We start from the raw sequence: 55020 nt of genomic DNA on the forward strand, positions 1-55020 counted from the left end.
AGCAAAGTCAGCAGCAAAGTCCAGTCGATGGAACCGAGCCACCAATGCCCTGCTGCGGCGATGGCAGTCAGCGGCACGGCGTAGGCGATGTCGGTGCCGGCCACTTCGGCCGGGGTGAGGCGGGGGTACATCAGTACCAGCAGGGTGGCGCCAACGGCACCTGCGCCGATGGAGGAAATCGTGACCAGGGTGCCCAGCACGGCGCCTGCAATGATAGTGGCGCTGCTCAGCGCCCTGCCCTGCAACTGTCGATCCGGGTGGGCCAGCATCCATGCCAGCATTTTCCCGCGGAACAGGATCGCCAGCACGGTCAGCATGACGGAACCGGCGATGCACAAACGGATCAAATGGCCGATTTGCTTGTCGAGCGCGCCGAAATGCTTGAGGCCATAGGTGGCCACCAGGGCGGCTGGCAGGGCGCCATAGCATAGCAGGCGCACGATATCCCAGCGCACGGTGCCGCGCAGGCGATGGGTGGCCGTTCCCGCAGTCTTGGTAATGGAGGCAAAGGCCAGGTCAGTGCCAACCGCCACCGAGGGCGAAACCCCGAACATCAAGGTCAGGATCGGCGTCATGAGCGAACCGCCGCCAACGCCGGTCAATCCGACGAGCAGGCCTACGACAAAACCAGAAACGATGAACGACAGATCCATGCGAAATCCTTCCAAGATCCGCTAGGGTATGCGCAATCGCATGATATCTCAACAACGAAGTCCTTATTTGCTTATGACAAAAAAGGTAAAAGTCTGACTACCATACTTTAACGATTGGCGGATTGCCAGACCTGACCCCGACTTTCAAAAAAAAGCGCCCCGGGGGGCGCTTGCAACGGGAAGTACCAACTTGCTTAGAAAGCGGTATCGAACTTCAGGTACATCGACCGGCCATTCACGCCGAATGGGCAGGTTTCCCAGCAGTACTTGAAGCCCAGTTTCGGGAAGTCGCCGCCATTGGTCCATTCGGATGGGTAAGTGTCGAACAGGTTGTTGACGCCGAAGGCCAGGGTGGTCTTCTTGCTAAAGCTGTAACGAATGCTCGAGTCGACGATCCATTTCGCGTCCCAGGTTTGCAGCGGGCTGAAACCTTCGCCCTGCACTTCGCCGTAGTAGTTGGCGCGGGCATTCACATTCCATTGGCCGATGGTGTAGTCGGCTGCAACAACGTGGTGCTTGCGGGGCTGGCCACGTTCGATCAAAGTCACCTGCGCCTGGTTGAACAACTGATCGCCGGTCAGCAAGCTGGATGGCGAGTGGCGTTTGGTCACTTCGGTCTTGTTGAAGCCTAACTGGCCGGACAGCACGAGCGTCGACGAGGTGAACTTGGTGGTGTGGTCGGCAACAATGTCCAGGCCGCGAGTCTTGGTGTCGACTGCGTTGGTAAAGAACTGCGCCTGGCCGACGCCCAGCGGGTTCAGCACGTTGGCGATCGGGCCGCCGCCGGCTTCTGGCGAGATCTCGCTGGAAAACACGATGCGATCCTTGATCTTGATCTGGTACAGGTCAGCGGTCAGCGACATGTTCGACGCTGGACGCAGCACCATGCCCACCGAGGCGTTGCGCGAGGTTTCTTCCTTCAGCGGCTTGATGCCCAGTGCTGTCGTCACAGCGCTGCCCTCGCGCGCGGTCAGGGTTTCGGTCAGTTGGCCAGCCTGGTTCAGGTTGGTCGATACCGAGCTGTAGAACTTCTGCTGCACGCCTGGCGCGCGGAAGCCGGACGATACGCTGCCGCGCAGGCCGAATTGCTTGGTCGGGTCCCAGCGCGCGCTGAACTTGCCGGTGACGGTGTTGCCGAAGTCGGAGTACTTCTCGTAGCGCACGGCGGCGCCCAGCAGCAGGTCCTTGACCGGATGGTATTCGGTGTCAAGGAACAGGGCGATGTTGTGGCGGCCCTCGTCCACTGCGGTGGCCGGGGTATAGCCAGGGAAGCCCTGGGTGCCGGAAGCCGCTACGCCGCCATTCTGGTTCAGGATGGTGATTGCAGGGTTGTTGGTGCGGCCGTATTGGTAGGACACCGGATCGCCTGCGACAATCTCGTAGTTGTCACGGCGGTATTCGAAGCCGGTCGCCACGAACACTTCTTCGCTGCCGAATTTGACCGGCCCCTTCACGTCGGCGTTGAAGGTGGTCTGGTTGAATTTCAGCTTGCCGGTGTCGGCTTCGAACGGGGACTCGGCGTAGATGCCGCCGCCCGGTTTCGGCTCGTACCAGTAGGAGACGTTGATGGTCTGCTTCTCGTGGAAATCGAGCTCGCTCATGCCGTGGTTGATGCTGATGTCGGCCTTCCAGTCGTTCGGCAGGTCGCGGCGATAGCCGAAGGCGAACGATGCATCCTTCACGGTGGTGCGAATGTTCGGCAGGAAGCCTTCCGGATAAACAGCAGGCACGTTGCGGCCATCGCCTTTGGAGCGGAAGAAGCCGGACGAATCGCCCTTGCGCTTGGACACGCCGCCGAAGCTGTAAAACTCACTGGCCTTGTCGACCGGCAGCGCCGCGTTCCACCACAGGTAGGCATCCCTGGCGTCGCTGTCGCCGATGCGTTGGGTCACGCGCGGTGGATCGACGCGCAGCGAGTCTGGGCCGGCGCGGTTGGTTTCGTCGCGCTTGCGGCCTTCCAGGGACAGGTTGATGTAGCCGCCGTCTTCGCCCAGCGCCCAGCCGCGGTTCACGCTGCCGGAGACCATGTCGCCGTCGCCTTCCTTGGTGGTGCCGACCTGGCCGCTGAGGGCGGTCTCGTTCACGTTCGACTTCAGCACGATGTTGATCACGCCGGCGATCGCGTCCGAGCCGTATTGGGCGGCCGCGCCATCGCGCAGCACTTCGATGTGATGGATGGCCGACAGCGGAATCGCATTGATGTCGGTACCGGCCGAACCGCGGCCGATGGTTTGCTGCACGTTCACCAGCGCCTGCTGGTGGCGGCGCTTGCCGTTCACCAGCACCAGCAATTGGTCAGGGCCGAGCGAGCGCAGGGTCGCAGGGCGAATGATGTCGGTACCGTCGCTGATGAAGGTGGTGGAGAAGTTGAACGACGGGTCCAGGGTCTGCAGCAGCTTGCCCAGTTCCAGCGGGCCGGCAGTCTGCAAATCCTTGGCGTTGATCAGGCCAACCGGCGCGGCGGTATCCAGCGCGGTCTTGGCGGTTGCGCGCGAGCCCAGCACGACCACGGTCTGCTGTTCTTCGGCGGCTGGTTGAGCGGCGGTTTGTGCGTAAGCTTGCGATGTTGCCAGTAAAACAGCACTGGCGATGAGGGTGCGTTTCATAGGAATTCCGATCTCTCTAACGATTTTTATTTGGTGCCGCGAAAAAATACTAACCTCGCACAATTGAACTCACAAAGAAATAATTCATTTATGACAAGTGAATCAGCTGCCAACGTTGCATGAATGGAACAGCTGCAAGGCTATTGGCTTGTATTCAACCAAGTGCTACATTGTTCCCAAGCGATCCAAGGGAGGAAGTGTGATGACTGATGCTCTGTTGCTGACCGACCGTTTGTGCGACCTGACCGAAATGGCCTTGCAGGCCTATACCAAGTTCGAAAAGGCCACTGTCTACTGCACCGCCAAGCACCTGATGGCCGACTTCGAAGATGCGGGCCTACCGCTGGCAGCCTTCGACAAACTGTCCGCCATCCAGGCCAGCATCCTGGCGGCTGTCGAATTCGCCCCGCCAGGCGGCAAGAACAACCCGCAATGCATCGTCAGCGCGCGCAATGAAATCGCGGCGCTGCGCGAAATGCTGAAGGAAAAAAAGCGCCCCGAAGGGCGCCTTCCAGAGCATTTGCACTAGTCTTTCGCGAACTTACTTGTTCGGTTGCGGCGTAATGCGCAAGTAAGGACGCGGGGCCTTGTAGCCCGCCGGGTACTTCTGCTTGATCACTTCCGGATCCTGCACGGTGAGCGGGATGATCACGTCGTCGCCATCTTTCCAGTTGCCCGGGGTGGCGACGGTGTACCCGTCCGTCAGTTGCAGGGCATCGATCACGCGCAGCACTTCATCGAAGTTGCGGCCAGTGCTGAGCGGATAGGTGATCTGCAGCCGTACCTTTTTGGCCGGGTCGATCACGAACAGCGAGCGCACGGTGGCGGTGGCCGACTGGTTGGGGTGGATCATGTCGTACAACTCGGCCACCTTGCGGTCGGCGTCGGCGATGATCGGGAAACCGACAACGGTTTGCTGCGTCTCCTCGATATCCTTGATCCATTCCTTGTGCTTGTCGGCCGGGTCGACCGACAGTGCGACGGCCTTGACGTTGCGCTTGTCGAATTCCGGCTTCAGCCTGGCGGTCAGGCCCAGTTCAGTGGTGCAGACCGGCGTGAAGTCGGCCGGATGCGAGAACAGGACGACCCAGGAATCGCCTGCCCATTCATGAAACCTGATGCTGCCAATGCTGGAATCCTGTTCGAAGTCCGGTGCGGTATCGCCAAGGCGTAAACTCATTCTTCTTCTCCGTTGTTAAATTCGATGCGCGCTGCGCCAGGACTTGCAGCAGGCGCTGGCCAAACCGCCAGTCGCCCAAGCCCGATTCAGCGTTGATATGCCCCAGCGCTCCGGCGTTGACGAAGTCGCTGCCCCAGCGCTCCGCCCAGGTCTCGGCTTTCTCCACCGTCATCCACGGGTCGTTGGTGCTGGCCACCATGATCGATGGGCAAGGCAGTTCGCCGTGCGGCAGCAAGGAGCTGACCTGGAACTTGTCGGGATCGGCAGGCCCCACCAGCAAGACGCCCGCCACGTGGGGGGAGGTTGAACGCGACAGGCTCAATGCGGTGGTAAGGCAGCCGAAACTGTGTGCAACGATCAGGGTCGGGCGGCGGTCCTCGTCCAGTACTTCATCCAGGCGGTCGGCCCAGCGCAGCAGGACCGGATCGCTCCAGCGCTTCTGCTCTACCCGCTGGAAGCGCGGGTACAGGCGCTGCCAGCGGGATTGCCAGTGATCGGGCCCGCTGTTATGCAGGCCTGGCGCGACCAGGACGCGGAATTGGTTCAGTTGTTGGATCGCCATGCGGCCCTCCGTTGCGTGTTATTGGCCGGCGACCTTGGCGCCTGGCTGGTAGATCTGGTCGAACACGCCGCCGTCGGCAAAGTGCGTTTTCTGCGCGGTGGTCCAGTCGCCGGCGACGTCGGTGATCTTGAACAGCTTCACGTTCGGAAATTGGGCGGCGTACTTCTTCGCCTCTTTCTCGATGCCCGGGCGGTAGTAGTTCTTGGCGATGATGGCCTGGGCCTGGTCGGTGTACAGGAAGTTCAGGTAGGCCTCGGCCACTTTGCGCGTGCCGCGCTTGTCGACCACTTTATCGACCACAGCGACCGGCGGTTCGGCCAGGATCGACACCGAAGGCGCCACGATTTCCACCTTGTCCGGACCAAGTTCCTTGATCGCCAGCAGGGCTTCGTTTTCCCAGGCGATCAGCACGTCGCCGATGCCGCGCTCCACAAAGGTGGTGGTGGCGCCACGCGCGCCGGAATCGAGCACGGGTACGTTCTTGTACAGTTTTTTCAGGAATTCGCGGGCCGTGGCATCGCTGCCGCCAGGCTGGCGCAAGGCGTAGCCGTAAGCGGCCAGGTGGTTCCAGCGGGCGCCGCCGGAAGTCTTGGGATTCGGGGTGATCACTGCCACGCCAGGCTTGACCAGGTCGTTCCAGTCCTTGATGCCTTTGGGGTTGCCCTTGCGGACCAGGAAAACGATGGTGGAGCTGTAGGGGGTGGCGTTATGGGCCAGGCGCTTCTGCCAGTCCTTGTTCACCAGGCCCCTTTCGGCGATCGCGTCGATGTCGTAGGCCAGGCCAAGGGTGACCACATCGGCTTCCAGGCCGTCGATCACGGCGCGTGCCTGCTTGCCCGAGCCGCCGTGCGACTGCTTGATCTTCACGTTGTCGCCGGTCTTGGCTTTCCATTCCTTCGCGAAGGCGGTGTTGACGTCCTGGTACAGTTCGCGGGTTGGGTCGTAGGAGACGTTGAGCAAGCTCACGTCGGCTGCCTGCGCCACTGCGGCAGTGGCGAACAAGGCGGCGGCAATCAGTTTCCTGGACAGCATCTGGTTTCCCCTTTTGTGTTTGGAGATGCCAGATTAACTGCCCCTTATATAAATGCGAACGAATGTTTTCTTCGTTCGTTATACCGGAAAGTAATTAATAGAAGCGATTGACCAGCACCACCAGCCAGGTTGCGCCCGACAGCAGGCAAGCCAGCAGCACGGCGGCGCTGCCAAAGTCCTTGGCATTCTTGGACAAGGGGTGGCGTTCCAGCGAAACGCGGTCCACCACGGCTTCAATCGCAGAATTGATGAGCTCGACGATCAGCACGATGACCATGCTGCCAATCAACACCAGTTTTTGGAAGGCAGAAACAGGCAACAACAGGGCAGCAATGGTGCCGACCACGAAAACGAAGAGTTCCTGGCGGAAGGCGTGTTCAGAGCGGATGGCGGTCTGCAGGCCTTCGAGGGAGTAAAAAAAGGCCGAAAAAATGCGTTTCAGGCCGCTCTTGCTTTTAAATTCACTAGTAGGTTCCATGGACACGGATTATAGCGACAGAATTCCCATTTTTTTCACATCATGGTATAAATAAGTCTGCTTATACCGCACTGCACCAACCACATCATGAAAAGCGAAACCCTGCCCCCGCAGGAGCCGAAAACGACCATCCAGGTGATCGACCGCATGACGGCCCTGCTTGACGCCCTGGCGAAATACCCCGATCCGGTCAGCCTGAAGGAGCTTTCCAAGGTCTCCGGCCTGCACCCTTCCACCGCCCACCGTATCCTGAACGACCTGGTGGTGACCCGCTTTGTCGACCGTGTCGAGCCCGGCACCTACCGCCTCGGCATGCGCCTGCTGGAACTCGGAAATGTGGTGAAGAGCCGCCTGTCGGTGCGCGAAGCTGCGCTCGATTCGATGCGTGCCCTGCACAAGAAAACACAGCAGACCATCAACCTGTCTGTACGCCAGGGTGACGAGATCGTCTACATCGACCGTGCCTACTCCGAACGCTCGGGCATGCAGGTGGTACGCGCCATCGGCGCTCGCGGCCCGCTGCACCTGACGTCGACCGGCAAGCTGTTCCTGTCGGTGGACGAGCCAAAGGCGATCCGTGCCTATGCCACCCGCACCGGGCTGGCCGGCCACAACAAGAATTCGATTACCGACCTGGCCCGCCTCGAGCGCGAACTGAGCCTGGTGCGTGCACGCGGCTATGCACGTGACAATGAGGAACTGGAACTGGGCGTGCGCTGCATGGCGGCCGGCATCCGCGACGATTCCGGCAAACTGGTAGCAGGCTTGTCGATTTCTGCGCCGGCGGACCGGCTGCAGGATGATTGGCTGGAAGACCTGGTCAATACCGCCAACCAGATCTCCGCAACCCTGGGTTACATACCCGAGTAAGACTGGGCGCTGGTGCTGGCGCCGCTGACGTTTTCACCGAAGGTTGGCTTGAGCGCGGCCAACCACTTCTTCATGCGGGTGGCGTCGGCCACACGTGCTGCGGTGCCCTTGGCATCCAGCAGCACCATGATGACGGCGCGGCCTTCAATCATGGCCTGCATGATCATGCAACGGCCGGCTTCGTTGATGAAGCCGGTTTTCTGCAAGCCGATTTCCCAGCCCGAGTTCGGCGCTACCAAGCGGTTGGTGGTGCCAAAGGTTACCGGACGGCCGCTGTTTTCCACCACGGCTTTCGGGTCGGTCGAGAATTCGCGCAGGATCGGGTGTTCGTATGCAGCCTGCACCAGCTTGGCCAGGTCGCGTGCGCTGGCCACATTCATCTTGGACAGGCCGCTGGAATCGACATAATGGGTGTCGTTCATGCCCAGCGACTGCGCCTTTTCATTCATCGCCTGCACGAAAGCAGGCAAGCCGCCCGGATAGTTGCGCCCCAGGGCGGAGGCAGCGCGGTTTTCCGAACTCATCAGCGCGATGTGCAGCATATTGCGGCGGGTCAGGCGGTCGCCCACTTTCAGGCGGGACGAGCTGAATTTCTCGCGGTCGACGTCTTCGTCGGTCACGGTCAGCTCTTCATCCAGGTCCTGGTTGGCTTCCACCACCACCAGGCCGGTCATCATCTTGGTGATCGAGGCGATCGGCAAAGCCACGCCGGCGTTCTTTTCAAACAGGACTTCAGAGTTGGCCTGGTCCAGGACCAGGGCCACGTTCGATTTCAGGTCCAGCGGATCACGCGTCAGGTTCAGGCCCGCCAGGTCGCCCATGGTCGGACGGCTGACGTCGGGCACTTTGGTCACGCGCTGGTAAACGATCTTGTTACGGCCACGCACAATGACGCTGCGCTTGACCATTTGGGATTTCGTCGCCGGGGCAGCGTAACGGGTACCAGCTTTCTTGACGGCCGCTTGTGCAGATCCCATTGAAGCCGATGCGCAAAGCAAGGACACAAGCACGCTGATAGCAAGTTTGTTCATTCGTCATTCCCCGGTGTGAAACAGCAGAATCGCTAGTTGCAGTGTAGCAAAATCAGTTTACTGCGCAAGCAAAATCGGACTTTTCTTCACCAATGTTTTCAGCCCCACAATACACATTTCCCATAGTGATGCGGGGCTACAACGAAAGCTTGTTCACTCCATAAATTTAACAAATTTGGCAATCGGCTCGCGCTCGGTAACCAACGTGTTTTCAATTTTGCCACTATCTGCAAAACCAAGCGACATCCCGCATACAACAGTTTCGCTGGCCGGCAGGCCCAGCACCTCGCTGATGATGCGGTGGTACTGGGTGAAAGCCGCTTGCGGGCAGGTATCGAGTCCGCGGCCGCGCGCGGCCACCATGATATTTTGCAAAAACATTCCATAATCGAGCCAGGACCCTTGTTCCATGATGCGGTCGATGGTAAAGATCATGCCAACCGGCGCATCGAAGAACTCGAAATTGCGGCCATGCTGGGCGGCCATGCCGGTCTTGTTCTCCCGCGTCAGGCCAAGCAGCGCGTAAAGGTCCCAGCCTACCTTGCGGCGGCGGTCGATGTAGGGCGAGACCCATTCGCGCGGGTAGTACGCATATTCCTCGCTGTGCAGCTTGTTCTGCTCGGGGTCGGCATAGGCGGCCAGGATCTTGGCGGACAGGGCTTCCTTCATGGCGCCAGTCAACACATAGACTTGCCAGGGCTGGGTATTGGTGCCGGACGGTGCGCGTGCAGCCACTTCCAGGATGGCTTCGATATCTTCGCGCGGCACCGGGGTTGGCAGGAATGCGCGGATCGAACGGCGCGAGGTGATGGCCGCGTCGACGGCCTGCTGTGCTGGGGAGCTGATCATGATTGTCGCCTATCTGGGTTGCTTAACCACAAATATTACTCCAATCACTGCGAGCGCCATACCGGCAACGCCCATCCAGTTCAGGACTTCGCCGAACATGGCCCAGGCCATGATGGCCGTGGTGGGCGGTGTCAAATAGAGCAGGCTTGTGACCTGGGTCGCGTCGCTGCGGCGGATCAGCGCAAACAGGAGGAAGATCGCACCGATGGACAGGGCGAGCACGGACCAGGCCCAGGCGCCAAGGAATTGCGGCGTCCACCGAATCGAATCCATGTCTTCCAGCAGCCAGGCAAAAGGCAGGACCGCGGCAAACGAAGTGGCGAACTGGATCACGGTGCCAGTGCGCAGGTCGAACTTGGGACAAAAGTGCTTTTGATAGAGCGTACCGGCCGTAATCGACAACAAGGCGAAGACAGCCAATGCAATCGCCTGCCAACTGAGTCCAACCAGCGTGATCTTCGCGTAAACGACCAGGGCCACCCCGCCCAGTCCGAATGCCAGTCCAAGCCATTGGCGCGGACGCACCCGCTCACCAATCAACGGTGCAGCAAAAGCCGTCAGGATAGGTTGCATGCCCACGATGAGGGCTGACAGCCCGGCCGGCATGCCGAGTTTGATGGCGCACCAGACTCCACTCAGGTAGCCGGCCTGCAGCAACAGGCCGGCGGCCGCCACATGGCCAACCTTCCCTTTCGGCCACGGCGCGCGCAGCACCAACACGGCCGGCGCCAGGATCGCCAACACACCCAGGAAGCGCAGCAGCAGGAAGGTCAGAGGAGGCGCATAAGGCAGGCCATAGCGGGCCACAATAAACCCGGTACTCCAGAGGAAAACGAAGAATAAGGGGATAGGAGAAAAGAGGGAGCGCATCCGGCGATTCTAGCACCGAGGCCAAATGCCCTGCTGGGCAGCAATAATTATGACTTTTCTGGCCAGAAACCCTTTACCAACAGGAAGTTGGTTACTTTGTGCAATGCACAAAAACTGCTTGACTTTGATTCCCGAACCCGGATAATCGCCTTTGTTGCGTTGCACAATGCGTTGTTTTCCGTTGCAGAAACATCAAGTTCCAACGACTAATTCACTTATTTGGAGAGTCAAATGTTTGCGATTCCTGAGCAGTTTTCTAATGCCACCAAGGCAAACTTCGAAAGCCAATTCGCACTCTTTTCTTCGCTGACCAACAAAGCCTTCGAAGGCGTTGAGAAGTTCGTCGATCTGAACATCACCGCTGCCAAGGCATCGCTGGAAGAATCGTCGGTCGCTACCAAGCAGCTGCTGGCTGCCAAGGACCCGCAAGAGTTCTTCACGCTGACCGCTGCCCAGGCCCAGCCAGTTGCAGAGAAAGCCATCGCTTACGGCCGTCACCTGGCATCGATCGCAACCGGCACCGGCGCTGAATTCAGCAAGGCCGCCGAAAGCCAGATCGCCGAGACCAACCGCAAGGTGATCTCCCTGGTTGACGAAGTGAGCAAGAACGCCCCAGCCGGCAGCGAAAGCGCCGTGGCCCTGTTCAAGTCCGCCCTGAACAACGCCAACGCCGGCTACGAGCAGTTCACCAAGAGCGCCAAGGCTGCTGCTGAAACCTTCGAAGCCAACGTGAACGCTGCCGTGAACCAGTTCACCGCTGCTGCGGCCAACGGCGCCAAGAAGCAGTAATTGATCTACCCGCCGGCCCCAGCGGCCGGCGGCATCGCTGTACGCAGGTCTCCTCGGCATCCGTGGTTTCCTCTCAGCGGGTGTCCTTCCCGAGCCCCGGCAAAGTCCGGGGCTTTTTTTTGTTTACGCCGCTGGATCAGTTGCCCAACCAAGCGCGGCCTCGTTTACATTTAATCTAAAACGAGATAATCTGTCTTAATGACAAAACGCACTCCCGAACAGCAGCATCTGCTGGACCAGATCAAGCATGTGGCCGATGGACTTGGCCGGACGCTGGCGCCATTCACTGAAGTGGTGCTGCACGACTTGCTCGATCCGGGTCATGCCGTGCTGGCCATCCATAACAACCTGTCCGGCCGCACGGTTGGCGAATCGGCGACGGAGCTGGGCCTGGCGCGGATTGCCGATCCGGCGTTCCCGCAAGTGCTGGCCAACTACCCCAACACCTTCCCCGACGGCCGCCCCGCAAAGAGCACTTCCGTCGGCATCAAGGACAGCGATGGCCAGTACATTGCAGCGCTTTGCATGAACGTGGACCTGAACCTGTTCCGCAGCCTGCAGGCGATGCTGGGCCAGTTCAGTAACGTCGACCCGGCCGCAGCAGTGATCGAGTCGCTCGCCCCGGCGGCGGGTGCAGATGCGATCCGCGCGCATATCGAACAATTCGCCGCACGCCTTTCCACCACGCCGCGCGCACTGAAGGCCGACGACCGCCGCGCCCTGCTGCGTGAACTGGGCGACGCAGGCCTATTGGAAATGCGGCGCTCGATGGAAACCATCGCAGCCCACTTGGGCGTCTCCCGCGCCACGGTCTACAACTATGCGAAATAACGATGCCCGCCTGTTGATACTGGACCGCGACGTCGTCGCCGCGCTGCTGCAACCGGACGACGTGTACGCTGCCGTGCGCGAAGCCTTTGCCTTGCACGCAGCGCGTGCCGCGCGCGTCTTCCCATTGGTGCGTGAAGAGCTGCCAGGGAGCGCGGTGTTCGGCATCAAGTCTGGCGATGCGCCATCGCAAGAGCTGCTGGGATTTAAAGCCGCTGGTTTCTGGCCTGCCAATCGCGAGGCTGGCGGCGACGCGCACCAGGCGACCATCATGCTGATCGACCCGCGCACCGGCCGCCCGCTATGCATCGCCGACGGTAACGCTGTGACGACCGCACGCACCGCTGCTGCAGGCGCGCTTGGGCTTCAGCTGTTGGCGCGAGCCGATAGCGAACAGTTGTGCGTGTTCGGCACTGGTGTGCAAGCGCGTGGACATGTGGAGTATGCGCTGCACGCCCTGCCCTCCCTCAAGCGCGTGCGATATGTGAGTTCCGATGGCCGGCAAGCCCCTGCATTCGAAGCGCTGTTCGCCGGGCGCTGCGAGGTCGCATTGGCTGGCGGCGCTCGCACTGCGGCTGCAGATGCAGCAGTTGCGGCATCGGACGTAATCATCACGACAACACCTGGCCACGGCATGCTGTTCAGTGCAGATGCAGTGCGCGCGGGAACACACATCAACGCTGTCGGCGCCGACACGCAGGGCAAGCGCGAGCTGCCCGCGGGGCTGCTGGAGCGCTCCCGCGTATGGGCCGACGACCTGCCGCAGGCGCGGCACATCGGCGAGCTGCAATGGGCCAGCGAGCTGCCGGCAGCGGAACTTGGCGAACTGATCGCGGCACGTGCGGGCGCAGCGCCACGCGCGCCGGGCGACATCACGATTTTTGACATGACGGGCATCGCCCTGCAGGACCTCACCACGGTGCGCATGCTATATGAGCGCGCCCTCGCCAACAACATGGGCCAGAACATCCCCTGGCCCTGGTAAGGAAGGAGAACCATGAGCATCACATACGAAGACGTCGTCGCGGCAGCCGGCCGCATTGAAGGCCACGCTCACCGCACGCCAGTGCTGACCTCCCGCACCGCCAACGAAGAATTGGGCGCGGAGATTTTCTTCAAGGCCGAGAACATGCAGCGCATGGGCGCCTTCAAGTTCCGCGGCGGCTTCAACGCCCTCTCGCGCTTCAACGAGGCGCAGCGCAAGGCTGGCGTGGTAGCCTTCTCGTCCGGCAACCACGCGCAGGCGATTGCGTTGTCGGCGAAGCTGCTGGGCATTCCGGCCACGATCATCATGCCCGAAGACGCCCCGGCATCGAAGATCGCCGCCACGCGCGGCTACGGCGGCAACGTGGTGACGTATGACCGCTACAAGGAAGACCGCGAAGCCATCGGCCGCAAGCTGGCTGAAGAAAAGGGCATGACGCTGATTCCGCCTTACGACCATGCCGACGTGATTGCCGGCCAGGGCACTGCGGCCAAGGAACTGTTCGAGGAAGTGGGCGAGCTTGATTACTTCTTCGTCTGCCTGGGCGGCGGCGGCCTGCTCTCGGGTTCCGCGCTGGCGACGCGCGCACTGTCGCCGAAGTGCAAGCTGTACGGCGTGGAGCCGGAAGCCGGCAACGACGGGCAGCAATCGTTCCGCAGCGGCTCGATCGTGCATATCGATACGCCGAAGACGATCGCCGATGGCGCGCAAACGCAGCACCTCGGCTCGCTGACCTTCCCCATCATCCAGCGCGACGTGGACGACATCCTGACCGTCAGCGATGCGGAACTGGTGGACGCGATGCGCTTCTTCGCCTCGCGCATGAAGATCGTCGTCGAGCCGACCGGCTGCCTGGGCTTCGCGGCAGCACGAAAGATGAGGGAAGAACTGCGCGGCAAGCGCGTGGGTGTGCTGATCAGCGGCGGCAACGTCGACATCGAACGCTTCGCCGCCCTGCTCTTCAGTATTATTCGCCGAGGTAGGCGGCCTTGACGCGCGGGTCGTGCAGCATGTCTTCCGCGTTGCCGGTCATGGTGACCGAGCCGGATTCCATGACATAGCCGCGGTTGGCCGCTTGCAGCGCCAGCTTGGCGTTCTGTTCCACCAGCAGGATGGTGATGCCCTGCTTGTGCACGTCGCGGATCACTTCGAAGATCTTCTCGACCATGATCGGCGACAGGCCCATGGAAGGCTCGTCCAGCAGCAGCAGGTGCGGATGGCACATCAGCGCGCGCGCCATGGCCAGCATCTGCTGCTCGCCGCCGGACAGGGTGCCGGCCAGCTGCGAAGCACGTTCTTTCAGGCGCGGGAACACGCCGAACCATTTCTCGATATCAGCTGCAATCGCGGCCTTGTCGTTCATGGTGTAGGCGCCCATCATCAGGTTTTCGGTGATGGTCATGCGGGTGAACACGCCACGGCCTTCCGGCACCATCGCCAGCTTTTTCTCCACCAGGTGGAAGGACTGCGAGCCTTTCAGCGACTGGCCCATATAGGCCACGGTGCCCTCCACTTTGCACGGCGGCAGGGTGCCTGTGATCGCCTTCAGCGTGGTGGTCTTGCCGGCGCCATTGGCGCCGATCAGGGTGACCAGTTCGCCTTCGTTGACTTCCAGGTCGATTCCCTTGACTGCCTTGATGCCGCCGTAGGCGACCTTCAGGCCCGAAACTTTCAGTACATTGGCGCCCATCAGTGCGCTCCTCCCAGATAGGCTTCAATCACTGCTTTATTGCTCTGGATTTCGGCGGGCAAGCCTTCGGCAATCAGCTTGCCGTATTCCAGCACGCTGATGCGGTCGCACAGGCCCATCATCAGCTTCACGTCGTGCTCAATCAGGAGCACGGTCTTGCCTTCGTTCTTGATCTTGACCAGCAGTTCGCGCAGCGCCAGTTTCTCGGTCGCGTTCATGCCGGCCGCCGGTTCGTCCAGCGCCAGCAACTGCGGATCGGTCGCCAGTGCACGGGCGATCTCCAGGCGGCGCTGGTCGCCGTATGACAGGTACTTCGAGGTACGGCTGGCAAACTGGCCGATGCCGACGAAGTCCAGCAGCTCCTGGGCGCGTTTGCGGATTGCCGCCTCTTCTTCACGCGCAGCCTTGTGGCGGAAGATGGCGCCGAACACGCCCTGGTGCGAGCGCACGTGGCGCCCCACCATCACGTTTTCCAGCGCGGTCATTTCACCGAACAGGCGGATGTTCTGGAAGGTGCGGGCAATGCCTGCCTTGGCTACCGCATGCGGAGCGGATGGCGAGTATGGCTTGCCGGCCAGCTCGAAGGTGCCGGTGTCCGGCTGGTACAGGCCGGTGATCACGTTGAAGAACGTGGTCTTGCCGGCGCCGTTGGGACCGATCAGGCCGTAGATCTGGCCCTTGTTGATCTTGATGCGCACGTCGGTCAGCGCCTGCAGGCCGCCGAAGCGCTTGTTGACGCCTTCGATATTCAGGATTACTTGTTCGTTCATCTCTACTAACCTCATGCTGCCATGACGCCGGTCGACTGGCCTTTGGAGTCCGAGTCCGCATCCGGACGCTCTTCATGCTTGGGCGAAGGCCACAGGCCCGCAGGACGGGTCAGCATGATCACCACCATGGCCAGGCCGTACAGCAACTGGCGCAGCACTTCGGATTCGATCAGCACTTTGCCGAACAGTTTCATTTGCAGCGGTTCCACCACATGGCGCAGGATTTCCGGCAGCGCCGCCAGCAGCGCACCGCCCAGCACCACGCCCGGAATATGTCCGATGCCGCCCAGCACCACCATCGCCAGCACCGCGATCGACTCGGTCAGCGAGAACGATTCCGGCGAAACGAAGCCCTGGAAGGAAGCGAACATGGCTCCAGCCACGCCGCCGAAGGTTGCGCCCATCGAAAACGCCAGCAGCTTCACGTTACGCGTATTGATGCCCATTGCCTTTGCCGCGATTTCGTCTTCGCGGATCGCCACCCAGGCACGGCCCAGGCGTGAGTGCTGCAGACGCGAAGTGACAAACACAGTCGCGATAGTCAGCACCAGGAACAGGAAGTAGTAGGCGTTCACCGAAGGCATCGAGAAGCTGCCGATGAACACCGTGGCGCGCGAGCCCTGCTCGCCGGCCAGGTTCACGCCGAACACGCGGATCGGGTCGATCAGGTTGATGCCCTGCGGGCCGTTGGTGATATTGACCGGATCATTCAGGTTGTTCATGAAGATGCGGATGATTTCACCGAAGCCCAGCGTCACGATGGCCAGGTAGTCGCCGCGCAGCTTCAGGGTCGGCGCGCCGAGCAGCGCACCGAACAGGCCCGCCAGGGCAGCAGCCATCGGCACGATCACCCATACCGACAGGTGAATGCCGTTGGTGCGGATGTCTTCACCCAACACTGCCGCCAGCGCCTCGCCAACGGCGGGATTCATGTTGATCAACGATTCCAGCACGGTCGCGAACTGCGGCGATGCCAGGAGGCCGGTCATGTAAGCGCCCACCGCGTAGAACGCGATGTAGCCCAGGTCCAGCAGGCCGGCAAAGCCCACCACGATATTCAGGCCCACGGCCAGCATGATGTACAGCAGCGCCAGGTCGGCAATACGCACCCACGAATTACCGAAAGGGGCGGCCGCGAACGGGAAGATGATCAACGCGGCCAACAGCAGCGCCAAACTGATGTAGGCCTGCTTTGGATTTTTTTGAATGTTAAAGTTCAGCATAGTCACGTCCCCATCAGGCGCGGTCGGCCACGCGTTCGCCCATGATGCCGGACGGACGCACCGTCAACACCAGGATCAGTACGATGAAGGCGAAGATATCCTGGTAGTGCGAACCCAGGAACCCGCCGGTGAGTTCACCGATATAGCCGGCGCCGAGAGCCTCGATAATGCCCAGCACGATGCCGCCGATCATGGCGCCGTAGATATTGCCGATACCGCCCAGCACCGCAGCGCAGAAAGCCTTCAGTCCAGGCATGAAGCCCATCGCAAACTGGATGGAGGCATAGTTGGCGCCCCACATCACGCCTGCCACGGCAGCCAGTGCCGCGCCGATCGCGAAGGTTGCGACGATGATCTTGTTCGAGTCCACGCCCATCAGGCCGGCCACGCGCGGATTCTCGGCTACGGCGCGCATTGCACGCCCCATCCGGGTGCGCTCCACCAGCATCACCAGGCCGAACATCGAAATGGCAGCCAGCACCAGCAGCAGCACCTGGGTCACCGTGATCACGGCGCCGCCCACCATGATTGGTTCGGTCGGCAGCAGTTGCGGGAATGGCAGCGGGTTGCGGCCCCAGATCATCATGGCGAAGGTCTGCAGCAGGTAGGACACGCCAATGGCGGTGATCAGCGGAGCGAGGCGCGGCGCGTTGCGCAAGCGGCGGTAGGCGATGCGCTCGATCAGGATATTCACGAGCATACATGCCGGAATCGCGCCGATAATGGCGATGCCCAGTTGGACATAGCCCGGCAGGCCAGGCGCATACACGCCCAACAAATTCAGGATGGAGAGGCCGATCATCGCGCCGATCATCAGCACGTCGCCGTGGGCGAAGTTAATCAGGTTCAGCACGCCGTACACCATCGTATAACCGAGGGCGACCAGCGCATACATACTGCCCAGCACCAGGCCGTTAAGAATTTGTTGGATAAAGGTATCCATCGAGTATGCCCTTTAGAACTATAAAAAACGGCACCCAAGGTTTCCCTCGTGGTGCCGCCGTTTGGAAGCGTTCGCCATGATAGCGAGGTTTCCGAAAAACTAATCGTGGAAAATCCGCAATATTCTAAATTAAATTTTATGCGCTGCGTCCTTCAAGCCCTTTTGGTAGCGGGAAAGTCACAGCTTCCTCGACGCCCTCCAGGGTACGCACGCTTTTCGCGCCCAGTTCCTTCAGGCGGTTGATGACCGCATCAACCAGCACTTCCGGCGCCGAAGCACCTGCGGTAACGCCGACGCGCAGCTTGCCTTCCAGCCAGGCCGGATCGATCTGGGCCGCGTTGTCCACCATATAGGCCGGGGTGCCCTTCTTCTCCGCTACTTCGCGCAGGCGGTTCGAATTGGAGCTGTTTGGCGAGCCCACGACAATCACCACTTCCACCTGCGGCGCCATGAATTTCACGGCTTCCTGGCGGTTGGTGGTGGCGTAGCAGATGTCGCCTTTTTTCGGCTCAATAATATTCGGGTATTTTGCCTTGAGGGCTTCGATGATTTGTGCCGTATCATCCACGGAAAGTGTCGTTTGCGACACATAGGCCACCTGGTCCGGATTCTTGACCTGCAGGCCGGCCACATCTTCCACGGTTTCGACCAGGTACATGCCCTCGTCGGTCTGGCCCATGGTGCCTTCGACTTCAGGATGGCCGTCGTGGCCGATCATGATGATCTCGCAGCCCTGCTTGCGCATCTTGGCCACTTCCACGTGCACCTTGGTCACCAGCGGACAGGTGGCATCGAAGATCGACAGGCCGCGCGATTCCGCTTCGGCACGCACGGCTTTCGACACGCCGTGCGCCGAGAACACCAGGGTATTGCCGGCCGGGACATCGTCCAGTTCTTCGATGAAGATGGCGCCCTTGGCGCGCAGGTCTTCCACCACATAGGCGTTGTGCACGATTTCGTGGCGCACGTAGATCGGCGCGCCAAACTGCTGCAGCGCGCGCTCGACGATCTCGATGGCGCGGTCAACGCCGGCGCAGAAGCCGCGCGGCTGGGCGAGGAGGATTTCTTTGTCCATGTTCTTTTACAGCACAGAGATAAGGTTCACTTCAAACTTCACCGGCTGGCCAGCCAGCGGGTGGTTGAAGTCGAAGATGGCAACGTCGTCGCGCAGTTCGCGCAGCACGCCGGCAAAGCGGCCGCCTTTGGGCGCGTTGAAGTCGACCAGGTCGCCAATCTTGTATTCATTGTCCGGATCGGAATTTTCTTCCAGCGTAGCACGGGACACGGCCTGCACCAGGTCCGGGTTGCGCGGGCCGAAGCCTTCGCCCGGCGCCAGTTCGAACACCTTGTGCGTGCCTTCAGGCAGGCCGATCAGCAGCGCTTCCAGGTTAGGCGCCAACTGGCCCTGGCCCAGCATCAACGTGGCAGGGTTGCCTTCGAAGGTGGAAACGATATTGGCGCCATCCAGGGAGGCAAGGCGGTAATGCAGGGTGAGGTAAGCCGAAGCAGTGACAACGTTAGACATGGAAACAACTCTGGTGACGGGCAAACCTCTATTGTAAGCCATCGCGCGGCGCACGGCGCTGCGGCCCGCCCCTAGACCTGCGCAAAACCTGACCCAGCGCAAATTGCCCCCTCCTCCCGCGCCAGATAATGGGCGACGGAGGTGACCATGGCAATTTCCGACTGGCCCGAACAACTGCGCCCGCGCGAGCGATTGTTAAAAGCCGGGCCGCAGGCCCTGTCCGACGCCGAGCTCCTGGCGATCTTCCTGCGGGTGGGCATTCCCGGCAAGGATGCGGTGGCGCTGGCGACCGACCTGCTGGGGCGCTTCGGCTCCCTGCGCGCCCTGATCCACGCCAGCCGCGCCGACTTCACCGCCATGCCGGGCCTGGGCGCCGCCAAGTACGCCCAACTGCAGGCTGTAGTAGAACTGGCACGCCGCGCGATCTCCGAGGAAATGAGTGCCGGCGAAGAGCTTTCCTCGCCGCATGCCGTGAAAGACTTCCTGCGCCTCTCGCTGGCCGGCCAGCCTTATGAATCCTTCCACGTCCTGTTCCTGGACGTCAAAAACCGCCTGATCGAAGCCTGCGAATTGTTTCGCGGCACGCTCACGCATACCAGCGTCTATCCACGCGAGGTGGTGCGGGAAGCGCTGGCCCGCAATGCCGCAGCCGTCATGCTGGCCCATAACCACCCGTCAGGGTCGCCCGCCCCGAGCGAGTCGGACGTGCTGCTGACACGGGCGCTGGTGCAGGCTTTGGCATTGGTGGATATACGGATTCTTGACCACTTTGTCGTTGCCGGGCACCAAGTGCATTCCTTCGCAGAACATGGTCAAATCTAATTGTTAAATTTTGCGTTTTAATGTGACACAATTGTTTTTCGCAAGTGCTTGAAAATCTTGAGAAATTTCCATATACTCTTGTTTTTCCAATTTCGGAAGTAATTCAAGGAGTGTGCCATGGCACGTGTTTGCCAAGTTACTGGGAAGAAGCCGATGGTCGGCAACAATGTTTCCCACGCAAACAACAAAACCAAGCGTCGTTTCCTGCCAAACCTGCAGAACCGTCGTATTTTTGTTGAATCTGAAAACCGCTGGGTCTCCCTGCGTCTGTCTAACGCCGGTCTGCGCGTAATCGACAAGGTCGGCATCGACGCCGTCCTGGCCGACATGCGTGCACGTGGCGAGAAAGTTTAATAGGGAGCTGAATCATGGCAAAAACTGGCCGCGACAAGATCAAGCTGGAATCGACCGCTGGTACTGGTCACTTCTACACCACGACCAAGAACAAGCGCACCATGCCTTCCAAAATGGAAATCATGAAGTTCGATCCTAAAGCACGCAAGCACGTGATGTACAAGGAAACCAAGATCAAGTAATCGATCTTCGGTTCGAACAAAAAACCGCCCCTCGGGGCGGTTTTTTTATGGCTGCAGCAGCTCAGTTAAGCGCTGGCAATTGCGCATTGAGCAATTCGTTCTGCATCTTCAGCATGGCAGCTTCGGCCGCGCGCTTTCCGGACAGTCCGACATCTGCCTTGAATTCGCTGAATGTGGCCTGGCCATTGCCGGTCGCCTTCCTGGTATCGACCAGCTTGCCGTTCTTGTCCTTGATTTCGCATTGCAGGTTGACGGTATAGTCGGTCGGCGGCCAGGTGAAGGCGCTGGACGAATCGGAGCTGACCGTAATGGTCGGCGTGATCAGGTAGCTGATCCCTTTGGCTGCCATGGCCTCGCGATCATCGGCGCTTTTCACCTTGATGGCGCCATCGAACACATTGCTCAGCATCTTGTAGAAGCTGGTCTCCAGGTCGCGGTATGGATAAGAGGTGACCTTGTCGCCGCCGCCGCCCGGAGTCACGACCTCCTGCGCCAGCAAGTCGGCCGGGATAAAGTAGGCCACCTTGGCCTGGCTCTTCGGCTTGGCATCGGCTGGCAAGGCGATCTGATCGAGCTTGGGAGAAATCATTACCGGGTGCGCGCAACCGGTCAGGATCGCGGCCGCCGCCAGCAGGAATGCGAACTTAAGACTTTTCATGGTCCGCTCTCTTTACTTGATGGCTTTGACGAACTCAGGGTCCGCATACAGCGAAGCCAACAGCTTTTGCACGGTATTGTGGTAACCGGTGACTGCGGCTGGGATGGCCGTGGCGCCGATGAAGGACGACTCCCAGGAGTTATCGACCGTCTTCACGCTTTCATAGACGGAGACGCCACCCTTGCTGACAACAAAGCGGGCCGAAATACTTGCGGTACCGGTGCTGAAGCCGGAGGCATCCAGCGCATTCTTTTCGAGTTTGCCGGTCACCAGGGTGTCGGAGCCAACCACCAGCTTGTTGGCCAGGGACAGTTCCTGGCGCAGCGCTTCGGCTACGTAAGCGCCATAATTGCCGCCAACCGGCGAGGACATAGAACTGCCGCGAATCGACAGGGTGACCGGGGTATCCGTGCCGGCCGGCGCACTGAATTCACCGACCTTGGCCTTCACATCGCCCATATTGTTCAGGGTAGCGACGTTGTCCATGGACGGAGTGTAATTGGGTGCCGTCATGGCGCAACCCGACAATGCAGCAACAGCAACAACCATCAAACCCAGCGAAGCGAAAGATTTCATATTTCCTCAGAGAAGTTGTGAAAATACTTATTATCTCTTTGGTAAATACTCTTTCGCAACATTATTTACTTGTCACAACCACCTTCTGTCTGAAGTTGGAGACGTTTTCCAGCGTGGATCGCTTTCACTTTCCCATCCAGCGTGATGTAGCGGACAGCCAGCTCACGGTCGCCTGTTTCCACCATCAGCCAGTCGGCATGCTGGGGATGCGGCCTGACCGCGTCGCCATAGACCCGCTGCAGCTTGGAAACTGGATCGCCGATCCGCACGCCACGATCGGCGCCAAAACCCCCTGATACGTCGACCCGAACGAGCACTTTCTTCACAAAAGTCACTTCCACTTTCGGGTAACGCTTGGAGCGCGCCACGCGGCATACCTTGTCTTCAGTGATCATCGAGTCCGCTTCCAGGCCGCCAAAGGTCTTGCCCAGGTTTTCATAACGTGCGCCGACCTTGTAGGGACCCAGGCCCTCCGGCTTGATTTGCCAGTTCGCTGCCGCATGCGCACTTCCGGCCAGCATTAACGCCAGCGGCAAAATTAAGCGTTTCAAAACTGCCTCCATAGAATTAATTTCCGAAAGGCAACAGCATACCTGCAAGGCAGGGATCACGCCAACACGAATTGCGCTTCCGTCCGGGGTCTTTGGTTTTCCTCAAAAACAAAACGGCCCCGCAGGGCCGTCTTGTCGCAAGAGTAGATCAGGCTTACGCGTAGCTGCGCAGGCGCATCGAGAATTCCTGCAGGGACTTGATGCCCGACGCCTCCGCACGCTCGCACCAGTCTTGCAGCTTCTGCACCAGCTCATCGCGGGTGAAGTGCGAACGCTCCCACAGCATGCCCAGTTCCACGCGCATATTGTGCATGGTTTCCAGCGCCTTCGAGTGCTGGAACAGTTCCACCAGTTGCTGCTTCTGCGGGGCTTCCAGCTTGCCTGGCTCGCGCTGCAGCAGCTTGCGCGATGACTTCAGGAAGCGCGATTCCAGCTGCGATTTGTCCTTCAGCTGCGCCAGTTCTTCTTTCCAGGCGTGCTTGACGGACTTGGCGTACTTGGCCATCACGTCGTAGCGGTTGGCGATCACGGACTGCAGGGTTTCGAAGTCGGCCTTCACCTTGGCGGTGTCGAACTTGGGCTTCGGCGGCATCTTCTTCACTTTGGCCATGCCAATCATTTCCATGGCGCGGATGTAGCCCCAGCCGATGTCGAACTCATACCATTTGGACGAGAGCTTGGCTGAAGTCGCATAGGTGTGGTGGTTGTTGTGAAGTTCTTCGCCGCCGATGATGATGCCCCAAGGGATGATGTTGGTCGCTGCATCGGAGCAGTCGTAATTGCGGTAGCCCCACCAGTGGCCGATGCCGTTGATGATGCCGGCTGCAGTCACAGGAATCCACAGCATCTGCACGGCCCACACGGTAATGCCCTTGGCGCCGAACAGGATGAAGTCGATGATCAGCATCAGCGCCACGCCCTGCCAGCTGAAGCGCGAGTACAGGTTCTTCTCGATCCAGTCGTCAGGTGTGCCGTGGCCATACTTCTCCATGGTTTCCTTGTTCTTGGATTCAGCGCGGTACAGCTCGGCGCCTTCCCAGAACACTTTCTTGATGCCCTTGGTGACCGGGCTGTGCGGATCTTCTTCGGTATCGCACTTGGCGTGGTGCTTGCGGTGGATGGCAGCCCACTCCTTGGTCACCTGGCCGGTGGTCAGCCACAGCCAGAAGCGGAAGAAGTGCGAAGGGATCGCGTGCAGTTCCAATGCGCGGTGCGCCTGGTGGCGATGCAGGAAGATCGTCACGCTGGCGATGGTGATGTGGGTCAGGATCAGCGTCACGCCAACCGTCGCCCAGGCACTGAGGCCAGTTACGCCATTGCTGATGAAATCGAGAACTGCGCTTAAATCCATTACAACTCCAAATGAAGGGACTCCGAATAGGCGTCATTGTACGCGCATTCGAGGGTGATTTGAGGAAGGATTTCCCTTGGGCACTGATTATTTTTTAGGCAGACTGCTGCGGCAGAGGGCCCAGCAGGCGAATCTCACGTTGCGGGAACGGTACAGAAATCCCGTTTTCTTTCAAGGACTTCCAGATTGCCCGATTGACATCGGAGGTCACGCCGCCACGCCCGTTTTCCGGATCAGCAATCCAGAAAGCCAGCGCCAGCTCCAGGCCATCCGCCCCGAATGCTTGCAGCATGCCGGACGGCGGCTTGTCCTTCATGACACGCTCGATGCTGAGGGCCGCGTCTTCCATCAGCTTGAGCACGAAGTCCACATCGCTGTCATAGCCAACCGTCACGCGCGTGATGATCACCACGGCCGGATTGGACAGGGAAGAATTCTGCACCGCCCCCGACACCAGCATTTCGTTCGGCACGATGGATTCAACGCCATCGGTCCCCTGCAGCACGGTGTAGCGGGTATTGATCTGGGTGACCTGGCCGGCGTACTTGTCCACCGTGATCACGTTGCCGATGGTCAGGCTGCGGTCCAGCAGGATGATGAAGCCCGACACATAGTTGCTGGCGATCTTCTGCAAACCAAGACCGAGGCCGACACCCAGCGCACCGCCAAACACCGACAGCACGGTCAGGTCGATGCCCACCAGCGACAGGCTGACCAGCACCGCCACCAGGATCAGCACCGCGCGGCCCATGCGCGCGAACACCACGCGCAGGTTGGAATGCATGGTGTGCAGGTTCATCAGCTTCTCTTCGAGCGCCGCGCCCGCCCACATGGCCAACAGCAGCAGCACCACGACCGATACCGCCGCCTGCAGTATGGTGGCGATCGACACCTTGTGCTTGCCGAGCGGGATCAGCGTATCGTCGAGGAAGTCGAAGATGTCCTGGTAAAAGCCGGTGATATACAACACGAAGGCCAGCCACACCAGCAGCTGGAAAGCCTTCTCGAAATTCTGCATCCCCTCGCCCACCACGCCGCCGCGCGAAAACACGCGGCGCAGCAGGTAAAAGCCGAAGCGGATCACCGCGAGCGAGCTGAAAATCGGCAGCGCCAGATTGACCAGATTGGTGTGGAAATGCATCCGGCCCAGCACTTTCTGCGAGGCCCACAGCAGCACCACGATGAGCAAGGGCCCGACGACGCGGCCGAAGCTCTCCAGGCCAAAGCGCGCCACACCGTTGTCCGCAGTACGCGCCTTCATGCCGCGCCACAGGAAGCGCGACAAGGTCCAGCCCAGCAAGACAGACAGCGCGATCGCGCCCACCTGCCACATCAGGCTCGGATCGCGCAGATCCCCCAGCAAATCATCCAGCAATTTCGCTAACGGCATCGTTCGGAATTCTCCTTATGGTCGCTGGGCTGTTACTCTTCGTCGGCCTTGGCAGGCTTGGCCATAGGCTTGCGTTCGAAGACGGCGGCGAAGAAGCCGTCGGTCTGGTGCTTGTGCGGCAGCAGCTTCAGGTAGTCGCCCATCTCGAGGTTGGCGATCTTTTGTTCCGCCAGTACTTTGGACATCGGGACCAGCTCGAAATCCGGATGGGTTTCGATGAACTGCTTGGCGACGGCGTCGTTCTCTTCCTCCAGCAGCGAGCAGGTGGCGTACACCAGGCGGCCACCACCTTTGACCAGGCGCGCGGCGCCGTCCAGGATCGAAACCTGCTTCTCGTGCATCTCGGCGATCGCACTTTCCGGCTGGCGCCACTTCACGTCGGGATTGCGGCGCAGCGTGCCCATGCCGGAGCATGGCGCGTCCACCAGCACGCGGTCGATCTTACCTGCAAGGCGCTTGACCTTCGCGTCCTTTTCGTGCGCGATGGCGACCGGGTGCACGTTGGACAGGCCGGAACGCGCCAGGCGCGGTTTGAGCTTGCTCAAACGCTTTTCGGAGACGTCGAAGGCATACAGGCGGCCGGTATTGCGCATCTGCGCGCCCAGGGCCAACGTCTTGCCGCCGGCGCCGGCGCAAAAGTCCACCACCATCTCGCCGCGCTTGGCGCCGAGGATCTGGGCCAGCAGCTGGCTGCCTTCGTCCTGCACTTCGATCGCGCCGGACTTGAAAAGCGGCAGGTTTTGCAGCGCAGGCTTTTTCTTCAGGCGCAGGCCCAGCGGGGCGAATGGCGTCGGCTCGGCCACGATGGGCGCAGTCGCCAGTTCGGCTACCACGGCATCGCGGTCGGTCTTCATGGCGTTGACGCGCAGGTCCAGCGGCGCCGGGGTGTTCAGCGCGTCGGCCAGAGCCAGGGTTTCGTCTTCGCCGTATTGGGCGACCAGCTTGTCGAACAGCCACTTCGGCATGTTCGCGCGCATCGATTTGTGCAGCAGCGAGCGGTCGATTTCCAGCTGGCGCTTCAGCCATTCGGATTCTTCTTCGCTCAGGCCCGGCAGCGCATCGATGCCGACTGCATCGGCCATGCCCAGCAGCACCAGGCGGCGCATGGTGGCGCCGCCGGCACCGGCTTCGGCGCGGTCGGTGAAGAAGGCTTTGTTACGCAGCACGGCGTACACGGATTCGGCAATGGCGCCGCGCTCGCGGCCGCCCAGCTTCGGGTGCGATTTGAAGAAATGCGACAGGGTGGTGTCGGCCGGCGCGGTGAAGCGCATGATTTCACGCAGCACGTTTTCGGCGCTGGTGAGGACGTATGGTGGCAAACGCATGGTATTCTTTCTCTATTCAGTTGCGGTCAATATTGACCTTGCCATCTTCGACCCTCAATCGGCCTTCAACGAACCAGCGGATAGCACGCGGGTACATGATCCATTCCTGTTCCAGCACGCGCGCCGCCAGCATGTCGGCGGTGTCGCCCGGCAGGACAGGCACGGATACCTGGTCCACCAGCGGACCGTGGTCCAATTCGGCAGTCACGAAGTGCACGGTGGCGCCGTGCGTGGCCGCGCCGGATGCCAGCGCCTGCTCATGCGTGTGCAATCCTGGGAACAGCGGCAGCAGCGATGGGTGGATATTCAGCATGCGGTTTTCGTAGTGGCTGACGAAACCCGGCGTGAGGATGCGCATGAAGCCGGCCAGCACCACCAGGTCGGGGCTGAAGCCGTCGATGACTTCCTGCAGCGCAGCATCGAATGCTTCGCGGCTAGGGTAATCCTTGTTGCTGACTACTGCGGTCGGAATGCCGTGCGAGGCCGCGAATTCGAGGCCCTTGGCATCCGCCTTATTGCTGATGACGGCGGCAATGCGGGCGGGCCATTGTTCGGCCTTGGCTGCACGGACCACCGCTTCCATATTGCTTCCGCGTCCGGAAATGAGGATGACGATGTTTTTCATGGCCGCCATTGTACCTGCTCAGGCGAGCCAACGCGACATTATGCTGCTACGCAGCAAACTATGCAAGCGGGGAATTAAGGCTACTCGAACGAGTAGAAGACGCGGAACGGTACCTTCTTTTCGGCCCAGAAATCGGCCGCATCGCGGAAAACATCCAGCAAACACTCGCGTGCTTCACGGTCAAATTTTTGCGTGTTTGGCAACTGCTCCAGCACGATCAGGAAGCCCGGCTGGGGGCCGGCCTTGTCCATGGTTTCGGTCAGGGTCAGGCGCAGGGCGTCGAAATTCTTGGAGTGCGGTTTAGGGATGTGGAAAGACTCGGCAATAATGCCCAGAACTTGCTGCTTGGTCAGGCCGGCATTGCAATGCGCATACAAGAAGTGCTGCCCCAGGCGCGCTGCCTCGTCCTGCAGCTCTGCCACGCGGAAGGCGCGAATAGACTGGACTAGATTAGGCGGCACAGTTATCAACAAACTCATCTTTCCCTCAAATCGACCTATCAAGTACAAGCCGTAGGCGGGTCAATGCGCCGGGGCCGGAGCTTTCGTTTCTCCCTGTCAATCTGATTCCACGCCATAAGGGTAACGTGTTGTACTCTATGAATCAACCCGAAAGTGAGTCCTAACGCAAGTTTTGTTAAAAACTTACCATATTAACCCAAAAGCATGGGGTTACATTTTGTTGCCTTACTTCCCCCAAGGATACAAGCCTTGGCGTTAATATTTAGGCGTGCAATTCCAATTAAACCCAAGCGAACTGCCAAAAAGACAGAAACGAGGTAAACAAAATGAAAGCCAAAACTAAATTGTTTTTCGCAGCACTGAGCCTCGGCGCCGTTCCGCTGGCGCAGGCCCAAGCAATCGATTTTGAGGATTACGGCCGGGTGACCCGCGTCACGCCTGTGACCGAGCAGATCAACCGTCCGCGCCAGGAATGCCGCACCGAATACGTCCAGGTGCAGCAGCCGCAGGAACGCGGCGTCGGCGGCAGTATCCTTGGTGGTATCCTGGGCGCGGCAGTCGGTAGCCAGGTCGGCTCCGGCCACGGCAAGACCGCCGCCACCGCTGCCGGCGCGATTGCCGGCGCCGTGATCGGCGACCGCACCCAGAATTCGAACGCCCAGCCGGGCGCCGTGCAGGAGCAGGCCGTCAAGCAGTGCCGCATGGTTGATTCTTTCGAAACCCGCACCACCGGCTATAACGTGGAGTACGATTACCGCGGCCGTAACTACACCAGTTTCATGAGCCACGACCCGGGCCAGCGTATCCGCCTGCGTGTAAATGTTGAACCGATGAATAATTAAATTCCGGGCCACCTCTCCTTCCCCGGACTGCCGGCCAGCGATGGCCGGCAGTTTTCATTTGGACGCTTGCTTGTAAGCAAGATAACGCGGGATAATGCCGCCATGCTGATCAAACGTAAATCCATCGAAAAAGAAGAGTCTTCGCGTCCCGCCACGCGAAAACCCAAGTTTGCCCCGGTCACGCTGTCCGAATTGGACGGTGTGCGCTACCTGCATTTCGGCACCGAGTGGGTGCAAGGCGCCATGCGCATCCGCAAGCCGGACTGGCCGGAGCTGGAGTACGCTCAGCAAATGATGGCCTGGATGCTGTGGAACGCTGCCCCCGCCCACATCGCCCAACTGGGCCTGGGCACGGGCGCACTGACCAAGTTCTGCTACAAGCAGTTCCCTGCAGCGCAAGTCACCACGGTGGAACTGAACCCGTCGGTGATCAGCATCTGCTATTCCATGTTCAAGCTGCCCGACAATGACGGCCGGCTGAACGTCGTAGAAATGGATGCGATGGATTACGTCACCAACCCGGACCACCACGGCACGCTGGACGCGCTGCAGGTCGACCTGTACGACGCCACTGCGCGCGGCCCGGTGCTCGACACGCCTGAGTTCTACCAGGCCTGCGCCGCCTGCCTGAATGACGATGGCATCATGACCGTCAACCTGTTCGGCGACCATCCCAGCTACGCCAAGAACCTGAAGGCGATGAAGTTCGCCTTCCCGCAAGTGGTGTCGCTGCCGGAAGTCCATGATGGGAACGTGGTGGCAATCGCCTTCAAGACCCGCCGCAATATCGACGTGGCTGCGCTGGCGGATCGCGCCGCGCAAATCGTCGCCGAAACAAAATTGCCCGCAAAGTCCTGGCTCAAGGGACTGAAAGCCGCACTCGCATAAGGTCACACATGGCAAAAGCACTCGATCTTCAAGTTATCTTCACCTGGCTGCTGGCTGATGGAATGGTCGAGAAAGCCGAAGTCAAAGGACTGTACGCGCAGGCCCAAGGCATCCTGCGCAACACCCCGGGCGCCATGCATCCACTCAGCGCCGTGGCGCACTGCAAGCTGGTATCGGCCAAGAGCGGCAAGCTGCTGACGCTGGATGTGCTGACCGAATGGCTGGCCCAGCGGGCCAAGCTGCCCTTCTACCGCATCGACCCGCTGAAGATCGACTTCACCAAGGTGGCGGACGTGATGTCGGCCAGCTATGCGGCGCGCTTCAATATCCTGCCGGTGGAGATCACGCCGGACACGCTGACCGTGGCCACGGCCGATCCGTTCGCGCTGGAGTGGGAAGGGGAAATCGCCAAGGTCGCGCGCCGCGTCATCAAGCGCGTGATCTCGAACCCGCTCGATATTTCCCAGTACACCTCGCAGTTCTTCTCGCTGGCCAAGTCGATCAAGCACGCCAACAAGAATACTGGCCAGGACATCGCCCTGCGCAACAACTTCGAGCAGTTGGTCGAGCTGGGCAAGATGAACAAGACGGTCGATGCCAACGACCAGCACGTGATCAATATCGTCGACTGGCTGTGGCAGTACGCCTTCGAACAGCGCGCGTCGGATATCCACCTCGAGCCCAAGCGCGAACTCGGCACCATCCGTTTCCGGATCGACGGCGTGCTGCACCAGGTCTACCAGGTGCCGGCAGTGGTGATGATCGCGATGACCGCCCGCATCAAGCTGCTGGGCCGCATGGACGTGATCGAGAAGCGCCGTCCGCAGGATGGCCGTATCAAGACCCGCACCGCCGGCGGCCAGGAAATCGAATTGCGTTTGTCGACCCTGCCGACCGCCTTCGGCGAAAAGCTGGTCATGCGTATCTTCGACCCGGAAGTGGTGGTGAAGACCTTGCCGGAGCTGGGTTTCCCGCCGGAAGACGCCAAGCGCTGGGACTCGCTGACCAACCGTCCGCACGGCATCATCCTCGTCACCGGCCCGACCGGCTCGGGCAAGACCACCACCCTGTACACCACGTTGAAAACGCTGGCGACGCCAGAGGTCAACGTCTGTACGGTGGAAGACCCGATCGAGATGGTCGAAGCCTCGTTCAACCAGATGCAGGTGCAGCCCGGCATCGACCTGACTTTCGCCGACGGCGTGCGCGCCCTGATGCGGCAAGACCCGGACATCATCATGGTCGGCGAGATCCGCGACCTGGAGACTGCGGAGATGGCGATCCAGGCCGCGCTGACCGGCCACCTGGTGCTGTCCACCCTGCACACCAATGATGCGCCATCGGCCGTGATGCGCTTGCTGGAGCTGGGCGTGCCTTACTACATGCTGGAAGCAACGCTGATCGGCATCATGGCGCAGCGCCTGGTGCGCACGCTGTGCGTGGACTGCAAGGAGGAAGGCGGCGAGCTGGCCGACGACCTCTGGCAGGGCCTGAGCGGCGGCTGGGATATCGGCAAGCCGGAAAAGGTATATCGCCCGGTCGGCTGCCCCGAGTGCCGCCAGACCGGCTTCCGCGGCCGCACCGGCATCTACGAGCTGCTCACCACCAGCGAATCGTTCAACACCATGCTGGAAGAAGAAACCGACATCACCGCCCTGCGCAAGCAGGCGGTCGCCGAAGGCATGGTCCCGTTGCGCATTGCCGGCGCTTTCAAGGTGCGCGAAGGCGTGACCACGGCGGAGGAAGTGCTCAAGGTTACCGCCATGGGGTGAGGCAAAAAAAGGGACTTTGCAAACGCCAAAATCCTCGTATATAATACGGCCTCTTTCGGGTCGTTAGCTCAGTTGGTAGAGCAGCGGACTTTTAATCCGTTGGTCGCAGGTTCGAGCCCCGCACGGCCTACCAGAATGAACAGGAAAGCCTCGTCTTCGGACGAGGCTTTTTTGTTTCTGCTGCCAACTGTAGCAGTCGTTCGACTGATACAGCATGATTCCCGTCCCGCCGCCTTGTGTCTTGTTCGCCCTGTGCCGCGATCCTAGACTGTGCCATTCCTTCGTTGCGGATTGCACACCATGATCGAACTCCTGCCCCTGGCGAGCTATTGCCTCGTCATGTCGGCCACGCCTGGGCCAAACAATGTCATGCTCGCCATCACGGGCGCCAATTTCGGCGGTCGCGGCGCATTGCCGGTCATCCTCGGCATCCAGGCCGGCGTTTTCGTGCAAACCATGCTGATGTGCGTGGGGCTGGGAAGCCTCTTTGTCACCTACCCATTGGCGCAACAGGTGCTGCGCGTCGCGGGCGCGCTGTATCTCATCTACCTTGCCTGGAAACTCAGCGGCGCTTCAGCGGATGGCGTGCGCGCTTCCAAGGCCGTGTCCTTCGCCCAGGCTACCGTCTTCCAGGCGCTTAATCCCAAAAGCTGGCTGAAAGCCATTACCGTGGCATCGGTGTTCATGCCCGCGCAGGGCAATGCCTTCGCCAATGCACTGCAGGCGTCGGTCATTGGCATGCTTGTAGGGGCTCCCTGCAATTTCATGTGGGCCCTGTTTGGCATGTCGATCCGGCGCTTGCTCGACGATCCGCGCAAGCAACGCGCATTCAACCTGGCCATGGGTGCGGCCTTGCTGGTCCTGGCCTTGATGTTTTTACGCTAGACTCTCGTCATGTTCGCCATCGACCGCAGCTCTCCCATCCCACTGTCCAAGCAGATTGAGACACAGTTACGGCACATGGTCGAGAGCCGCGCGCTGCCTGGCGGCGCCAAGCTGATGTCGATACGCCAGCTCGCCGCCCAGCTTGCAGTGAGCACGAACACCGTCGTTGTAGCCTATGACCGGCTGGTCGCGGCAGGCATCATCGATTCGCAAGGCACGGCCGGCTTCTATGTCTGCACCAGGAATGACGAGGGCAAATCAATTCCTGACGAAGCCGCACTGGAAGCGGGCGAGGAGCAAGAGCCGGTCTGGCTGGCGCAGCAGGCAAACGATCAACGCGAAGGTGTATTGCTGGCCAGCAGCGGCGCACTGCCGCCAACCTGGCTGCAAGACGCTGTCCCGGCGGCCGCGATACAAAGGGCATTGGCCCGAAGCAGTGCCGGCATGGCCTCACGCTGCCCGCCCCAGGGGCTGCCCGAATTGCGCGAACACATAGCGCTGCTGCTACGCGGCATAGGTGTGGACGTTGATGCCGGCCATGTACTCACCACCTTTGGCGGCACCCACGCGATCGACCTGGTTTGCCGCAGCTTTTTACAGCCCGGCGACACCGTACTGGTCGAAGATCCCGGATTCTTCCTGATGTTTGGCAGGCTGCGGCAAGAAGGGATACGCCTGGTCCCGATCAAACGCCGTCCCGATGGCCTCGACCTGGACGAACTGGAAGCGGCGTGCCGCGAACATCGGCCGCGCATCCTGTTCGTGCAGACCGCCTTGCATAACCCGACCGGCTGGAGCAGCAGCGCCGCCAACCTGCATAAGGTATTGATGCTGGCGCAGCAGCATGGCTTCCTGATTGCCGAAGACGATGTGCATGGCTATTTCCAGCAATCTCCAAGCACTCGGCTGGCTGCCCTGTCCGGGCTCGATGGCGTGATTTACTATTCCAGCTTCTGCAAGGCGCTGAGCCCTGCCTTGCGCATGGGCTACCTTGCCGCAACGCCAGCCCTGCTCAAGGTACTGATGCGCACCAAGATTCACTCCATCCTGACGACGCCTGCCTTGAACGAATATGTGCTGCTGGAAGTGCTTAGGGCGGGTAACCTGCGCAAGCACCTGGAGCGCTTGCAGCGCAAAATCATGGCGGCACGTAACGCCAGCACGCGCCAACTCAGCGCAGCCGGCGTGCAGTTCGAGCAGCCGGGCGACGCCGGCATTTTCTTGTGGGGCACCATGCCAGAAGGCCTGGACGTCGACCTGCTGGTGCAGGACGCATACCGCAACAAGATCCTGCTCATGCGCGGCGCCGCCTTCTCGCCCAGTGACACACCGGATCGGCACATTCGCTTCAACGTGGCCTTCAGCCAGCATCCGCGCCTTAGCCAGTACCTGCAAGAGCGGCTGGAGGCAGTCGCCGGTGCACGTTCAAGCCTCGACCGGATGCACGCGAAGAAGCCGGCCTAGCGGAAGCGCTTCGGCTGGCGGCGGCGGTTGGCGGCGTTCTGGTCCTGCAGGATGCCGTCAACCCTTTCGGAGGCGGAACGCGAGAGCTCCAGCGCCTGCGCCACGTCGGGGAAGAATTCAGGCAGGCGGTAGCCCAGCCAGGCGTAGGCCGAGTAGAGGCGGCAGGCATCTTCCGCCTCCTGCAGGTTCATCCACTGCAGCGGGTTCTGCTCCGGATGCAGGTGGGTCACGCGCTGGCGCGACAACGATACGCACCAGTGTTCCCAAGCTTTCTGCAGCGTGACCACGTTGGAGGAAATCGGTACCAGCGACAGGGTGAACTTATCCGCCACCGACAGCGGCAAGGTATCCAGCCATTCGGCGCGTTCGAACTGCTCCTCGGTGATGCGCGGGAAGAAGAAACCGTCCGGCACGTCGATATTGTGAACGAAGCGCTTGAGCAAGCGCGCCAGCGAATCCTCGCCGGTGACGGCAGCGATACGGTGCAGGTGCTCCAGCGTCGGCGCTACGGCGAAACCTGTGGCTTTCAGCGGCGGCAATTTTTCCTTCAACAGCGAGCGCATCACGCCGTGCGTCTCGTCGTCGTAGCCCGCCACGTGGCCTTCCTCGTGCACGCCGTAGCGCCCTGCCCTGCCCGCGATCTGGCGCGCCAGGGCCGCAGGAATTTCCTCTTCCTCGTAGCCGTTGTACTTGACGGTGGTAGTCATCACCACGCGCTGGATCGGCAGGTTCAGGCCCATGGCAATCGCGTCCGTGCCCACTACCACGTCGGCATGGCCATCCCGGAAGCGCTGCGCCTGCGCGCGCCGCACTTCAGGCGACAGGTTGCCGTACACCGTGGCGACTGACAGGCCGGCTTCGGTCACCATGTCGCGCCACATCAGCACTTCGCGGCGCGAGAAGGCGATCACGGCGTCGCCCTTGCGCAAGCCTTTGAGCTTGCGCACGGCGGATGGCTCCATCGACAGCGGCGCCTTGCGCTTCAGGATGTGGACCTCGATCGGGCATTCCAACCGCTCGGCCAGCGCTTCCACTGCGCGCCGCGCTTCGGCCGCGCCCACCAGGTAGACCGTGCGCGCCGGTGCGCCGCAGACGGCGGCGGTCCAGGCGGCACCGCGGTCGCGGTCGGACAGCATCTGGATCTCATCAATCACGGCCACCTCGACTTGCGTGCGCGTGTCCAGCATTTCCACCGTGCTGGCGACATGGGTTGCGCCTTCTTCGATACGGCGCTCTTCGCCGGTCACCAGGCTGACCTTCAGGTCCGGGTCGGAAGCTTGCAGGCGCTCGTAGTTCTCCAGCGCCAGCAGGCGCAGTGGCGCCAGATAAACGCCGCTGCGCGCTTTCGCCAACGCTTCCATCGCCTTGTGGGTCTTGCCGGAATTGGTCGGCCCCAGCAGCGCGATGAATTTGCGCGGCAGGCGGCGTGCGACTTCGAAGGTATCGGGGTATTCGGCCAGGTTGATGCTCTGGCGCGTGCGTTCAGCGTGGCGTTCTTCGCGATGGCGCTCCACCGCATGCTCCAGGCGCTGGCGGATGCGATCGAAGACAATGCCGGCCGGCTCGGAGGTCTGCATGTCTTCCAGCGCATGCAGGAAGTCCATCGGCCGCATGCCGTAGTCGTCGCATTCTTCGCGCAGCTCGGCGGCGAAAGCGACGACGTCGGCATGCAGGGCGGCCTGCGCAGCCTTGCTGCCGCGCTCCAGCAGCAGGGCCGCGCGCCCATCGCGCTCAAGCTTGCGCCATTTGGATGGCTTGGCCAGCACGCCTTGCTGCGGCACCAGGTCGTAGGGAATGTGCAGGCCGTCCAACTCCACACTGCCGGTGAAGCGCAGGAATACGCGGCCTTCCTGCTTTGCCAGTTCGATGCCGCGGGCCGCAAGGCCCAGCTCGGTCACCAACTGTTCGTCGTCGTCAAAATCTGTCATGGCGAGACGATTATAGCGAATGGCGCCGCGCGGCTAGTTCCAGATACGGTAGACCCAGTAGGTTTCGTCTTCCAGCCCGCGCCGCAGGATCTCGGACGGGCTAAGCCCGCTGATCTCGCGCGCTTCACGGCTCATGTGGGACTGGTCGGAATAACCGCCCAGTTGCGCCATGTCGCCCAGCGAGACCCTGCCTTTCAGCGCGGCGTCGCGCGCTGCGATGAAGGTCTGTTCAGCGCGATAGGCGCGGCGCAGGCGGCGCAAGGGCTGGCCCGCCCATTCCCGGATACGGCGTTCGGCCATGCGCACGCTGCGGCCAATGCCTGCGGCGGCGGCCTGGCCTTCCAGGCGGCGCACCCAGTCTCCCACCGCGCCATCGAAAGTGCCGGCGCCGCGCACGGCGCGCCAGCGCGGCTCAAGGAAATCCTCCAGCAAGGCGACGCGCGTTTCGTCGTCGCGCGCGGCAAGCATTTGCGCCGCCAGCTGCTGCCATTCGGCGTCGAGCATCACATCGAGCGGCTGGAACTGGTCGACGATGGTGCTCATGTCGATCCCCGTCAGGCGGTGCAGCGCTTCGGGGAAAAAAAGCACGGTCATGAAATGCGTGGGGCCCGGGTTGGCGGACACCGTGGGACCGGTCCACGCACCCGACAGCAGCACGCCGCCCTCCTGACACTTCTCCGCCATCGGCGGCTCCACCATCTGGGACTCGCCCACCAGTTGCAGGAACAGCACCGGAAAACCTGTCGCCGGATAACGGTTGAGGCGCTGCTCGTCGGGCAACTCGCAGCCGACCGTATTGCGCACGACGATCGCACGCAGGCAGGAGGCGAGCGAACGGCGCGGCACGATGAATTTGCTAATTGGCAACATGCACAGCATTGTAGCGCGATGTCGCAAATGTTCAAGACCGGACCGCACGGTCGACGCATACTGGCAGCATGAATACGACAACCGCCCCCACTCGCGGCGCTTTGCGCCAACTCTCCGACCTGCCCGGCCCAAGGGGCCTGCCCTTCCTCGGCAATATCTTGCAACTGCGGCCGCGCAAGGTGCATGCCGATGTCGAAGTCCTGGCGCAGCAATATGGTTCGCTGTTCCGCATGAGCATTGGCCGCTCGCAGGCGCTGGTCGTTGCCGATGCTGCGCTGGTCAATGGCATATTGCGCGACCGGCCCGACGGCTTCCGGCGGCCCGACGTCACCGCCCAGGTGTCGGATGAGATGGGCGGCGAGCGCGGTGTCTTCCTGGCCGAAGGCGCGGCCTGGCGCAACCAGCGCAAGATGGTGATGCAGGCGTTCGCACCGCATGCGATCAAGGCCTATTTCCCCCTGCTGGCGCGCGTCGGCGCACGGCTGCAGGCACGCTGGGCGCAGGCAGCGCAGGAAGGTCGCCCTATCGCCCTGAATGCGGACCTGAAGCGCTACACGGTGGACGTGATCGCCGGCCTGGCGTTCGGCGAAGAGGTCAACACCATCGAGCATGGCGATGACGTCGTGCAGCAGCAACTGGAGCTGATCATGGAAGGTACCGCGCGCCGTTCCCTGCTGCCGGTCCCGTACTGGCGCTACGTGAAGCTGCCCTACGACCGAAAGCTGGAGGCGGCAGTCCTTGCCATGCGCGAAGCGACCAATGGCTTCATCGCCAAGGCACGCCAGCGCATGCAGGACGATCCTTCCCGCGCCGAGAAGCCGCAGAACATGCTGGAAGCGATGCTGGCCGCAGCGGACCAGGAAGGCAGCGGCATCGACCACGCCGCAGTAGTCGGGAATGTCAGCACCATGTTGCTGGCGGGCGAAGACACGACATCCAGCGCCCTGTCCTGGCTGATCTGGCTCCTGTCTCGCCACCCGGCGGCACTACAACGCGCGCAGGAAGAAGTGCGGCGCGTTGCACCCGATCCGGCAGGCTTCAGCATCGAGCAGATGGACCAGCTGGAATACATCGACGCCTGCGCGCACGAGGCCATGCGCCTCAAGCCGCCGGCGCCCTTCATTCCATTGCAGGCCAACCGCGACTTCGTGGTGGGCGATGTGCAGGTGCCGAAGGACAGCGTGGTGTGGTGCGTGCTGCGGCACGACAGCGTGGCGGAAGCGAAGCTGTGCAATGCAGCCGCTTTCGATCCGCAGCGCTGGCTGGATGGCAGCAATGCGCGCCAGCTTGCAATGCCCTTCGGTTCAGGCCCTCGCCTCTGTCCGGGACGCTACCTGTCGCTGTTGGAAATCAAGGTGGCCATGGCTTGCCTGCTGGGGCGCTTCGAGCTGCTTTCCGTCGAAGGAGACAGCGAGGAATACCACGGCTTTGTCATGTCGCCAGGCGCTTTGACGATGCGGCTTTCACCAATAGCTGGATAGTCAGCGCGAAAACAAAGGCGCAGAAGAAGGATGCCGCCACCGGCTGCGCGCGCAGCAGCAGCGAGATCGCGACGCAAAATGCGGCGAAGGCAAAGTAGCCAAGCATGGTGCCGCGCAGCAGTTGCACCGCGCTGTTGCGGCCTGCCTGTATGTGGGTGAAGCCCGTCAGCACCGTGCCCATAACCGGGAACATGGCCAGGAAACCGCTCAGGCGTGGCCCCAGCCCTGCGGCCGCCGCGCTGACAGACATCACCAGCACTGCACCCGCCAGCATCCGCCACGGCAAGTCGCCGCCACGCCGCGCCGGCACCGCACTCGCGGCAGCGGATGGCGTAGCCGGCGTCGCGGGGAACAAGCGAGGCGCGACAAGCAGCGCGACCACAACAGCCGCAGCTGCAAACGGCAACGCCAGGTGCAGCGACTGCAGTCCCGCCACCGCCAGCGCCCATGTACTCAACGCAACCGGCATGGCGCCGGCAACGCCCATCCGGCCGGAGGCCCACGCGTACGCGAGGCTGAAGGCAATCATTGCCAGCACGGCCATCAGGGTCCCTTCCGCCGCTGTCGCGGCAAACCCGGCGCCTTGCTCCAGCGAGATCGCCAGCAGTATCGGCCCCGCGACGATCGGAAAAGCCGAAAGCCAGCCGGCAACGCCGGGTCCCCAGCGCCGGCCGGCCAGCGTGACTGCATAGATCAATGAGGGGACGAGGAAGAGTTTCAGGGCGAGGATGGAATTCATGGGGCGCGAGTCTAGCACGCTCGCCCTTTGTAACGACTAAGTAACAGCACGTTGACACAGGAGCCTCGATTCCGCACTATCCTCGCTCCCTTGTTCCAACGAAGCCATTGCAATGACTGCAACTAACATTCTCCCCAAACTTACCTCCCTGCTGCTCCTCGCTGCATGCGCCGGCCTGTCCCAGGCGGCAGCAGTCGAACCAGCCAAACACGCCATCACCCACGAGGACGTGTGGCTGATGAAGCGCGTCGGCGCCCCGCAGCCCAGCCCGGACGGCAAATGGGCCGTGTTCTCGGTCACCGATCCGGCCTACGACAGCAAGGAGCAATGGTCCGACATCTGGATCAAGTCCCTGGTGGACGATAGCGCACCGCGCCGCCTGACCTTCAGCAAAGGCGGCGAATCCGCCCACGCCTGGTCGCCGGACAGCCGCTTCCTGCTGTTCGTCGCCAAGCGCGAAGGCGACGAAGCGCCGCAGATCTACCGCCTCGACGTCGCCAGCGGCGGCGAAGCGCAACGCATGACTACCCTGACGCTGGGCGCGCGCATGCCGAAGTGGAGCCCGGACGGCAAACAGATCCTGTTCGTCAGCGAGATCTTCCCGGGCACCACCGATGAAGAAGCAGTCAAGAAGGTCGCCAAGGAGCGCAAGGACCGCAAATACAGCGCCCGCGCCTACGAATCCTTCCCGCCGCGCTTCTTCGACAAATGGCTGGACGACAAGAAAGTGCGCCTGTTCGTGATGGATGCGCAGGCCGACGCCAAGCCGCGCGATATCCTGGCCGGCAGCAAGCTGGCCGACCTGCCGGGGTTCGGCGGCAGCCAGGGCGACGACGGACAGTCCCTGAACGCGGTCTGGACGCCCGACGGCAAAGGCGTGGTGTTCGCCGTTTCCACCAACCGTGACGAAGCCGCACGCGCCTCCACCTTCACCCAGATCTACAGCGTTCCGCTGGGCGGCGGCGAGCCGACCCAGTTGACGAAAGATGGCCGCAGCTACCACGACCTGCGCTTCTCACCTGACGGCAAGACCCTGTTCGCGCTGACCGAAGAAGAAGTACCGAACAAGGTGTACGACCTGACCCGCGTAGCCAGCTTCGCCTGGCCGTTCACCAGCGCGCAGCCGAAGATCCTGACCCAGGACCTGGACCGCTCGATCTCCCGCATCGCCCTGCCAGGCGACGGCAAGCGCATTTACTGTTCCTTCGAGCACGCCGGCCTGGAAAAGGTCAGTTCGATGAACTACGCCGGCGGCGACAAGCGCGAGGAACCATCGCTGCCGAACGGCTCGATCAATTCGCTGAACGCAGGCGGCAAGGCGCTGGTAGGCGTGTGGGAATCGGCCATCAATCCGCCGGAAATCTACTCGTTCAACGGCGCCCCGAAGCGACTGACCTCCTTCAATGTGGAGAAAGCCGCGACGATCGACTGGCAGGCGCCCGAGCATTTCTGGTACAAGACACCGGACGGCCGCCAGATCCACAACATGATCGTCAAGCCGGCCGGCTTTGACCCGAACAAGAAATACCCGCTGTTTGCGGTGATCCACGGCGGCGCCGCAAACATGTGGCGCGACCAGTTCGTGCTGCGCTGGAACTACCACTTGCTGGCTAAGCCGGGCTATGTAGTGCTGCTGACCGACTACAAGGGCTCCACCGGCTACGGCGAAGAATTCGCGCGCTCGATCCAGCATGACCCGCTGAAAGGCCCGGGCGACGAAATCAACTGGGCAGTGGACGAAGCGATCAAGAAATATCCATTCATCGACAGCACCAGGCTGGCGGCAGGCGGCGCAAGCTACGGCGGCCACCTGGCCAACTGGCTGCAGGCCACCACCACCCGCTACAAGGCCATCGTGTCGCACGCCGGCGAGATGGACCTGGTGATGCAGTGGGGTACCAGCGACAGCATCTATGGCCGTGAAGTCAACGGCGGCGGCCCGGTATGGAGCAACCTGCCCGTATGGCGCGAGCAAAGCCCGATCATGCAAGGTGCGAACCACGAGAAAGGCACCGGCTTCAAGACGCCGATCCTGATCACCGTCGGCGAACTGGATTACCGTGTACCGGTCAACAACGCGCTGATGAACTTCGCGGCGCAACAACGCTTGAATACCCCTAGCAAACTGGTAGTATTCCCGGACGAAAACCACTGGATCCTGAAAGGCGAAAACAGCCGCTACTTCTACAACGAAGTTCACGGCTGGCTCGCCAAATACCTTTAATAAGAGGAGAAGTAAAAAATGACGGTTGCAAACTGGTGTATCGCCGCGGCCTGCCTGCTGCCCATGGTCGTCGCGATGACATCCAAAGTCGCCTCGGTCACGAGCAATGACCGCTACGACAATACCGATCCGCGCGACTGGGCCGGCCGCCAGGCTGGCTGGATGAAGCGCGCCATCGCTGCACAGCACAACGGCTTTGAGGCACTGCCGCTGTTCATTGCAGCCGTCATCCTCGCGCAGCAGGCCCACGCCAACCAGGACCGCATCGATATCCTGGCGATGTCCTTTGTCCTGATCCGCGTGACCTACAGCATCATCTACATCAGCAACCTCGCTACCATGCGCACGGTGGTGTGGTTCGCCGGCATCCTCGTCAGCCTGGCGATCCTGGCCCACTCCTGACCGTCATGCGGCGCTGGCTGCGACCGGCGCCGCTGCTGCGGCCGGCCGCAGCCTGATCGCCAGCACCATCAGGCCAGCCACCAGGCAGGCAGCGCCTGCAGTGAACAGCGCGGGATTGTAGGTAAGCAGCAGCGTACGCACCTGCCCTGCCCCGAACGCAGCGACTGCAGCACCCAACTGGTGGGCTGCGAAAATCCAGCCGAACACCATGCCCGCTTTCTCCTTGCCGAAGGTCGTTGCGACCAGGCGCACGGTTGGCGGCACGGTGGCGATCCAGTCCAGGCCATAGAACATGGCGAATATCGACAGCCCGTAAAGCGTGAACTCCGAATACGGAAGCCACAGAAGCGACAGGCCGCGCAGGCTGTAATACCAGAACAGCAGCTTGCGGTTGTCGTAGCGGTCGGACAGCCAGCCGGACAGGATCGTGCCAATCAGGTCGAAGGCGCCCATCATCGCCAGTACCGAAGCAGCAGGCACCGGACCCAGGCCGGCATCGCCGCACAGGGAAATGAAGTGGGTCTGGATCAGGCCATTGGTACTCAGACCGCAGATGAAGAAGCTGCCGGCCAGCAGCCAGAACACCAGGCTGCCCGACGCTTCTCGCAGGATGCGGAACGGCGTCGCGAAACCAATCGTCATTGACGCCGTAACTGTCGCTGCAGGCTGCGTTGCACCAAACGGCGCCAGGCCAACATCGGCAGGACGATTACGCATCAGGAAGAACACGGCAATCGCAACGACGCCGCACGCCACCAGCACCGGCACGACAGCCATGCGCCAGCCGAAATGCTCCACCAGCCACGCCCCTACCGGCAGGAAGATCAACTGCCCGGTTGCCGAACTGGCCGTCAGCAAGCCGACCACCAGGCCGCGCCGGGTCTCGAACCAGCGATTGGAGACTACGGCGCTCAGGACCAGCGCTGTCATGCCCGAGCCCACGCCCAGCATCACGCCCCACAACAGCACCAGGTGCCAGAACTGCGTCATCCCCAGCGCCAGCAAGGAGCCCACCGTGATCAGGGCAAGCGCCGTCACCACCACTTTACGCAAGCCGAAGCGCTCCATCAGGATCGCCGAGAAGGGCCCCATCAGGCCAAACAGGGCGAAGCGCACGGCCAGGGCCGACGATATCTGGTCGACACCCCAGCCGAACTCCTTGCTCAGGGGCTGCAGCAGCGCGCCCGGCAAGCCGAGTGCGGCCGATGAGGTCAGCCCGGTCAGGAAGGTCAAGGCAACGATGACCCACGCATAGTGGATGCCGCGGCGCTGCAACCGCTGGGAGAAAGTTTGAGCAATCATGCGCTGCATCTTATATGATGACCGTCATGAATGCAAGAAAAAGAAAAGCCGGCCCTGGGCCGGCCCCTCTTTGGCGCAAGGCGCCCGTTTATTTCTTGATCTGCAGGGAAGATTTCACTTCCTGCACGCCCTCGACTTTGCGGGCCAGTTCGACAGCTTTGTCAGCTTCAGCCTTCGATGGCACGAAGCCGCTCAGCATGACGATACCCTTCTGGGTTTCGACGTGCACGTCCATGGCTTTCACCAGCGGGTCGGCGGCATATTCTGCCTTCACCTTGGTGGTGATCATGGTATCGGACATCGCGGTGCGGGTGCCTGCGGTTGCGTCACGTGCAGCCGCGCGTGTATCGGCAGTTGCCTCGCGCGTAGTATTGGCCAGGTTGGTTCCAGCTTCGCGGGTCTCCTGGGCAATGGTCTCAGTGGTGCTTGGCGTGCCAGCATTGGCCAGCGCGGTCTTATGGGCGGACTTGGCGTCCGACTTGCAGGCCGACTTGGCCGAACCGCTCATGTCGTCGCAACGCTCCTTGGCCAGGTCATACTCTGCATCGGCCAGTTTTTTCTGGGCCTTTTCTACGTCCCTGGGCGTGTTCTGGTGCTGCCTGGTCGCGTCCAGGATAGCGCGCGCTTCGGCTACTTTGGCTTCGTCCTTGCAGATGTCTTCAGCATTACCCTTCAGGCTCTTGCAATTGTCCTTAGCAACCTTGTAGTCGGATTCAGCCTTGTCCTTCGCAGCCTTGTAGGCGTCGTTATCGGCAGCCTGCGCGACGGCGAATGAAGTACTGAACAGGGCAGCCAGCGAAATACACAGGATTTTCTTCATGGTTAGTCCCCTTTAGGATGGTTTGCATGGGAATTACACGCCTCCCGGGGACTAAATTCTGTGCGCGACCGAACACAGTTGCGTTATTGCTCGTCTTTAAGTAAGCCTTTGCCCCACAGCACGCGCGCCTGCTCGAAGGGGTTATGTTCGCTAGAGAACACAGCGCCATCGGCCGCAAGCTGCAGCCAGGCGCGCGTGTTGTGCGAGCCGTGCTCGACAGGCTGGCGCACCTGCATCAGCCAGCCATGCACCTGCTTGTATTGCGCGGCATTCGCGCGTTGCGTCCATGCCAACGCCACCAGGTCGGAGAAGGCTTCCTCGCGGCGGGTATCGCGCATTTCCTTCGACAGTGCCTGCAGTTCAGGGTTGTCGAGCTGTTCATGCGGACCCTCGACAAAGCCGGCCGGCAAAGCATGCCAGCTGCCGTGCGCCTGGCGCCAGCAATGGCCGACTTCGTGCGCCGTCATGGCTTCGATCAGGATTTTCTGTTGCTCGGCAGGTACGCCGGACAGCACTTCTTCCGCTTGGGGATTGCCGCGCATGGAGAACACCAGCTTGCAGCGGCCATCGGCAAAACCCATGGCCAGCGGCACGTCGTTCGGACCGGCTTGCGGCTGGACCACGATATCAATCGGAAGTTTGAGTTCCTGCTTGGCGTACGCCAGCACGGGAGAACCGGCTTGCAGCCAGCGTGTTTCAGTTTCGGTCAGCTGTGCAGCGCCAGCAGAGGCAGCAAAAAAGGACAGCAGGATTGGCAGGCTCAGCTTCATAACAGAACTCCGGTAACTGGATACAACTATACATGCCTTACGGCAAGCTGTTACCGGAGTTTCTGCGCTGTTACAAAATATTGGCTGAGCTTGTCGGCAAGTTTATTTTGCGAGCAAGGAGTTGGCAGTAGGGAAAGACGGACGAATGTCGTTCGGGACTTTCTTCATCTTGTCCAAAGCCTTCTGCACATCGGGGCGGATGACGACGTACTTCGCCATCATGTCCTTGGCGCGCGCGTAATCGCCGGTCGCTTCGATAGTGAGGAACTCACGGTCAAGATCAATCACCGCCTGCTTGATTTTCTTGAAGTCGACCGAGAACGTGCCATCGCCGTGCGACACGAAGCCGCCTTTATCCAGCAGGTAGTTGACCTGGATCGCCATGCCGCGCGCGTGCGAGTCGGTCAAGCCGAAGTGCAGCGTGCGGAAGGCCGACGCGAGGAAGGTCGTGTGCAGTTTGCGCTCCGCGGCTTCACCCTGGCCCAGGGTGTCGTTCAACTGGCCCTTCTCCATCATGTACATCAGGGCGAACAGGCCGGTGATGTCGGCTTTCGCTTCCTCGATGGTGGAATAGGCTTCCTTCAAGTCCTGGCGCGGGGTCGATTCGGTGGCGCCGGCCTTGGTGATGTGCGGGCCCAGGCCGTGGGTGATTTCGTGCGCCAGGATGTGCGTGAAGAAGGAGTTGAAGTCCAGGTCCTTCTGGTCCGCTGGACGCAACACCAGCTTGGCGATCGGCGTCAGCGTGGCCTTGAATTTTTCTTCCTGCACGTTCTTCAGCATCACGCGCTTGGAACCGCGCTGGCTGATGATGCGCTCGTCGTTCGGCAGGTTGTAGGCGGCAGTCTGCACGCCCATATTGCCGTCGCCCGCTCCGTAGACCTGGTTCACCACCACCATCGGCGCAACAGCGCCCACCTTCGGATTGCGGTACATCGGATCGACAGGCAGGTTGTCTTCCAGCTCCTGCATATGCTTGGCGAAGAAGTCCAGCTTGCGCGTTTCCTTTTCGTCGCGGATGTTCACATAGGCTTCGAAGGCGGCCTTGTAACCAAACAGTTCGTCGTTGTATGTCTCGTATGGGCCGATGGTGACGTCGACCGGCGAATCCAGGTCCATCCAGGCGAAGTCGGAAGGCAGGTAATCGTTGGACAGGAAGGCATCCGCACGCAGGTCGAGGAATTTCTTCAGGGAGGCGTTGCTGGTGGCGGCAGCAGCTTCCTTCAGCAGCTTAGACAGCTTTTCCAGCTCCGGCTTGTATTCTTCGGAATACTTCACGATCTTGAACTTGCCGTCATCGCCTTTGCGGATGGTGGTGAAGAACCACTGCGCGTCCTGCTTCTGCGCGGCAGGCAGGCCGTTGATCCAGGCTTCCACTTCTTCCTTGCTCACGCCTTCCGGATAGAAGTTGGCGGCGGCAGGCTTATGATCCGGTACCTTGATGCCCGCTACTTCCGCCGGCAGGAAGGATTTGTGGTCGTCGAGGATGGACCACGGGCCCTTGTTCAGCCAGAAGTACTCGGCGCGCGCCTTGCCCAGCCGGGACTTGTCCTTTTGCAGTGCAGCGTACAAGGCCTCGTTGCCGGACCAGCGCTGGCGCAGTTGCAGGGTATCGACGATCTTCGCCGCCTCGATCAGCTTCCTGATCGCCTGGCAGTCGCCTGCCGTCAGGTGCGAAGTGTCGGCCTTCAGTTGTACCGGCGCGTAGCGCCTGGTCATCTTCTGCAACTCGGCGACGTCGGCGGGAGCAGCGGCAGCGGTGGCGCTGGCAATCGCCAGCACCAGCGGGGACAGGAGGTTTTTCATGTGGCCTTTTCTCTACAGTTAAAAGGAAGGCCACATTGTATGCCTGCGTCTACCAGGCGCGGTAGGTTTTTCCGGTTTCCGCGCCTTCCACGCAACGGCTGTAGGCGCGTGCTACACGGCTCGAAGGAACGGGCTCGAAGCCATGAAACAGCGACTCGAACTTTTCCACCGATTCCTCCAGCAGCGAAGGATTGACCACGTTGATGCGCAGGCCGCGCTGCAGCTCCACCGCCGCGCCGCGGGCAAAGCCCTCGATGCCGTTGTTGACGGTCACCGTATTGGCGCAGCCGCGCAGGGGATTGTGCGCATCGACGCCGCTGGTCAGGGTGATCGAACCGCCATCGCTCAGCGCATGCTGCGCGACCAGCGCCACGTTCACCTGCCCCATCAGCTTTGAATCGAGACCGATGCGGAACTGCCCGTGCGTCATCGCTTCCAGCGGGCCGACGTGAAGCGCACCCGCAGCGACCACCACATCGTCCACCCTGCCGGTTGCCGCGAACAGGGCCTGCACCGAAGCGATGTCTTCGATTGCCACGCGATGATCGCCGCTATTCCGGCCAGCGGTGATCACGCGATGGCGCTTGCCCAGCTCCCGCACCACGGCGCCGCCGATGGTGCCGGTGCCGCCAATAACCAGGACCGTACGCATTACCACACGCGGTAAGTCTTGCCGTTGTCCGCGCCTTCCACGCTGCGGCTGTAAGCCAGGGCCACGCGCTTCACTGGCACGGTTTCAACGCCGTAGAAATAAGGGCCATAAGTCTCGACCGACTCGTTGACCAGGGTCGGGCTGACGGAGTTGATGCGCAGCCCGCGCGGCAGCTCAATGGCGGCGCCAAGCACGAAGCCATCCACGGCAGCGTTGACGGTGGTGGCATTGACGCCGTAGCGGACCGGATTGTCCGACAGGCTGCCGCTGGTCAAGGTGATCGAACCGCCGTCATTCAGGTACTTCTGCGCCGCCAGCGCCACGTTCACCTGGCCCAGCAGCTTGGAGTTCAGGCCGATCTGGAACTGCTCCGCGGTCATCTCCTGCAACGCGCCGAAATGGGCGTCACCGGCAGCCACCACCACGCCATCCACCTTGCCGACTTTTTCGAACAGCGCTTGCACCGAAGCCGGGTCCTCGATCCTGACCTGGTACTGGCCGCTGTTGCGGCCCACACTGATCACTTCATGGCGCAAGCCCAGTTGTTCCACGATCCCTTTGCCGATGGTGCCCGAGGCGCCGATAACGATGATCTTTTTCATGTTGAATCTCCTGTTGGGTTTCGAAGTGAAGCCAGTATGCGCCCCGTCACCACAGGAATAAATGAGCTATCATTTAGTTAATTACAAACTCATGGTTCGCAATGGACAAGCTCCGCAGCATGGAAGTATTTGTCGCCGCCGTCGACACAGGCAGCTTCACCGCCGCAGCCGAGCGCTTCGGCATTTCCGCCGTCATGGTGGGCAAGCACGTGCGGGAACTGGAACAGAAGCTCGGCACCGCCCTGCTCACGCGCACCACGCGGCGCCAGTCGCTGACCGAGATCGGCCGCCAATATGCCGAGCAATGCCGAACCATCCTGGCGCAGATCAGCGCGGCGGAAAGCCTGGCCGAAACCATGCGTTTGGCCCCGCGCGGTGTGCTGAAGGTGTCGGCAGCAGTCTCTTTCGGAATGGAGTGGCTCAGCCCCATGATCCCCGAGTTCCTGGAAATGTACCCGGAAGTCAGCCTGGACCTGAACCTGAACGACCGCATGATCGACATGGTGGAAGAAGGCTTCGACGTGGCCGTGCGCATCGGCAAGCTGGAAGATTCATCGCTGGTCGCGCGGCCGCTGCGGCCATATGGCCTGGCGATTTGCGGCTCGCCCGACTACCTCGCGCGGCGCGGCGTGCCCCAGGTACCGGCCGACCTCGCGCAACACGAATGCCTGGAATTCAGCGGCTGGGTGCCGCAGGCACGCTGGCGGCTGAAGGGAGAAAAGGATGCGCGCAACGTACCGCTCAGCCGCCTGCGTGCCAACAACAGCTACGCCCTGAAACAAGCCGCGCTGAAAGGCTTCGGCCTGATCATGCAGGCTGAAACAGCGCTGGCACAAGACATCGCCGCCGGCCGCCTGGTACGCGTGCTGGACGACTACCTGCCCACCCCACGCCCCATGCACCTGCTCTACCCACGCAACCGCCAGCCCACACCCAAGCTGACCAGCTTCATCGACTTCGTGCTCACCCGCCTCGGGCCTACCAATTAAAAAGTCGGGGTCAGGTCTGGCAATCCGCCATTAAACGCACATTCGTGCGTTTAATGGCGGATTGCCAGACCTGACCCCGACTTTTATTTAAGGAGCTTGCCAGCCGCCGCCGAGGGCGCGGGCGAAGCTGACCGTGGCGAGCATGCGCTGGGTGTTGATCTGCACGGCGGCGCGGTCGGCGGCCAGGGCGCTGCGCTGGGCGTCGGTGACGTCGAGGTAGGTGCTGATGCCGCGTTCGTAACGGGCACGGGCAACGTCGTAGGCGCGGGTGGCGGCTTCGCGGGACGTGGCCTGGACCTTGCCCTGCTGCGTGCGCTGCTGCACATCGGACAGGGCGTCTTCCACTTCACGCAAGGCAGTCAGCAGCTTGCCTTCGTGGTTGGCTACCGCTTCTTCATAGCGGGCCTTGGCAACCGTCAGGTTGGACTGGTTGCGGCCGCCGTCGAAGATCGGCAGCGACAGCGCCAGCGGACCGAGGCTGAAGACGCGCGAACCGCCTTTGCTGATATCGCTCAAGCTCTCCGAGGCGTAGCCGAAGTTGCCGGTCAGGCTGACCGAGGGGTAGAACGCGCCTTCCGCGACGCCCACGTTGGCATTGGTCGCGCGCAGGGTGGCGACGCTGGCGGCCAGGTCGGGACGGTTGGCCAGCAGGTTGGCGGGCAGCCCGGCCGGGATGACCGGTGGCGCCGGCAGTTCGGCCGCAGTTGCCTGTTCCAGCTGCATCGTCGATGGCGAGGCGCCTACCAGTACCGCCAGCGCGTGTTCCAGCGTGTTGCGCTGGCGCTGGACTTCTTCCAGGTCGGCTTCGGCATTGGCGCGTTCGATGCGGGCGCGCGAGGTGTCCAGTTCGTTCGACAGGCCGGCGTTGAACCGGGCGTTCACCAGGTCTTCACTCTCCTTGCGGGTGGCCAGCGCGCCGCGCAGGATGGCCATTTCGGCATCCAATCCGCGCAACTGCCAGTAGGTGGTGGCGATCTGCGAGGACAGCAGCAACAGCACGCCGTCGCGGTCATGGCTGGCCGCCAGCGCTTGCGCGTCGGCCGATTCCACGGCGCGGCGCACGCGGCCGAACAGGTCCAGCTCATACGAGAAGCCGGCTGCCACGGAGTAGTTGTTGCCGTGGATCGAGCGGTGGCCCAGGGCGATACCTTGCGAGGTATTGGCCGAGCTGCGCGAATTCGATACGCCGGTACTGAGCGTCACGGATGGCAGCTGGCTGGCTTTCACCAGTCCCAGTTGCGCTTCGGCCTGGAACAGGCGCTGCGCCGCCGCCTTGACGGTCGGGCTGTCGCGCAGGGCCTGGTGCTCAAGCCGGTTCAGCGTGTCGTCGCTGAACACGGTCCACCACTGCGATGGCAGTTGGGCTTCGCTCGCTGCGCCATGCGGCGCGTGGCGGAAGGCCTGTTCCTTCATGCCTGCAGGCGCCTTGAAGTCGCTGCCCACGGTACCGCAGCCGGCCAATACCGCTGCCGCGCCAACTGCCATTGCAATCATTTTGATGTTCATAGTTCTTACTCTCATTTAGTGCGCACCAGCGCCGCCGCCCGAAGGTGATTTCACCTTGTCGGACAGCCACAGGATCAGGATGCAGGACAGCAGGATGCCGCCCACGATCAGGAAGCCGTCGTTGTACGCCATCACGAAGGACTCGCGCCGCACGATGCCATCGACCGCCTTCAGCGCCTTGTCCGATGCGGTAACCGGGTCGAAGCCCTTGCCGATAAACGACTGCGTCAACTGGTCCAGGCGCAGCTGGGTGGCGGCCGAGAAGCTGTTCACTGCCTCGCCCAGGCGAGCCGAGTGGAAGTGTTCGCGCTGCGTCAGCTGGGTTGCCAGCAGGGCGATGCCGATCGAGCCGCCCAGGTTGCGGATCATGTTGAACAGGCTAGATGCCGATGCGGTGTCTTTCGGCGCAATGCCGTTCATCGCGAAGTTCGACAGCGTCAGCATCACGAAGGGCTGGCCCAGCGCGCGCACCACCTGCGACAGCAGCAGCTGGTCGTAGCCGGTGGTCGCGTCCATATAGGCATTCATGATGCAGGAGACGCCGAACAGCCCGAGCCCGATCGAGCACAGGATGCGATTGTCGACCTTCATCGACAGCTTGGCCGCGAAAGGCATGATGAACAGCTGCGGCAAGCCGGCCCACATGATCACTTCACCGATCTGCATCGGCGAATAGCCGGCGATCTGGCCCAGGTACAGCGGCAGCAGGAACGAGGAGCCGTACAGGCCCATGCCCATCACCGCAGCCAGCGCCGATGCCACCAGGAAGTTCCGCTGCGTGAACAGGCCCAGGTTGACGAAGGGATGCGGCCGCATGGCGCTGGTCAGCACCCAGCCCAGCAAGCCCACGATAGCCAGGCCGGCAAAGGCGATGATGAAGCCGGACTCGAACCAGTCCTTGCTGTTGCCCTCTTCCAGGAAGATGGTCAGGCAGCCCAGGCCCATCGCCATGAAGGCGATGCCCAGCCAGTCGGCATTGAACAATTCACCAAGCTTGCGCTGCTCGTGGTCGAGGCCATAGGCCACGCCGGCGATCAGCAGGATGCCGGGCACCCAGTTGATGTAGAAGATCGAAGGCCAGCCATACAGCTCGCTCAGATAGCCGCCCAGGGTCGGGCCCATGGAAGGCGCCAGCGTTGCGGTCAGGCCGAAGATCGCCATGCCCACTGCGCGTTTCGATGGCGGCAGCTTGGCCATCACCAGCGTCATCGCCATAGGGATCAGCGCGCCGCCGGTAAAGCCCTGCATCATGCGGAACATGATCATGCTTTGCAGGTTCCAGGCCGCGCCGCACAGGGTCGAGAACACCAGGAACAGTGCAGTGGTGCCCATCATGTAGCCGCGCATGCCGAAGGTGCGCGTGAGCAGCGCCGTCAGCGGGATCACGATGATCTCGGCCACCAGGTAGGCGGTCGAAATCCAGGAGCCCTCTTCCTGCGTCGCGTTCAGCGCGCCGAGGATGTCGCGCAGCGAGGAGTTGGTGATCTGGATGTCCAGCACCGCCATGAAGGCACCCAGCATGCCCGCGGCGACTGCGATCCAGGTGCGGCCGGATACCCGGCCTTCAGGCACCATCATTGGGGCACTCATTTTGCGTTCGACTTGATGCTGACTTCAGCGATGGCCGACATGCCCGGCACCAGGCGGCCTTCATAGGCTTTCAGGTCTTCCGGCTTGAAGGTGATCTTCACCGGCACGCGCTGCACGATCTTGGTGAAATTGCCGGTGGCGTTATCGGCCGGCAGCAGCGCGAACTGCGCGCCGGAGGCTGGCGAGAACGAGTCAACGCGGCCAACCAGTTCCTTGCCGGGCAGTGCGTCGATGGTCAGGCTCACTTCCTGGCCCACGCGCATGTCGGCGAGCTGGGTCTCCTTGAAGTTGGCGGTGACCCACACATTGTCCTGCACCAGGGCCACCAGTTGCTGGCCTGGCTGCACGCGCTGGCCTACTTCCAGGGTGCGCTTGCCGACGCGGCCATCGACCGGTGCGACGATACGGTTGTAGGCCAGTTGCTGCTGCGCGTCTTTCAGCTGCACTTGCAGCACTTTGACTTGCGCCTTCAGCACTTCGCGGGCGGAGGTGGCGGAGCCGATTTGCGCTTTCGCGGCAACGGCGCTGTCCTTGCGCGCCGCCACGTCGGCGGTGGCGCTGGCGCGGGCGGCGTTGGCCGCATCCAGTTCGGCTTTCGATACCGCTTTCATCTGGCTGGTATACAGCTGGCCATAACGCTCGGCGTCCTGCGATGCACGCAACTGGTTGGCTTGCGCCTGCGCCACTTGCGCAGCAGCGGCGCTGGCTTGCGCATTCACTTGCGCGATCTGGGCGTCCGCCTGCAGCACTTGTTGCTGGACGCTTGCGATCTGGGCCTGGATCTGTTCTACCTTCACCTGCTGGTCGAAGGGATCGAGTTCGGCGATTACGTCGCCCGCCTTCACGAGCTGGTTGTCGTCCACCAGCACCTTGGTCACCACGCCGGAAATGCGCGAGGACACCGGGTGCACGTGGCCTGCCACGTAGGCGTTTTCCGTTTCCACATAGTGATGGCTGCGGTACCACATGCGGCCGCCAGCGGCCAGGGCTGCCAGGGCGATCAGGCCGGCGATCACGAGTACGCGACGGTTAGGTGGATTAGCGGTAGGCGCGGCTTCGGGCACGGCGCTGAGCACTTTTTGTTCGGCTGGGTTGTGCTGGGACATGGTGGGAAACTCCCTGAAAATGAAATGAGTCGTGTGCATTATTGGTCAATCAATGACCAAAGTCAAGAAATGAAACGATTGCATTTCATTTTTATTTGGCATAAAGTGAGGTCTCTGCTAGCCTTCGGGCATTACGTACGGTTTTCAATCATGTCTATTGAACAAGTTATCGAGCCAGTCAAAGCCGGGCGCCCCAAGGCCGCCGAGGCCGAAGCGCGCCTGAACGACCTGCTGGATACGGCCGCCCGGCTCATCCTGGAAAAGGGCTATGCCAAGGTCAGCCTTGAAGCCATTGCCAAAGAAGCACGGGTTGCCGTGCGCACCATCTATGTGAAGTTCGGCGGCAAGGCCGGCCTGCTCAAGGCGATCTTGCTGCGTCATCGTGCCGGCGCCTTCGATCCCGTCGGCATGGAAACCCTGCACCGCCCTGTGCGCGAAACGTTGCTGGAGTTCGGCCTGCGCTTCCACCGCCTGGTCAGCACGCCGGCGGCTACCGCGCTCTATCAAATCGTGGTGGCGGAAGCCCACGCCAATCCTGACCTGGCCGAAGCATTCTGGGACGCCGGCCCGCGCCAGACGCGCGAGCTGGTGGCGCGTTACTTCGCCCGTGCGGACGTCCGAGCCCAACTCGATACCAAGGCGCCGCCGGAGCGGCTGGCGATCCACCTGATGAACTGCCTGATGGGCGACCAGTTGCGCCGCTTCCTGTTCGATTCTCGCTGCGGCGTGGCCACCACGCCGGAGGAGATCGAGCAAGGCGTCGACCTGTTCCTGAACGGGGTGTTGAAGCGTTAAGCAGCCCTTAAGCGTGCGCGGCAGCGTATGTGCGCTAGCGCACGGTGGCCCATCGGCTGGCTGCCGGATACTGACCTTCTCGAGAACCAAAATTAAAGTGGGAGGTTGTATGAGCAAGGTCGATCGGCTCGAATGGAGCAGGAAAATTGCCACGATCAACGAGCGCATCAAAGGTTTCCAGGAAAACCCGAACAAAGAACACCTGGACGCCGCGATCAATGAACTCAAGGCCTATGCGGAGGCTGCCAATAGCGGCGGTATCGAAATCCCAGAGCGCTTCATTGCGAGCTGACAACAAACCGGGCAAAAGCCCGGTTTTTTATTGCGGCGACGCGCTTCCTGTGTCACGATGCCCACCCCTAGTATCAACTTATTGGTAGTAAATCATGAGCGAACAAGCAACCCAACAGCAGCAGAACGACGACCAGAAATTCTTCGAAAACATCGACGCCTACATTGCACTGGCCAACGCCCACGAAAACAGCAACAAGGGCGCCCCGCAACTGGTAGGCGCCAGCCTGCTGTTCGCCGCCGCCCGCTACAACACCTACCTGGTAGCACGTGCCCAGCCTGACCTGGAAGCCTTCAAACTGAAGAAAGAAGAAGCCAAGGCCTACTTCATGGACCAGTTCAACAAGATGTTTGACGATAACTGGGAAGACTACGGCAAGCATTTCGAGCAGTACCGCAACCAGAAGTAAGCAACTCCCGGGCCCGCGTGGCCCCAGGAAAATTGCGCGTGATGGCCCTGTCCGGGCAAGCGAGCCGAGACTAAGATCGTGCTTTCGACGCCCGGATCATCACCATGAAAACTGCCTTCATTGCGCTCCTGGTCTTCTTCATCCACATCGGCTCCCCCGCAGCGGCTCCTCCAGCGAGCGATGGCCAACAGGACTTCAATTGGGAATTGGGGACCTGGCAAACAACACTGCGGCGACTCAGCAAACCTCTTACCGGCAGCCAGGAATGGCTTGAATATGCCGGCACGACGACCGTCTCTCCACTGATGGGAAAACGGGCAAATATCGTTGAATTTGATGTGCAGGGCCCTGCCGGCAGGATTGCCGGAGTTTCCCTTCGCCTGTACCAGCCTGCGAGCGGGCAATGGAGCCTGCATTTCGCGAATCTCGCCAACGGCGCGATGACGGAGCCAATGCACGGCAGCTTCAAGCAGGGGCGCGGCACCTTCTTCGGCCAGGACACGCTGGATGGCCGCAAGATCCTGGTCCGCTTCCTGATTGTCCCGCTGGGCGCGGACCAGTGGCGCTTCGAGCAGGCCTACTCCGCCGACAATGGAAAGACCTGGGAGGACAACTGGATCGCGGTCGATACGCGCCAGGCTGTCCTCCCATCGCGCTAACGGCTTAGCGCTTGCGCGGCGGCGGCAGGTCGGTGCAGACGCCTTCGTAGGCTTCTGCTGCCATGCCGATCGATTCACCCAGGGTCGGGTGCGGGTGGATGGTCTTGCCGATGTCGATGCCGTCGGCACCCATCTCGATCGCCAGGGCGATTTCACCGATCATGTCGCCGGCGTGGGTGCCGACGATGGTGCCGCCGATGATGCGGTGCGTCTCTGCATCGAACAGCAGCTTGGTGAAGCCTTCGTCACGGCCGTTGGCAACGGCGCGGCCGCTGGCAGCCCATGGGAAGTGGCCCTTCTCGACCTTGATGCCCTTGGCTTTCGCTTCGTCTTCGGTGATGCCGGCCCATGCCACTTCCGGATCGGTGTAAGCCACCGATGGAATGATCTTCGCGTCGAAGTGAGCCTTCTCGCCGTGGGCTGCTTCGGCGGCGACGTGCGCTTCGTGCACGGCTTTGTGCGCGAGCATCGGCTGGCCGACGATGTCGCCGATGGCGAAGATGTGCGGCACATTGGTGCGCATCTGGCTGTCGACGTTGATGAAGCCGCGGTCGGTGACGATCACGCCGGCCTTGTCGGCCGCCAGCTTCTTGCCGTTCGGGCTGCGGCCGACTGCCACCAGGACCATGTCGTACAGCTGCGGTTCCGGTGCGGTGGCGCCGGCTTCTGCGGCTTCGAAGGTGACCTTGATCCCTTCCGGCAGCGCTTCCACGCCGACGGTCTTGGTCTTGGTCATGATGCGGTCGAAGCGCTTCTCGTTGTACTTCTGCCAGACCTTCACGGCCTCGCGGTCGGCGCCTTGCATCAGACCGTCCATCATCTCGACCACGTCGATGCGTGCGCCAAAGGTGCTGTAGACGGTGGCCATTTCCAGGCCGATGATGCCGCCGCCGATGACCAGCATCTTCTTCGGCATGAAGCGCAGTTCGAGCGCTCCGGTGCTATCGACGATGCGATTGTCGTCAGGGACGAATGGCAGCTTCACCACGCTGGAGCCGGCGGCGATGATGGCCTGCTTGAACTGCACGACCTTCTTGCTGCCGTCGGCTGC

At 61.5% G+C, this 55020-nt stretch carries 58 protein-coding genes and 1 tRNA gene (2 of these 59 running past the window's edge); 23 read left to right on the forward strand and 36 right to left on the reverse strand.

All coding sequences use genetic code 11. The annotated features are described in order from the left end of the window. Together ACN9MY_RS25275 and ACN9MY_RS25280 are read right to left on the reverse strand one after the other, a co-directional pair. Positions 1-653, reverse strand: the 5' portion of a protein-coding gene (locus ACN9MY_RS25275; protein ID WP_426163938.1) for a sulfite exporter TauE/SafE family protein. 121 nt of this gene lie to the left of the window's left edge; 653 of the gene's 774 nt are visible here — the first part of the coding sequence; the start codon lies at positions 651-653; the stop codon falls past the left edge of the window. 194 nt (positions 654-847) lie between these two features. Then, the gene (locus tag ACN9MY_RS25280) at positions 848-3259 is read right to left on the reverse strand and encodes a TonB-dependent receptor plug domain-containing protein (RefSeq protein WP_426336297.1); all 2412 of its coding nucleotides are present in this window, start codon (positions 3257-3259) and stop codon (positions 848-850) included. 202 nt (positions 3260-3461) lie between these two features. Between ACN9MY_RS25280 and ACN9MY_RS25285 the strand changes: the two genes are divergently transcribed. After that, positions 3462-3788, forward strand: a complete 327-nt coding sequence (locus tag ACN9MY_RS25285; protein WP_426163942.1) for a hypothetical protein — start codon at positions 3462-3464, stop codon at positions 3786-3788. A gap of 12 nt (positions 3789-3800) precedes the next feature. On the opposite strand, the gene ACN9MY_RS25290 is transcribed toward ACN9MY_RS25285, so the two are convergent. The 4 genes from ACN9MY_RS25290 to ACN9MY_RS25305 all read right to left on the reverse strand — a co-directional run bounded on the left by ACN9MY_RS25290 (position 3801) and on the right by ACN9MY_RS25305 (position 6511). Then, a complete protein-coding gene (locus ACN9MY_RS25290) occupies positions 3801-4439 on the reverse strand; it encodes a peroxiredoxin (RefSeq protein WP_426336298.1) in 639 nt (212 codons plus the stop codon). Further along, positions 4366-5001: an RBBP9/YdeN family alpha/beta hydrolase gene (locus ACN9MY_RS25295; RefSeq protein WP_426319006.1), complete on the reverse strand. Its 636-nt coding sequence runs from the start codon at positions 4999-5001 to the stop codon at positions 4366-4368. The genes ACN9MY_RS25290 and ACN9MY_RS25295 overlap by 74 nt, the downstream gene beginning before the upstream one ends. 18 nt (positions 5002-5019) lie before the next feature. Next, positions 5020-6033 (reverse strand): sulfate ABC transporter substrate-binding protein, encoded by a 1014-nt coding sequence (locus ACN9MY_RS25300; RefSeq protein WP_426319007.1) that lies wholly within the window; start codon positions 6031-6033, stop codon positions 5020-5022. A gap of 94 nt (positions 6034-6127) precedes the next feature. After that, a complete protein-coding gene (locus ACN9MY_RS25305; RefSeq protein WP_426163951.1) occupies positions 6128-6511 on the reverse strand; it encodes a diacylglycerol kinase in 384 nt (127 codons plus the stop codon). Positions 6512-6598: 87 nt separating this feature from the next. Between ACN9MY_RS25305 and ACN9MY_RS25310 the strand changes: the two genes are divergently transcribed. After that, the gene (locus ACN9MY_RS25310) at positions 6599-7381 is read left to right on the forward strand and encodes an IclR family transcriptional regulator (protein WP_090441755.1); all 783 of its coding nucleotides are present in this window, start codon (positions 6599-6601) and stop codon (positions 7379-7381) included. Here the strand turns inward: ACN9MY_RS25310 and ACN9MY_RS25315 are convergent. The 3 genes from ACN9MY_RS25315 to ACN9MY_RS25325 all read right to left on the reverse strand — a co-directional run bounded on the left by ACN9MY_RS25315 (position 7366) and on the right by ACN9MY_RS25325 (position 10131). After that, on the reverse strand, positions 7366-8412 hold the full coding sequence (locus ACN9MY_RS25315) for a serine hydrolase (RefSeq protein ID WP_426163953.1): 1047 nt from the start codon (positions 8410-8412) through the stop codon (positions 7366-7368). The two genes, ACN9MY_RS25310 and ACN9MY_RS25315, sit on opposite strands and share 16 nt — an antisense overlap. Positions 8413-8565: 153 nt before the next feature. Next, complete coding sequence (locus tag ACN9MY_RS25320) at positions 8566-9261, reverse strand: nitroreductase (RefSeq protein ID WP_426319010.1); 696 nt, start codon at positions 9259-9261, stop codon at positions 8566-8568. A gap of 9 nt (positions 9262-9270) precedes the next feature. Further along, on the reverse strand, positions 9271-10131 hold the full coding sequence (locus tag ACN9MY_RS25325) for a DMT family transporter (RefSeq protein ID WP_426336299.1): 861 nt from the start codon (positions 10129-10131) through the stop codon (positions 9271-9273). 231 nt (positions 10132-10362) lie between these two features. Between ACN9MY_RS25325 and phaP the strand changes: the two genes are divergently transcribed. From phaP to ACN9MY_RS25345, 4 genes are all read left to right on the forward strand, one after another. Continuing rightward, a complete protein-coding gene (phaP, locus tag ACN9MY_RS25330) occupies positions 10363-10920 on the forward strand; it encodes a TIGR01841 family phasin (protein ID WP_426163959.1) in 558 nt (185 codons plus the stop codon). Positions 10921-11118: 198 nt separating this feature from the next. After that, positions 11119-11751: a helix-turn-helix transcriptional regulator gene (locus tag ACN9MY_RS25335; RefSeq protein ID WP_426336300.1), complete on the forward strand. Its 633-nt coding sequence runs from the start codon at positions 11119-11121 to the stop codon at positions 11749-11751. Next, positions 11741-12733: an ornithine cyclodeaminase family protein gene (locus ACN9MY_RS25340; protein ID WP_426336301.1), complete on the forward strand. Its 993-nt coding sequence runs from the start codon at positions 11741-11743 to the stop codon at positions 12731-12733. The genes ACN9MY_RS25335 and ACN9MY_RS25340 overlap by 11 nt, the downstream gene beginning before the upstream one ends. Positions 12734-12745: 12 nt before the next feature. Further along, positions 12746-13726: a threo-3-hydroxy-L-aspartate ammonia-lyase gene (locus ACN9MY_RS25345; protein ID WP_426336302.1), complete on the forward strand. Its 981-nt coding sequence runs from the start codon at positions 12746-12748 to the stop codon at positions 13724-13726. Here ACN9MY_RS25345 and ACN9MY_RS25350 read toward each other — a convergent pair. From ACN9MY_RS25350 to ACN9MY_RS25375, 6 genes are all read right to left on the reverse strand, one after another. Next, the gene (locus ACN9MY_RS25350; RefSeq protein WP_426163967.1) at positions 13701-14423 is read right to left on the reverse strand and encodes an ABC transporter ATP-binding protein; all 723 of its coding nucleotides are present in this window, start codon (positions 14421-14423) and stop codon (positions 13701-13703) included. The two genes, ACN9MY_RS25345 and ACN9MY_RS25350, sit on opposite strands and share 26 nt — an antisense overlap. Beyond that, a complete protein-coding gene (locus ACN9MY_RS25355; RefSeq protein ID WP_426163969.1) occupies positions 14423-15193 on the reverse strand; it encodes an ABC transporter ATP-binding protein in 771 nt (256 codons plus the stop codon). The genes ACN9MY_RS25350 and ACN9MY_RS25355 overlap by 1 nt, the downstream gene beginning before the upstream one ends. Before the next feature lie 11 nt (positions 15194-15204). Then, positions 15205-16416: an ABC transporter permease subunit gene (locus tag ACN9MY_RS25360; RefSeq protein ID WP_426336303.1), complete on the reverse strand. Its 1212-nt coding sequence runs from the start codon at positions 16414-16416 to the stop codon at positions 15205-15207. A 13-nt stretch (positions 16417-16429) separates the two neighbouring features. Beyond that, positions 16430-17359, reverse strand: a complete 930-nt coding sequence (locus ACN9MY_RS25365; RefSeq protein WP_426163973.1) for a branched-chain amino acid ABC transporter permease — start codon at positions 17357-17359, stop codon at positions 16430-16432. A gap of 136 nt (positions 17360-17495) precedes the next feature. Beyond that, positions 17496-18434 carry a 4-hydroxy-3-methylbut-2-enyl diphosphate reductase gene (gene ispH / locus ACN9MY_RS25370; RefSeq protein ID WP_426163976.1) on the reverse strand — a complete coding sequence of 313 codons (939 nt, stop codon included), beginning with the start codon at positions 18432-18434 and terminating at the stop codon, positions 17496-17498. 6 nt (positions 18435-18440) lie between these two features. Beyond that, complete coding sequence (locus tag ACN9MY_RS25375) at positions 18441-18884, reverse strand: FKBP-type peptidyl-prolyl cis-trans isomerase (protein ID WP_426163978.1); 444 nt, start codon at positions 18882-18884, stop codon at positions 18441-18443. 147 nt (positions 18885-19031) lie between these two features. Here ACN9MY_RS25375 and radC point away from each other — a divergent pair, with 147 nt between their 5' ends. The 3 genes from radC to rpmG all read left to right on the forward strand — a co-directional run bounded on the left by radC (position 19032) and on the right by rpmG (position 20242). After that, positions 19032-19706: a RadC family protein gene (radC, locus tag ACN9MY_RS25380; RefSeq protein WP_426163980.1), complete on the forward strand. Its 675-nt coding sequence runs from the start codon at positions 19032-19034 to the stop codon at positions 19704-19706. Between the two features lie 117 nt (positions 19707-19823). Next, on the forward strand, positions 19824-20060 hold the full coding sequence (rpmB, locus tag ACN9MY_RS25385; protein WP_008451488.1) for a 50S ribosomal protein L28: 237 nt from the start codon (positions 19824-19826) through the stop codon (positions 20058-20060). An 11-nt stretch (positions 20061-20071) separates the two neighbouring features. Next, positions 20072-20242: a 50S ribosomal protein L33 gene (gene rpmG / locus ACN9MY_RS25390; RefSeq protein ID WP_028101815.1), complete on the forward strand. Its 171-nt coding sequence runs from the start codon at positions 20072-20074 to the stop codon at positions 20240-20242. A gap of 61 nt (positions 20243-20303) precedes the next feature. Here the strand turns inward: rpmG and ACN9MY_RS25395 are convergent, their stop codons facing one another. From ACN9MY_RS25395 to ACN9MY_RS25430, 8 genes are all read right to left on the reverse strand, one after another. Then, positions 20304-20900, reverse strand: coding sequence for a hypothetical protein (locus tag ACN9MY_RS25395; protein ID WP_426319015.1), 597 nt, complete (start codon positions 20898-20900; stop codon positions 20304-20306). Positions 20901-20912: 12 nt separating this feature from the next. Beyond that, positions 20913-21476 (reverse strand): hypothetical protein, encoded by a 564-nt coding sequence (locus tag ACN9MY_RS25400; RefSeq protein WP_426163987.1) that lies wholly within the window; start codon positions 21474-21476, stop codon positions 20913-20915. Positions 21477-21541: 65 nt separating this feature from the next. Beyond that, complete coding sequence (locus ACN9MY_RS25405; RefSeq protein ID WP_426163989.1) at positions 21542-22027, reverse strand: hypothetical protein; 486 nt, start codon at positions 22025-22027, stop codon at positions 21542-21544. 154 nt (positions 22028-22181) lie between these two features. After that, positions 22182-23378: a DesA family fatty acid desaturase gene (locus ACN9MY_RS25410; protein WP_426336304.1), complete on the reverse strand. Its 1197-nt coding sequence runs from the start codon at positions 23376-23378 to the stop codon at positions 22182-22184. A 94-nt stretch (positions 23379-23472) separates the two neighbouring features. Then, positions 23473-24768, reverse strand: coding sequence for a mechanosensitive ion channel family protein (locus tag ACN9MY_RS25415; protein WP_426336305.1), 1296 nt, complete (start codon positions 24766-24768; stop codon positions 23473-23475). 32 nt (positions 24769-24800) lie between these two features. Then, complete coding sequence (locus ACN9MY_RS25420; RefSeq protein WP_426163996.1) at positions 24801-26093, reverse strand: RsmB/NOP family class I SAM-dependent RNA methyltransferase; 1293 nt, start codon at positions 26091-26093, stop codon at positions 24801-24803. Positions 26094-26109: 16 nt separating this feature from the next. Then, positions 26110-26718: a phosphoribosylglycinamide formyltransferase gene (gene purN, locus ACN9MY_RS25425; protein WP_426172299.1), complete on the reverse strand. Its 609-nt coding sequence runs from the start codon at positions 26716-26718 to the stop codon at positions 26110-26112. Positions 26719-26798: 80 nt separating this feature from the next. Further along, positions 26799-27197: a barstar family protein gene (locus ACN9MY_RS25430; protein WP_426163998.1), complete on the reverse strand. Its 399-nt coding sequence runs from the start codon at positions 27195-27197 to the stop codon at positions 26799-26801. 308 nt (positions 27198-27505) lie between these two features. On the opposite strand from ACN9MY_RS25430, the gene ACN9MY_RS25435 reads away from it, so the two are divergent. The 6 genes from ACN9MY_RS25435 to ACN9MY_RS25460 all read left to right on the forward strand — a co-directional run bounded on the left by ACN9MY_RS25435 (position 27506) and on the right by ACN9MY_RS25460 (position 33030). Continuing rightward, positions 27506-28021, forward strand: a complete 516-nt coding sequence (locus ACN9MY_RS25435) for a glycine zipper 2TM domain-containing protein (RefSeq protein ID WP_426164000.1) — start codon at positions 27506-27508, stop codon at positions 28019-28021. Between the two features lie 102 nt (positions 28022-28123). Then, positions 28124-28909 (forward strand): spermidine synthase, encoded by a 786-nt coding sequence (locus tag ACN9MY_RS25440; protein ID WP_426336306.1) that lies wholly within the window; start codon positions 28124-28126, stop codon positions 28907-28909. 8 nt (positions 28910-28917) lie between these two features. Next, positions 28918-30681, forward strand: coding sequence for a GspE/PulE family protein (locus tag ACN9MY_RS25445; RefSeq protein WP_426164004.1), 1764 nt, complete (start codon positions 28918-28920; stop codon positions 30679-30681). 57 nt (positions 30682-30738) lie between these two features. Beyond that, a tRNA-Lys gene (locus ACN9MY_RS25450) sits at positions 30739-30814 on the forward strand. A 167-nt stretch (positions 30815-30981) separates the two neighbouring features. Beyond that, a complete protein-coding gene (locus ACN9MY_RS25455) occupies positions 30982-31566 on the forward strand; it encodes a LysE family translocator (RefSeq protein WP_426336307.1) in 585 nt (194 codons plus the stop codon). Positions 31567-31575: 9 nt separating this feature from the next. Next, positions 31576-33030, forward strand: a complete 1455-nt coding sequence (locus ACN9MY_RS25460; RefSeq protein ID WP_426336308.1) for a PLP-dependent aminotransferase family protein — start codon at positions 31576-31578, stop codon at positions 33028-33030. On the opposite strand, the gene ACN9MY_RS25465 is transcribed toward ACN9MY_RS25460, so the two are convergent. Both ACN9MY_RS25465 and ACN9MY_RS25470 read right to left on the reverse strand, forming a co-directional pair. Beyond that, on the reverse strand, positions 33027-34958 hold the full coding sequence (locus ACN9MY_RS25465; RefSeq protein ID WP_426336309.1) for a helicase-related protein: 1932 nt from the start codon (positions 34956-34958) through the stop codon (positions 33027-33029). The genes ACN9MY_RS25460 and ACN9MY_RS25465 overlap by 4 nt on opposite strands. Before the next feature lie 33 nt (positions 34959-34991). Then, positions 34992-35828 (reverse strand): helix-turn-helix domain-containing protein, encoded by an 837-nt coding sequence (locus ACN9MY_RS25470; RefSeq protein ID WP_426336310.1) that lies wholly within the window; start codon positions 35826-35828, stop codon positions 34992-34994. Positions 35829-35896: 68 nt separating this feature from the next. Between ACN9MY_RS25470 and ACN9MY_RS25475 the strand changes: the two genes are divergently transcribed. Then, the gene (locus ACN9MY_RS25475) at positions 35897-37309 is read left to right on the forward strand and encodes a cytochrome P450 (RefSeq protein ID WP_426319023.1); all 1413 of its coding nucleotides are present in this window, start codon (positions 35897-35899) and stop codon (positions 37307-37309) included. On the opposite strand, the gene ACN9MY_RS25480 is transcribed toward ACN9MY_RS25475, so the two are convergent. Continuing rightward, complete coding sequence (locus ACN9MY_RS25480) at positions 37260-38048, reverse strand: hypothetical protein (protein WP_426336311.1); 789 nt, start codon at positions 38046-38048, stop codon at positions 37260-37262. The genes ACN9MY_RS25475 and ACN9MY_RS25480 overlap by 50 nt on opposite strands. 112 nt (positions 38049-38160) lie before the next feature. Between ACN9MY_RS25480 and ACN9MY_RS25485 the strand changes: the two genes are divergently transcribed. Continuing rightward, entirely contained in the window at positions 38161-40272 is a 2112-nt protein-coding gene (locus ACN9MY_RS25485) for a prolyl oligopeptidase family serine peptidase (RefSeq protein ID WP_426336312.1), read from the forward strand. 18 nt (positions 40273-40290) lie between these two features. Next, positions 40291-40674, forward strand: coding sequence for an MAPEG family protein (locus ACN9MY_RS25490; protein WP_426164022.1), 384 nt, complete (start codon positions 40291-40293; stop codon positions 40672-40674). A gap of 3 nt (positions 40675-40677) precedes the next feature. On the opposite strand, the gene ACN9MY_RS25495 is transcribed toward ACN9MY_RS25490, so the two are convergent. The 6 genes from ACN9MY_RS25495 to ACN9MY_RS25520 all read right to left on the reverse strand — a co-directional run bounded on the left by ACN9MY_RS25495 (position 40678) and on the right by ACN9MY_RS25520 (position 46623). Beyond that, complete coding sequence (locus ACN9MY_RS25495; protein WP_426336313.1) at positions 40678-41976, reverse strand: MFS transporter; 1299 nt, start codon at positions 41974-41976, stop codon at positions 40678-40680. Between the two features lie 88 nt (positions 41977-42064). After that, entirely contained in the window at positions 42065-42796 is a 732-nt protein-coding gene (locus ACN9MY_RS25500; protein WP_426164026.1) for a BON domain-containing protein, read from the reverse strand. An 83-nt stretch (positions 42797-42879) separates the two neighbouring features. Continuing rightward, positions 42880-43566, reverse strand: coding sequence for a hypothetical protein (locus ACN9MY_RS25505; protein ID WP_426336314.1), 687 nt, complete (start codon positions 43564-43566; stop codon positions 42880-42882). Positions 43567-43668: 102 nt separating this feature from the next. Beyond that, positions 43669-45369 (reverse strand): dipeptidyl-peptidase 3 family protein, encoded by a 1701-nt coding sequence (locus tag ACN9MY_RS25510; RefSeq protein ID WP_426336315.1) that lies wholly within the window; start codon positions 45367-45369, stop codon positions 43669-43671. 49 nt (positions 45370-45418) lie between these two features. Further along, the gene (locus ACN9MY_RS25515; protein ID WP_426164032.1) at positions 45419-46021 is read right to left on the reverse strand and encodes a short chain dehydrogenase; all 603 of its coding nucleotides are present in this window, start codon (positions 46019-46021) and stop codon (positions 45419-45421) included. Next, the gene (locus tag ACN9MY_RS25520) at positions 46021-46623 is read right to left on the reverse strand and encodes a short chain dehydrogenase (RefSeq protein ID WP_426164034.1); all 603 of its coding nucleotides are present in this window, start codon (positions 46621-46623) and stop codon (positions 46021-46023) included. The genes ACN9MY_RS25515 and ACN9MY_RS25520 overlap by 1 nt, the downstream gene beginning before the upstream one ends. 101 nt (positions 46624-46724) lie before the next feature. Between ACN9MY_RS25520 and ACN9MY_RS25525 the strand changes: the two genes are divergently transcribed. Then, positions 46725-47612, forward strand: coding sequence for a LysR family transcriptional regulator (locus ACN9MY_RS25525; RefSeq protein WP_426164036.1), 888 nt, complete (start codon positions 46725-46727; stop codon positions 47610-47612). Positions 47613-47699: 87 nt separating this feature from the next. Here ACN9MY_RS25525 and ACN9MY_RS25530 read toward each other — a convergent pair whose 3' ends face one another. Genes ACN9MY_RS25530 through ACN9MY_RS25540 form a run of 3 tightly spaced genes read right to left on the reverse strand, consistent with a single transcriptional unit; the run spans position 47700 to position 51814 of the window. Beyond that, on the reverse strand, positions 47700-49118 hold the full coding sequence (locus ACN9MY_RS25530; protein WP_426336316.1) for an efflux transporter outer membrane subunit: 1419 nt from the start codon (positions 49116-49118) through the stop codon (positions 47700-47702). Positions 49119-49133: 15 nt separating this feature from the next. Then, positions 49134-50708: a DHA2 family efflux MFS transporter permease subunit gene (locus ACN9MY_RS25535; protein WP_426164040.1), complete on the reverse strand. Its 1575-nt coding sequence runs from the start codon at positions 50706-50708 to the stop codon at positions 49134-49136. Continuing rightward, complete coding sequence (locus ACN9MY_RS25540; protein ID WP_426336317.1) at positions 50705-51814, reverse strand: HlyD family efflux transporter periplasmic adaptor subunit; 1110 nt, start codon at positions 51812-51814, stop codon at positions 50705-50707. The genes ACN9MY_RS25535 and ACN9MY_RS25540 overlap by 4 nt, the downstream gene beginning before the upstream one ends. A gap of 150 nt (positions 51815-51964) precedes the next feature. Here ACN9MY_RS25540 and ACN9MY_RS25545 point away from each other — a divergent pair, with 150 nt between their 5' ends. From ACN9MY_RS25545 to ACN9MY_RS25560, 4 genes are all read left to right on the forward strand, one after another. Next, complete coding sequence (locus ACN9MY_RS25545; RefSeq protein ID WP_426319034.1) at positions 51965-52609, forward strand: TetR/AcrR family transcriptional regulator; 645 nt, start codon at positions 51965-51967, stop codon at positions 52607-52609. A 109-nt stretch (positions 52610-52718) separates the two neighbouring features. Then, positions 52719-52901, forward strand: coding sequence for a hypothetical protein (locus ACN9MY_RS25550; RefSeq protein WP_130310722.1), 183 nt, complete (start codon positions 52719-52721; stop codon positions 52899-52901). A gap of 94 nt (positions 52902-52995) precedes the next feature. Beyond that, positions 52996-53310, forward strand: coding sequence for a DUF3144 domain-containing protein (locus ACN9MY_RS25555; protein WP_426164048.1), 315 nt, complete (start codon positions 52996-52998; stop codon positions 53308-53310). A 104-nt stretch (positions 53311-53414) separates the two neighbouring features. Then, on the forward strand, positions 53415-53969 hold the full coding sequence (locus ACN9MY_RS25560; RefSeq protein ID WP_426319035.1) for a hypothetical protein: 555 nt from the start codon (positions 53415-53417) through the stop codon (positions 53967-53969). A 4-nt stretch (positions 53970-53973) separates the two neighbouring features. Here the strand turns inward: ACN9MY_RS25560 and lpdA are convergent, their stop codons facing one another. After that, a protein-coding gene (gene lpdA, locus ACN9MY_RS25565; protein ID WP_426336318.1) for a dihydrolipoyl dehydrogenase crosses the window boundary here: on the reverse strand, positions 53974-55020 show its 3' portion. It continues 744 nt past the right edge of the window; only the last 1047 of its 1791 coding nucleotides appear in the window; its start codon lies off the right edge, out of view — the gene reads right to left on this strand; it ends in the stop codon at positions 53974-53976.

This window comes from Pseudoduganella sp. R-31 (assembly GCF_049913235.1).
Lineage (GTDB): Bacteria > Pseudomonadota > Gammaproteobacteria > Burkholderiales > Burkholderiaceae_D > Rugamonas.

Bases quoted from the DNA above. Each gene is read 5' to 3' on its own strand.
- ACN9MY_RS25530 (WP_426336316.1), bottom strand. From the start codon at position 49,118: ATGAACATCAAAATGATTGCAATGGCAGTTGGCGCGGCAGCGGTATTG.
- ACN9MY_RS25280 (WP_426336297.1), bottom strand. From the start codon at position 3,259: ATGAAACGCACCCTCATCGCCAGTGCTGTTTTACTGGCAACATCGCAA.
- ACN9MY_RS25300 (WP_426319007.1), bottom strand. From the start codon at position 6,033: ATGCTGTCCAGGAAACTGATTGCCGCCGCCTTGTTCGCCACTGCCGCA.
- ACN9MY_RS25560 (WP_426319035.1), top strand. From the start codon at position 53,415: ATGAAAACTGCCTTCATTGCGCTCCTGGTCTTCTTCATCCACATCGGC.
- ACN9MY_RS25415 (WP_426336305.1), bottom strand. From the start codon at position 24,768: ATGCCGTTAGCGAAATTGCTGGATGATTTGCTGGGGGATCTGCGCGAT.
- ACN9MY_RS25535 (WP_426164040.1), bottom strand. From the start codon at position 50,708: ATGAGTGCCCCAATGATGGTGCCTGAAGGCCGGGTATCCGGCCGCACC.
- ACN9MY_RS25455 (WP_426336307.1), top strand. From the start codon at position 30,982: ATGATCGAACTCCTGCCCCTGGCGAGCTATTGCCTCGTCATGTCGGCC.
- ACN9MY_RS25350 (WP_426163967.1), bottom strand. From the start codon at position 14,423: ATGGGCGCCAATGTACTGAAAGTTTCGGGCCTGAAGGTCGCCTACGGC.
- ispH (WP_426163976.1), bottom strand. From the start codon at position 18,434: ATGGACAAAGAAATCCTCCTCGCCCAGCCGCGCGGCTTCTGCGCCGGC.
- ACN9MY_RS25295 (WP_426319006.1), bottom strand. From the start codon at position 5,001: ATGGCGATCCAACAACTGAACCAATTCCGCGTCCTGGTCGCGCCAGGC.
- ACN9MY_RS25340 (WP_426336301.1), top strand. From the start codon at position 11,741: ATGCGAAATAACGATGCCCGCCTGTTGATACTGGACCGCGACGTCGTC.
- ACN9MY_RS25540 (WP_426336317.1), bottom strand. From the start codon at position 51,814: ATGTCCCAGCACAACCCAGCCGAACAAAAAGTGCTCAGCGCCGTGCCC.
- ACN9MY_RS25520 (WP_426164034.1), bottom strand. From the start codon at position 46,623: ATGAAAAAGATCATCGTTATCGGCGCCTCGGGCACCATCGGCAAAGGG.
- ACN9MY_RS25355 (WP_426163969.1), bottom strand. From the start codon at position 15,193: ATGAACGAACAAGTAATCCTGAATATCGAAGGCGTCAACAAGCGCTTC.
- ACN9MY_RS25485 (WP_426336312.1), top strand. From the start codon at position 38,161: ATGACTGCAACTAACATTCTCCCCAAACTTACCTCCCTGCTGCTCCTC.
- ACN9MY_RS25500 (WP_426164026.1), bottom strand. From the start codon at position 42,796: ATGAAGAAAATCCTGTGTATTTCGCTGGCTGCCCTGTTCAGTACTTCA.
- rpmB (WP_008451488.1), top strand. From the start codon at position 19,824: ATGGCACGTGTTTGCCAAGTTACTGGGAAGAAGCCGATGGTCGGCAAC.
- ACN9MY_RS25305 (WP_426163951.1), bottom strand. From the start codon at position 6,511: ATGGAACCTACTAGTGAATTTAAAAGCAAGAGCGGCCTGAAACGCATT.
- ACN9MY_RS25420 (WP_426163996.1), bottom strand. From the start codon at position 26,093: ATGCGTTTGCCACCATACGTCCTCACCAGCGCCGAAAACGTGCTGCGT.
- ACN9MY_RS25310 (WP_090441755.1), top strand. From the start codon at position 6,599: ATGAAAAGCGAAACCCTGCCCCCGCAGGAGCCGAAAACGACCATCCAG.
- ACN9MY_RS25475 (WP_426319023.1), top strand. From the start codon at position 35,897: ATGAATACGACAACCGCCCCCACTCGCGGCGCTTTGCGCCAACTCTCC.
- ACN9MY_RS25315 (WP_426163953.1), bottom strand. From the start codon at position 8,412: ATGAACAAACTTGCTATCAGCGTGCTTGTGTCCTTGCTTTGCGCATCG.
- ACN9MY_RS25325 (WP_426336299.1), bottom strand. From the start codon at position 10,131: ATGCGCTCCCTCTTTTCTCCTATCCCCTTATTCTTCGTTTTCCTCTGG.
- ACN9MY_RS25460 (WP_426336308.1), top strand. From the start codon at position 31,576: ATGTTCGCCATCGACCGCAGCTCTCCCATCCCACTGTCCAAGCAGATT.
- ACN9MY_RS25430 (WP_426163998.1), bottom strand. From the start codon at position 27,197: ATGAGTTTGTTGATAACTGTGCCGCCTAATCTAGTCCAGTCTATTCGC.
- radC (WP_426163980.1), top strand. From the start codon at position 19,032: ATGGCAATTTCCGACTGGCCCGAACAACTGCGCCCGCGCGAGCGATTG.
- ACN9MY_RS25410 (WP_426336304.1), bottom strand. From the start codon at position 23,378: ATGGATTTAAGCGCAGTTCTCGATTTCATCAGCAATGGCGTAACTGGC.
- ACN9MY_RS25465 (WP_426336309.1), bottom strand. From the start codon at position 34,958: ATGACAGATTTTGACGACGACGAACAGTTGGTGACCGAGCTGGGCCTT.
- ACN9MY_RS25555 (WP_426164048.1), top strand. From the start codon at position 52,996: ATGAGCGAACAAGCAACCCAACAGCAGCAGAACGACGACCAGAAATTC.
- ACN9MY_RS25515 (WP_426164032.1), bottom strand. From the start codon at position 46,021: ATGCGTACGGTCCTGGTTATTGGCGGCACCGGCACCATCGGCGGCGCC.
- ACN9MY_RS25550 (WP_130310722.1), top strand. From the start codon at position 52,719: ATGAGCAAGGTCGATCGGCTCGAATGGAGCAGGAAAATTGCCACGATC.
- ACN9MY_RS25490 (WP_426164022.1), top strand. From the start codon at position 40,291: ATGACGGTTGCAAACTGGTGTATCGCCGCGGCCTGCCTGCTGCCCATG.
- ACN9MY_RS25480 (WP_426336311.1), bottom strand. From the start codon at position 38,048: ATGAATTCCATCCTCGCCCTGAAACTCTTCCTCGTCCCCTCATTGATC.
- ACN9MY_RS25525 (WP_426164036.1), top strand. From the start codon at position 46,725: ATGGACAAGCTCCGCAGCATGGAAGTATTTGTCGCCGCCGTCGACACA.
- ACN9MY_RS25365 (WP_426163973.1), bottom strand. From the start codon at position 17,359: ATGGATACCTTTATCCAACAAATTCTTAACGGCCTGGTGCTGGGCAGT.
- ACN9MY_RS25495 (WP_426336313.1), bottom strand. From the start codon at position 41,976: ATGATTGCTCAAACTTTCTCCCAGCGGTTGCAGCGCCGCGGCATCCAC.
- ACN9MY_RS25510 (WP_426336315.1), bottom strand. From the start codon at position 45,369: ATGAAAAACCTCCTGTCCCCGCTGGTGCTGGCGATTGCCAGCGCCACC.
- ACN9MY_RS25320 (WP_426319010.1), bottom strand. From the start codon at position 9,261: ATGATCAGCTCCCCAGCACAGCAGGCCGTCGACGCGGCCATCACCTCG.
- ACN9MY_RS25335 (WP_426336300.1), top strand. From the start codon at position 11,119: ATGACAAAACGCACTCCCGAACAGCAGCATCTGCTGGACCAGATCAAG.
- ACN9MY_RS25375 (WP_426163978.1), bottom strand. From the start codon at position 18,884: ATGTCTAACGTTGTCACTGCTTCGGCTTACCTCACCCTGCATTACCGC.
- ACN9MY_RS25345 (WP_426336302.1), top strand. From the start codon at position 12,746: ATGAGCATCACATACGAAGACGTCGTCGCGGCAGCCGGCCGCATTGAA.
- ACN9MY_RS25545 (WP_426319034.1), top strand. From the start codon at position 51,965: ATGTCTATTGAACAAGTTATCGAGCCAGTCAAAGCCGGGCGCCCCAAG.
- ACN9MY_RS25395 (WP_426319015.1), bottom strand. From the start codon at position 20,900: ATGAAAAGTCTTAAGTTCGCATTCCTGCTGGCGGCGGCCGCGATCCTG.
- ACN9MY_RS25435 (WP_426164000.1), top strand. From the start codon at position 27,506: ATGAAAGCCAAAACTAAATTGTTTTTCGCAGCACTGAGCCTCGGCGCC.
- ACN9MY_RS25470 (WP_426336310.1), bottom strand. From the start codon at position 35,828: ATGTTGCCAATTAGCAAATTCATCGTGCCGCGCCGTTCGCTCGCCTCC.
- purN (WP_426172299.1), bottom strand. From the start codon at position 26,718: ATGAAAAACATCGTCATCCTCATTTCCGGACGCGGAAGCAATATGGAA.
- ACN9MY_RS25505 (WP_426336314.1), bottom strand. From the start codon at position 43,566: ATGAAGCTGAGCCTGCCAATCCTGCTGTCCTTTTTTGCTGCCTCTGCT.
- ACN9MY_RS25445 (WP_426164004.1), top strand. From the start codon at position 28,918: ATGGCAAAAGCACTCGATCTTCAAGTTATCTTCACCTGGCTGCTGGCT.
- ACN9MY_RS25400 (WP_426163987.1), bottom strand. From the start codon at position 21,476: ATGAAATCTTTCGCTTCGCTGGGTTTGATGGTTGTTGCTGTTGCTGCA.
- ACN9MY_RS25285 (WP_426163942.1), top strand. From the start codon at position 3,462: ATGACTGATGCTCTGTTGCTGACCGACCGTTTGTGCGACCTGACCGAA.
- ACN9MY_RS25360 (WP_426336303.1), bottom strand. From the start codon at position 16,416: ATGCTGAACTTTAACATTCAAAAAAATCCAAAGCAGGCCTACATCAGT.
- ACN9MY_RS25290 (WP_426336298.1), bottom strand. From the start codon at position 4,439: ATGAGTTTACGCCTTGGCGATACCGCACCGGACTTCGAACAGGATTCC.
- ACN9MY_RS25440 (WP_426336306.1), top strand. From the start codon at position 28,124: ATGCTGATCAAACGTAAATCCATCGAAAAAGAAGAGTCTTCGCGTCCC.
- phaP (WP_426163959.1), top strand. From the start codon at position 10,363: ATGTTTGCGATTCCTGAGCAGTTTTCTAATGCCACCAAGGCAAACTTC.